We start from the raw sequence: 57671 nt of genomic DNA, 5'->3' as shown, positions 1-57671 counted from the left end.
TATCAATAGTGGCCGATACCAATACACTCAAAGTAATCGGAAATTTTTTTACTAATGCCGCCAAAGAAATGGAGGCCCACGAATTAGAACACATGCACTTTCAGGATATGGTGGACAATTTCTCACACGAAAATCACGTGGACATTATTGTTCTTAATAAAGATGTGATACTGACAAAAAAATGAGCCATTAGAGATGAAACCTATTATTCAACTTGGCGACACCACCGACCACGGTGGCGTTGTCATTGAATCCATCCCACACACCAACCTCAACGGCAAGCCAATGGCGGGCAAAGGCAACTTGGTGAAATGCCCCCTGTGCAAGGGAGCATTCCCGATTGTCGAAGGCAGCAGCACCTATTCCGTTAACGGCGTTCCAGTGGCGCTGGACGGCATGAAGACCGCCTGTGGTGCCAGCCTGATCGCCAGAGGCTCACGCGCATCGGTTCACCGCTGACCACACAAGCTACCGCTCTTTAACAAGCACGCATCACCCGCATTGGCCCCGCGTCGCCGATGCCCGCGAAACAACCCAATCACAACAGCAGCGCCACCTTCGCCTTCGGCCCGGCGGGCAACCTGCTCAACGAAAAACAGCAACAGCCGCAAAGACCGCTGGAGCAAGACCCTAAACGCAAACGGTGGTGTTGTACTTGAAGCGTTCACCCAAACCGATCTCCACGGCAAACCCATCGTCGGACTCGGTCACAAAGTAGCCTGCCCACTCTGCAAAGGCGTTTTTCCTATTGTTGAAGGTAGCAGCACCTACACTGTAGACGGTACTCCGGTAGCCTTGCCTTGGAGGGTATGAATACCTCATACGGAGCCAGTCTCATCGCCAGTGCCCCAAAGGGCGCGGCCACTTATTAAACGATGCGCCCAGAAAGCAATATCCAAGGCATGATAAATATCTCATCTATAAACAATACGCAGCGTTCGTAGATGTCTAACTCAGCACTTCAGCCCCTTGAAGGCATGCCTAAACTAGCCCGCAAGCATGATGGCCTATGCCTGCCCGAGGCCTGTAAGAACTCGGGGATGCCGCTGTCATGGGGTTGTTCACGAAGAGGCGTTAGCCGCAAGCTCTCGGGGGGCCAGGATGACCTTTCACCCTAGAGCGACTTACAACATGCGGGTCACCGTGATTGATCCCTGAGAACACCGGATCCGGGTGTTCTTGCGGCAATGCTGGCTTTTCACCTCTCGACATCACCTTCCCTGTCGAATGGATGGGACATCGCCCCTGCCTGATCGACTCGCTCGCATCATTGGCGAAGTGGCGCAGGCCATGCCAGGTTCCGCTCATGTTCAAAGGAAGCTGGCGCTGTATTCCGTAAGCCGTTTCTGATTGCTCTCAAAGCCATGAGCCGCAGCGTTATGTGTACGAGCACTTCGACGGCGACATGGTCAACCTCTTCAACGTGAACTACGCTGGCTGCCCAATCCATCACAGCGATTGGGGTCTCTATGCAGCTGGGTAAAAAGATTTCCAATCTGGAACAACTGGCCTGTCAATACTACCGCTGGATTCATGCCACTCGCATCAGCCTGGCGTTCCTGGTTACCTTCGTGGTGATTCGTTACTTCAAGCTGGACGATGCGTCTTGGGCGTTGATTACCATGCTGATCGTGATGGGACCACAGCCGTATTGGGGCAATGTCTTCGCGCGGGCCTTGCAAAGGACTGGCGGCACCGTGTTGGGTGCGCTTTCCGGTCTGGTGGCGTTGTATCTGGAGACCTTTTCGTTCCCGGCCATGCTGTTGTGGTGCGCAATCATGATGTTTGTCGCCGGCTACCTGACCCTGGGCAAGCACCCATACATGGCCTTGTTGATCGGTTCAACCCTGGCCGTGGTCAGTTGCTCGCCGCCCAACGATATGGAGTCGGCGATTCTGCGCAGCGTCTATGTGCTGGCCGGGTCGCTGCTGGCGATGCTTTACACCAGCATCTACCCGCAACGGGCCTATACCGACCTGCGCATCAAGTTCAGCCAGAGCCTGCACACGCTAAATGAACTCTATGAGGCCTACTTCTCACCCCAGACCCTGGAACGGCCAAACCTTGAAGATCAATTAAAAAATGAACTGGACGCGGTCATCAAGTTACGCAGCTACATCGCCCCGGCCAGTAACGAAAGTAACTTGAAGCCCGCCGTGTTTGAGTCTTTGCAAACGCTGCACCGCAATCTTGTTACGACGTTCTCACTGATGGTCGATGCCTACTGGTCGTCCGCGGCGAGTCACAAGCTGATCGAGAATGAGCCCGCCTTGCGCGATGTTCGGCGCTTGATTCCGCAAGCCCTGGAGTCGCTGCAAAACAAGCTCTGCATGGGTATCGGTAATAACGAAATCAGCGGCCAACTACGCCAGACCACCCGCGATCTCAAGGAACTGGCCTTGCAATGCATCAACGGGAAAAACGCCGAAACGCCGTTTTATGCCTATGTATGGTTGAGCCTGGAAATGCTCAGGCAACTGACTGAGCTAAATGATCAGTTGCACGCCGCCCTCTACCAAACACACAAACATCTGTTTAAAAAAAAGACTGACGCTGACAAAAAATAAACCTCTGATTGCAGGAGTGAGCTTTGGAATTTAAATACCCAAAGATCGCGGGCAAGCTTGCTCCTACAAAATCCCCTCTATTTAAATGATATATCGCACTAAAGATGAAGATTTTTACACAGCGAGCGAAGCTTCTTGAGCTGAGAAATAGGCTTATAACCTTTTAAACACGCCGCCAAAAAAACTTTAACTCACTGTATTTATTGGTTTTTTATAAAAGCCACTGTCTCTAGCAAAACCCCTGCCGCCTCAAACAGACCATCAAACACACTGCCTTTTCGTCTCACCTGTTGAAAATTATGGTCTAGGCTCTCATCGCGCCCGTCTTAAAGGACTTGAACGGTTGAGCCTATGAAACGCACTAGCACCTCACCCGCTGCCAGCGCCATGCACCAAGCGGACTTGCTTTCCCCTCGAAAAATCAACTGGCAATCAACCGGCGAGCGCTTTCGCGTGGGCGTAATCGACCCTGTTGCCAGGCGCAGGTTTGAGCCCTGACCGGCATTCTAAAAACTCATGTTTACCGCATTGTAGATAGGAGGGCTTATGCAGCTCACCCCGAGAGAAATCGACAAACTGATGATTTACACCTTGTCGGACGTGGCATTGCGCCGCAAGGCTCGTGGCTTGAAGTTGAACTACCCGGAGGCCGTTTCAATTATCACCGTGACGGCACTGGAAGGCGCACGGGACGGAAAGACGGTTGAAGATGTCATGACAGAGGCCAGCAAAGTACTGACCAAGGACGATGTCATGGAAGGCGTCAGCGACCTCATTCCCAACGTTCAGGTTGAAGCGATTTTCACCGATGGCAGCCGACTGGTCACGGTCCACGACCCGATCAAGTAACGGCAAGCAGTAGCCGGTTAACGCAAACAGACCCGTTTTGAGGAATCAGTGATGAGCACCAAAAAAACCGCTGCCCCAGCCGCTCCTGCCAGCCCGCACCAGGACACTCACCCGGATCACAACATCCCGCACGCGAAAAACCCCGGTGGCGTACAAAAAGGCAATGAAGACAACGTGCCGCTGGGTGGCACCATTTACGCCAGCTCGCCGATCAGCTTCAACGAAGACCGCCCGGTGACCAAGGTCAAAGTGCGTAACACCGGTGACCGCCCGATTCAGATCGGTTCGCACTTTCACTTCTTCGAAGTCAACCGCGCCCTCGAATTTGACCGTACGGCCGCCTTTGGCAAACGCCTGAACATTACCGCCACCACCGCGATCCGTTTTGAGCCGGGCGATGAAATCGAAGTGTCGCTGATCCCCTACGGCGGCAAGCAAACCCTCTACGGTTTCAACAACCTGGTAGATGGCTGGGCCCCCGACAAAACCGTCAGCGGACACGAACGCCCGGAAAAATTGCAAGCCATTCAGCGCGCAGTCGAACACGGCTTCAAGTTCTCCAAGACGAGCAAGTAGCCACCAAGCCAATCATGCACTTACAGACTTTGCACCTGCGCCGTTGAGTCATTGACGCCAGTGCGGCATTAGAAAAGGAGCCACCGATGCCAACTATTTCACGCAAAGAATACGCCGGCCTGTTTGGGCCTACCACGGGCGACAAAATCCGCCTGGGCGACACCAACCTGTTTGTCGAAATTGAAAAAGACTTGCGCGGTTACGGCGAAGAGTCGGTCTACGGTGGGGGCAAATCCCTGCGCGATGGTATGGGTGCCGATAACACCCTGACCCGCGACAACGGCGTACTGGATCTGGTCATCACCAACGTCACCATCATCGACCCGATTCAGGGCGTGATCAAAGCCGACGTCGGCATTCGTGACGGCAAGATTTGTGGCATTGGCAAAAGCGGCAACCCCGGCATCATGACCGGCGTGACCAATAACATGGTGGTCGGCGTGAGCACCGATGCCATTTCGGGCGAACATTTGATTCTGACTGCCGCCGGGATCGACACCCACATTCACCTGATCTCCCCCCAACAGGCCTATCACGGGCTGTCCAACGGCATCACCACGTTCTTCGGCGGCGGTATCGGCCCAACCGATGGCACCAACGGCACCACAGTGACTGCTGGCCCGTGGAATATTCGCGCCATGTTGCGCTCGCTCGAAGGCTTGCCGATCAACGTCGGCATGCTCGGCAAAGGCAACTCTTTTGGCCGTGACCCACTGGCGGAACAAATCATTGCCGGTGTTGCCGGGCTCAAGGTGCACGAAGACTGGGGCGCAACCTCCAACGCCCTGCGCCACGCGCTACGTACGGCCGATGAGATGGACGTGCAAGTCTCGGTGCACACCGACAGCCTTAACGAATGCGGGTATGTCGAAGACACTATCGATGCCTTTGAAGGCCGCACCATTCACACCTTCCACACCGAGGGTGCGGGCGGCGGTCACGCCCCGGACATCATCAAGGTAGCCAGCCAGCTCAACGTACTGCCGAGCTCGACCAACCCGACCCTGCCCTACGGCATCAACAGCCAGGCCGAGTTGTTCGACATGATCATGGTCTGTCACAACCTCAATCCAAACGTGCCCGCCGACGTATCGTTTGCCGAAAGCCGAGTGCGCCCGGAAACCATCGCCGCCGAAAACGTGCTGCAAGACATGGGCGTGATTTCCATGTTCTCCAGCGATTCACAGGCCATGGGCCGAGTGGGTGAGAACTGGTTGCGGGTAATGCAAACCGCTCATGCCATGAAAGCCTCACGTGGCAAATTGCCGGAAGACAGCGCCGAAAACGACAACTTCCGCGTGCTGCGCTACGTGGCAAAAATCACGATTAACCCGGCGATCGCTCAAGGTGTGAGCCATGTGCTGGGGTCGGTCGAAGTGGGCAAAATGGCCGACCTGGTGCTCTGGGACCCACGCTTCTTTGGCGCCAAGCCAAAAATGGTCATTAAGGGCGGCATGATCAACTGGGCTGCCATGGGCGATCCAAATGCCTCGCTGCCTACCCCGCAGCCCGTCTACTACCGCCCGATGTTCGGGGCCTTCGGCAAAACCCTGCAAGACACCTGCGTGACCTTTGTCTCGCAAGCTGCGCTGGAAGACGGGGTCAAGGAAAAAGCCGGGTTGGATCGTCAGGTCATGGCCGTTCGCAACTGCCGCACCATCTCCAAAAAGGACTTGGTGCGAAATGACCAGACACCAAAGATCGAGGTCAACCCTGAAACCTTCGAAGTGAAGGTCGACGGCGTACACGCCACCTGCAAACCCATCGATGTCGCCAGCATGAACCAGCGTTATTTCTTTGGCTAAACAACACATTCCTGGAGGAGTGAGCCCGTTCGCGATCGTGTGATCTTTAAAAGATCGCGAGCCCGCTCGCTCCTGCAAGGGGTTAGAAAGGAGTTGTAACGTGATTTTGATTGAACACATTTTGGGCAATGCCAAGAAAGATCCGCACTGGAAGCAAAAGCTGGCAGGTGCCAACGTTGACTTGCTGATTCTCGACCAGCGCGAGGCACAAAAAAGCCGTTGCCGGCGTACCAGCGTTGGCGGGCTGGATCTGGGCATCTCGCTGGAACGAAACGTGGTGCTGGCTGACGGCGACGTATTGATGTGGGACGAAAAGACCAACAGCGCCGTAGTGGTTCAGCTAAACCTGCGCGACGTGATGGTGATTGACCTCAAGGAACTTAAACAGCAACCCCTCGACGTGCTAATCAAGACCAGCTTCGAACTCGGCCATGCGCTGGGCAACCAGCACTGGAAAGCTGTAACCAAGAACAACGAGGTGTACATCCCGCTTACCGTGGAAACCAAGATGATGGACTCGGTGATGCGCACCCACGGCTTTGAGCACCTGCCCTACGCCTTTATCAGCGGGGCTGCGGTGCTGCCCAACCTCACTTCCTCTGAAGCACGCCTGCTGTTTGGCGGCGCCGAAGAGACCGGCACCCACGTTCACGTGGCCAGCCCGCAAGACAAATTGGAAGCCGCAGCGCTGCAGATCAAAGGCCAGCACCGTCATGACTCGCACAGTCACAGCCATGACCACGGCCAAACGTTTCACAGTCACGATCACAAGCATTAAACCCGGCAAAAGGCGCTTTGGATGAACGCATCAGATCTAATTCGCATCATGCAATTTGGCGACTCGGTGTTGCCGGTCGGTGCCTTTTCGTTCTCGAACGGCGTGGAATCGGCCATTCAAACAGGCATCGTTCACGATGTCGCGACCCTCAAGGGTTTCGTCCTCACCGCTCTCAAACAGGCCGCCAGCTGTGACGGCATGGGCGTAGTCGCTGCACATCGGGCAGCCGTGACCGACGATCGCGAGGGCATCTTGCGCGCCGACTGGGCGGTGAATAACCGCAAGCTCAACGAAGAAAGTCGGCTGATGGCCACGCGCATGGGCAAAAAACTGGCAGAGATGTCGATTCACGTCGTCGAAAAACCCTTGGTGCGCTGGTGGCTAGAACAAATCAAGGCCGGGAATGCCGCAGGCACCTACCCGGTGACTCAAGCCGTGGTCATGTCCACCCAGGGCATTGGCGCCCGTGAAGTGGTGGTGATGCACCAGTACGGCGTGGCCATGACCATCCTCAGCGCGGCGATGCGCCTGATGCGGGTCACCCACCTCGACACCCAGCACATTCTGTTTGAACTCAATCACGACATTGAAGCGTTCTGTGACATCGCCGAGATCGGCGATATCAATCAAATGTCGTCGTACGTGCCCATCGTCGATGTACTGGCAGCGGTGCACGTCAAAGCCCATGTACGCCTGTTTATGAATTGATACATGAGCCAATCAGCGCTCTTTCTATTAAGGAAATCCCTGTGAAAAAGATTACTCGCATTGGTATTGGCGGCCCGGTCGGTTCAGGTAAAACCGCGATCATCGAAGTGATCACCCCGATCCTCATCAACCGTGGCTACAAGCCGCTGATCATCACTAACGACATCGTCACCACCGAAGACGCCAAACAGGTCAAGCGCACGCTCAAGGGCATCCTCGACGAAGACAAGATTCTCGGCGTCGAAACCGGTGCCTGCCCGCACACCGCCGTGCGTGAAGACCCTAGCATGAACATTGCAGCGGTCGAGGAGATGGAAGAGAAGTTTCCGGACAGCGACCTGATCATGATCGAAAGCGGCGGAGACAACCTGACCCTGACCTTCAGCCCCGCGCTGGCCGACTTTTATATCTACGTGATTGATGTGGCCGAAGGTGAAAAAATCCCTCGCAAAAACGGCCCCGGCCTGGTTCAGGCGGACATCCTGATCATCAACAAGATCGACCTGGCACCCTACGTTGGCGCAAGCCTGGATGTGATGGAAAGCGACACCAAAGTGGTACGTGGCAACCGCCCTTATATCCTCACCAACTGCAAAACCGGTCAAGGCATTGAAGAACTGGTGGACATGATCGAACACATGTTCCTGTTCGCTCAAAAACCTTCGGCACCGACCACCAAACCCGAGGTCACTGCATGACAGCGCTGAGCCAGATCGTGAACACCCCGTCACGGCTTCGCGCTCACTCATTAGGCACTGATGCGCCGGAGCTAGCGCAATACCAGGACGAGCCGCCGCAAATGCAAAGCGGCGCGGCCGGCAAAAGTGGCTACCTGCGATTAGGTTTTGAAAAACGCGCTGATCGCAGCGTACTGGCGGACATGGAACGACGCGTACCGTCACTGGTGCAGCGGGCCTTGTATTGGGACGAAGAAATGCCCCAGCTGCCGTGTGTCACCATGATTTCTACCTCGGGCTGTGTGCTTCAGGGCGACCGCCTGGCCACCGATGTGAATGTGGGAGTGGGTGCCTGCGGCCACGTCACCACCCAGTCGGCCACCAAAGTGCATTCGATGAATGCCAACTACGCCTCGCAAATCCAGCACCTGCGGATCGAAGAGGACGGCTATCTGGAGTTCATGCCCGACCCGCTGATTCCGCATCGCGATGCGCGGTTCATCACCGATACCCAGATCAAGATCCACCCGACGGCCACGGCGATTTACTGCGAAATCCTGATGTCGGGGCGCAAGTACCACCACGTTGATGAACGTTTTGGCTTTGACGTGTACTCCTCGCGGGTCTGCGCTGAAAACCTGGAAGGCAAAGAGCTGTTTGTCGAGAAGTACGTGTTGGAACCGAAAAGGGAAAGTCTGGATGCCATTGGTGTCATGCAAACCTTCGACGTGTTCGGCAACGTGGTGCTGCTCACGCCCAAGGAGCATCACGACCGGATCGTCGAGCGCATTCCGGCGCTGTTTGACCTTGAGGCGGGGCTGGCCAGCGGCGTGACACGCTTGCCCAACCATTGCGGGTTGATCTTCAAGGTGCTGGGCAATGACAGTGGTGAAGTCAAAGCCCGGATCCGTGAATTCTGGAAAGTAGCCCGTGAAGAGATTCTGGGCGTGACCTTGCAACCGCAGTTCCTGTGGAAATAAACAACACCGTGGGCGCTACCACAGGCTGAGGTCTTTTGATTTGGCACAAAAGATCGCAGCCTGCGCCAGCGCCCACAAGGCCTACATTGGGAGAGTCGATATGGAAGCTGCATCCAAGTGGTCTCAAATGGCCAGTGGCAACGTGGTCCTGGCGTTTATTGACGTCACGTTGCGTGGCTGTTCGCAAGTCATGTTCCAGAGCAACCCCCTGACCGGCTTGCTGTTTTTTGCCGCGATTTTTGTCGGGGCCTTTGCCGAGGGCAACCCGGCAGTGGCCTATGGGAGTGTGCTGGGCACTGTCGCCGCCACGTTCACCGGCATGCACCTCAAGGACCAAAGGTCCTGGAAGGCCGGGCTCTTTGGCTATAACGGCTGCCTGGTGGGCGTAGCTCTGCCGACCTTCCTGGAAGTCACGCCAATCGTCTGGCTGTGCATCATTCTCGGCGGCGTAGTCTCGGTAATCGTCACCATCTGCATCGCCGACATTCTGAAAACCTGGAAAGTCGCGGCCCTCACCGCCCCTTTCGTCTTGGTGACCTGGACCATGCTGTTGGCCAGCTATGCCTTTGGCGGCCTGAGCAGCAACGCGTTGCCGGTGCCCAACCTGCCCCACGACCTGGTCGCGCACAACAGCAATCTGCTAGACGGCATCGAGCTATTCCATGCCACGTTCTATGGTATTTCTGAAGTGTTCCTGATCAGCACCGTGGTGGGCAGCGTGCTGTTCCTGGCCGGGCTGGCAGTGTCTTCATTGTGGGCCGCCGTGTTCGCCCTGCTCGGTTCCCTGCTGGCGGTACTGGTCGCAACGCTGCTACAGGCTGAGCACTCAAGCATCAACAACGGGCTTTACGCATTCAGTGCCGTGCTGACCGCTATCGCACTGGGCTCGACATTTAACAAGCCGAGCTGGCGTGTACTGATCTACACCTTGATCGGGGTAGTTTTCACTGTATTTGTGCAAGGGGCGTTGAATACTCTGTTGGGCCCTGTCGGCATCCCGACCCTGACCATGCCTTTTGTACTCGCTTCATGGTTGTTCCTGGTGCCGAACAAGGACGTGATGCCTTCCCATCGCCAATAAATGTCGAACCTTTTGCAGGAATTCCAGATGTCAGCCATCGCTCAGTTACCTGGTACCCAGCTACCGACCGACACCACCCGACGGGCGATCTTATTATTGATTGGGCTCGTCATTGCCAACCTGCTCGCCTGGGCATGGGCGTTCATCGAGTTCGGCAGCAACCCGGTGCTGATGGGCACAGCATTACTGGCCTACGGCTTCGGATTGCGCCATGCCGTCGATGCCGACCACATCGCGGCCATCGACAACGTGACTCGCAAACTGATGCAGCAAGGCAAGCGGCCAATTGCTGTCGGCACCTGGTTCTCGCTGGGGCACTCGACCATTGTGGTTCTGGCATCGTTCGCGATTGCCGCCACCGCCATGGCCTTCAAGGACGACATGGAGTGGTTCCACGAAACCGGTGGCTTGATTGGCACTCTGGTGTCATCCGTGTTCCTGCTGCTGTTCGGCGTGCTCAACCTGGTGATCCTGATTTCGGTGTACAAAAAGTTCAAACAGGTCAAGGCAGGCCATACCCTGCCCCCTGAAGAGCTCGACCTGCTCGCGACCAACAAGGGTGGAATGATGGCGCGGATCTTTGGTCGCCTTTTCAACCTGGTGAACAAAAGCTGGCACATGTACCCGGTGGGTTTTCTGTTCGGCCTGGGCTTCGACACCGCGACCGAAATCGGCCTGCTGGGCATCAGTGCCACCAGCGCTTCGCAGGGCATCAACCTGTGGTCAATCATGGTCTTCCCAGTGCTGTTTGCCGTTGGCATGGCCCTGATCGACTCACTGGACAACTTCGTGATGATCGGTGCCTACGGCTGGGCCTTTTCCAAGCCGGTGCGCAAGCTTTACTACAACATCACCATCACTGCGGCCTCGGTGGTTGTAGCGCTGTTTATTGGCGGCATCGAGGCCTTGGGGCTGATCGCCGACAAACTGGAACTCACTGGCGGCATCTGGACACCGATCGCTGCGCTCAACGACAACTTCGGCGAGATTGGCTACTGGATCATCGCCATGTTTGTCCTGTGCTGGCTGATCTCGGGCCTCAATTACTACCTGCGCGGCTATGACCAACTGGGAGCCAACACTTGATAGTTTGCCACCCCTGCGCCAGCCTGAAAAACTTCGCCTACACTCCAACAACCCCTTAACAGACGCGTCGTAGGAACCATGACTTTATTACAGGAAGTTAAATCGCGACTCAACTTTGCCACCGGGGTCGCCTTGTTGGTGGCCATCAACGGCTTTGTACTTTTTTTGCCTGTGTTGCAGCGCGGGGTCGCCCACTCCAACGCTGCCGGCGGCTCCTTTGATTCCTGGAAAGAGGCCTTAAGCTTTCTGGCCTTACTGGAGATTCCAGGGTTCGTAGTGGGCTTCGTACTATTACTGATGTCCTTCGGGCTGCTGATCAAGTCACGCATCAGTTGGTTCTTTGCCCTGCTACTGCTGGTGGCAACGGTCTGCGTTGATTTTTTCATCCTGAAAAAACCCGATGGTGTGACCGTCTTCTCGCTGATCACGATTGCCGTACTGGTTTTTTACTGGCGCCGATTTGACCACTACAGTCTGGCCAGCGGCAGTTTCTTTGCAGTGGTCAGCATCGCCTCACTGATCGTCTACAGCACCTTGGGCACGCTCTACATGGGCGAGGAGTTTGCACCGGCTGTCACCGATCTGCCCACTGCGTTCTATTTCGCCATTGTGGTGATGTCGACCGTGGGCTTTGGCGACATCGTGCCGCACACCACCGACGCCCGTTTCTTCACCCTGACGGTGATCATCCTGGGCATCACTATCTTCGCGATTTCGGTGGCGTCCATTGCCGGCCCCCTGATCAGCAACAACATCCAACGCATCGTTAAAGGCAGGATTACCCACATGGCCCGTAAAAATCACTACATCCTCGTTGGCGTCGGTTCACTGGCCGAGAACGTCTATAAAGGCCTGACCGACCGAGGCGAACACGTCACCGTAGTGTGTGCTCCAGGCAGCCTGCACGACTTGCCGGAAAAAACTGACCTCATTGAAGGTGATCCATCGTCAGCCGCGACCCTCAAGCTGGCGGGTGCCGGGGATGCCAAATACATCGTCACCTTGTGCGAAAACGATGCTGAAAACGTGTTCACCATTCTGACGGCCAAGGAGGTCGCCGGTGAAAACACGCAAATCATCGCGCTGGTCAACGAAACCCGGAACATGCCCAAGGTCAAACGTGTCAACCCGACCATGGTGCTGTCACTGCCGCTGCTGGGCAGCGAACTGCTGGTACGCACCCTGCAAGGCGATCAAATCAACAACGACCTGATCACCGAAATGTTCTTCGGCAAGCGATCTTCGCTGAACTAAGAGCGCGCCTTCTGTAGGCATAGGTATCTAAACAAGTCTGAATCGGCGCAGCTCCTACGGGTTTATACGGTGTACTGCTTGAACAATTCTTCCTTGATGATCAGCAGTGCATCTTCGTAGTAGCGTTCACCCCGCGCTTCGCTGAGCAATACCGAGCGCACACTGCCTTCGCCTTCGCTGGGGCAGTGTTCGCAGGTGAGGTAGAACTCGGCAGTTTCGGGCTTGAATTCCAGGTAATAAAACAGTTCGCGGCCTTCACGGTGCCAATAGCCTATTTCTCTGCGCATGGGGCTCTCTGCTCAATGATCTGCGCAACACGCTCAAGCGCAGCTTTGAGGCGCGGCACAGTCTGAGCTGCGGTCAGGCTGATGCGTATTGCATGGGTAGGGCTGGATTTAACCGCAAATACATCTGCTGACACCACATCGATACCTGCCGCTCTACAGGCCTCGGCCAGCGGGACTTCGCTCGGGGCCACGGTCAGCCAGATATGCGGTGACGCAATCTGCGTCTGGTACATCACCGCTCCCAACAGCTTTTTTGCCAGTCGCCAGCGACGGCTCACCTCTTCGGTTTGCCACACGGCACGCTGGCGGGCGGTGCCATCACTGATCCATTGATTGGCAATCGCCAGGCACACCGGCGAAAGGCCCCAGTGAGCTGATTGCGCCTGTGGATCAATACGCGCCAGTAACGCCGGGCTGGCCGCAATCCAACCCAAGCGCACCCCCGCCGCCACAGTCTTGGACAGGCTGCTGACCAGCACCCCCAGCTCCGGCAGGTGCTGGCACAGGGGCGGGCTGTCGGTGAGCGCGCCATAGACGTCGTCCTCGATGACCCAGATGCCGTGGCGTCGTGCAATGTGGGCAAGCGCCTCTTTGCGCTCGGGCCCCATCACCGCCGAGGTCGGGTTTTGCAGGGTGGGCGTCAAAACAGCTATGCGTGCACCGGTGGCGCGGATCATGCGGTCGAAATCTTGCGGCACGATACCCTCCCGGTCCATGGCCACCCCATGCATCGGCAAGCGCAGTTGAGCACAGGCGGCCTTGATCCCCGGTGCCGTAAATGCTTCAACCAGGACCGGCTCCCCCGCCTGGCACAGCGAGAGCAAGACGGTGAACAAACCTTGCTGCGCCCCGGTGCAGGGCATGATGTTGTCGGCGCTAAGATGCAGCCCGCGGGCCTTGAGCCAGTGCGCGCCCAGTGCGCGGGCCTGGAGCAGGTCAGCTGCACTCAGGTAACGCTGCAAACGAATCGCCTGATGGGTTTCAAGCAACCAGGCCAGCGCCTGCGCATCGCTTTGGCTGGCGTGATCGATGGCCGGAACGTTGGTACGCAAATCTGTCAGCGCGCCGTGTTCATCAACCCGCTGCAAGCGAAACAGGGTCGCCTCCTGACTGCCCGCCAGCACGTAAGTGCCGCGCCCGACTTCGCCCGAAACCAAATGCCTGCGCGCAGCCTCGCGATAGGCCTGCATGGTGGTGCTGGGGTTCCAGCCCAGCGCCCAGGCCAGTCGCCGCTGCGGGGGCAAACGCTCGCCGGGCTTTAGCTCGCCACTGCTGATGGCACGCGCGATGGCGTCCACCAACGCCAGATAACGCGGTTGCGACGAGTTGTTAAGGGCGGGAATCCACATTTATTGTTGGCCATGCAATATAAGGTTCGGCCCATACAATGCGACGCACCTAGAATCGAGTCAAATCCTCCTGATGACGGTGTGCCATGTTTGACCTGACAGCTCTTCGCCTCGCCGCAACCACTGTGTACCAAAGCATGTCCCCGACCCCGCAACTGGCCTGGCCTTTGTTGGCCGATCAGTTGGGCTGCACGGTGTGGGTCAAACATGAAAACCATAACCCGACCGGCGCTTTTAAAGTGCGCGGCGGCATGCTGTACGTGCAGGGTTTGTTAACGCGTGAACCCCAGACCAAAGGTCTGGTGACCGCCACCCGTGGCAACCACGGCCAGAGCCTGGCGCTGGCGGCGCGCCGGCATGGGTTGACCATCAGCATCGTGGTGCCTGAAGGCAACTCCCTGGAAAAGAACGCCGCCATGCGCGCCTTGGGCGCCACAGTCATTGAACACGGCAAAGACTTCGATGAAGCGCGCAGCCATGCCGCCACGCTCGCCGCCGACTATCAGTTGCACCTGGTACCCGCGTTTCACCCGGACCTGATTCGCGGAGTCGCCACCTACGCGCTTGAGTTGCTGGAAGCTGTGGCCGACCTGCACACGGTGTATGTACCGATCGGCATGGGCTCAGGGATTTGCGGGCTGATTCAGGCCCGCGACCTGCTGGGGTTGAACACTGAGATTGTCGGCGTGGTGTCCAAACACGCCGATGCCTTTGCTCAAAGTGTCGAGCAAGGTCACGTGGTCTGCACGGACACCGCTCACACTTTCGCCGATGGCCTGGCCTGCCGCCAGCCGCTGCCCGAAGCGCTGGAGATCATTGCCAAAGGTGCCGCGCGTGTCATTCGCGTATCAGACCGCGAGATCGCACACGCCATGCGCCTGTACCACGAGACCACCCACAACACCGCGGAGGGCGCTGGCGCCGCGGGATTGGCCGGACTGATAAAGGAGCAGTCGCAGCAACAGGGTCGCCGGGTCGCCGTCATTCTGAGCGGCGCGAATGTCGATCGCCGCATGTACGCTGCCATCCTTGATGAAGACATGAGCCCACTGTCCGCCTGAGCCTCTCCAGAATCCTGTAGTCGCTCGCTCTCGATCTTTTAAAAGATCACAACCTTGGGGCAGCTCACACATGGGAAGTGGGCTTCACTCTCTGGCCGATGGCGCCGCGCCTGCAAGCGCCCTGAAATCGTCACGGCCAGGCCGCGACAAACCAAGGGCAATATGGCTATGCTCAAGCCCATGAGCCCTGCCAATGCAATCCGTCAGCCTTGCCCTCCCGGCGCCTGCAACTGCGAGCGCGAACAGCTGTTGATGGCCCCCGCGCCGGACTTGCGTATCCTGAACCTCGACCGCAAGGCCGAAAAGGTCCTGATAGAGCGCCTGGAGAATATCCAGAGCCTGGGCGACCTTGAACACATGCAACGCCGCATGTACGAGCAACTGGGCATTGAGTTGAAAATCGAGCCCGGTTTCAATGAGGTGCGAAGCATGCGCGGTATTGGGATCCATATCGCGGATCAACCCGGATTGTGTCGAAAAACCCGCCAGTCAATTCCGGCTGCGATTCGCCGGGCACTGGAAAGACGTCCAGAAATTGCCTACAAATTACTGGATGGTCATGATTTGCTGCGTGACACTTAACAGACTCTTTTGCGGTTGGATTGTCCTACCCGAGCAACCCATTTCGACCCAACCTACTGATTTCTCTTGCTTAACAGTGCGCAGTCACTTATAAGCGCGTTTTTTAATCACTATTAGAGCCCGCACATGAGTACCGGATTCACCGAGGACGAAATGCGTAAAGCGCTCGGCCTTGATCTGCCTGCAGCCACTACGCCAGCTACTCCGCCCGCTCCTGCTCCAGCCCCCGCCGCTCCCAAAGCCGCCGCTCCGGCCCCCAAGCCGGCACCACGCGCCCCGGTCAAGCGCCGCGGCCCGGTGCTACGTGTATCGCTGCACGTCAGCAAAGTGTTTGACGGCGAAGAAACACTGTTTGTACACGACTCAAAAAAGCTAAGCCGCTTTGATGCCGAACAGGAAGCCAAAAAAGCCTTGGCCAAAGCCGGCTTTAAATACTTTGTTGTCGACTCGATTGTGCAAGTCGACTGAACGGCACACGTCTGACGCAGAGTTGACTCTGGATCAATGCCAAGGAACCCGACATGCAAAGCCATCCCCTGAACGCCGCAGACTTCGAGGCCATCGAAGACACTCTGCTCAAATACGGCGATGATCACTCTGTTCTAAACGCCTGCGAACTCGATGGCTTCTTCACAGCCCTGGTTTCAGGCCCGAACCCCGTGGACATTGCCGACTGGTTCCCTGCGATCTGGGGCGGTCAAAACCCAAACTGGGAAAACACCGATGAAGCCAAACAGTTCATCGAACTGAGCGTGCGCCATATCAATACCCTGGCCCGCCAACTGGCAGAAGACAGCCAGGCCTTTGTTCCGCGTTTTGAAGAGACCGAGCACCTGGGTCAAACCGTCACCCTGGCCGAAGAGTGGTGCTTCGGTTACGAGCGCGGGGTTGCCGTGGCTCAATGGGCGCCTTTGCCAGCCATCCAGGCCGGCCTGTTGCAAGCCATTGCCGAGTGCGCAGAGCAAGACAACTTTGAACTGCCGCCCGACCTGGACGTGCCTGCCCACCAGCAACGCGTGGCCGACATTGCCCCGGCAGCCCGTGCGCTGCATGACTATTGGCTGAGCCAGCGCTAACCCCCTGGCAACACACACCCTGCAGGAGTGACCGGCACTCGATCTTTTGAACAATTAAAAGATCACGAGCAAGCTCGCTCCTACAGGGGAATGCGCCCCCCTTCACGCCTCGCAGAACCGACCTATGACCACCCTCACCCACTTCAACACTCCGATCAGCGAGCCGATCAACGCCCAGATTTTGCAGCTCGTGGTCGATCACCTCAGCGAAATCAGCGCCATGGAAATCGCGCCAAGCAATCTGCTGTACAGCATCTATCAATACGCCATCGGCTTTGAAGTGCACCTGTACCTGCAAGCCCTGGACGGCACCAAAGGCATCGCGGTTGAATTGATGGTCGCAACAGATGATCAAGACCCGCAGAAAGTCACCGGGTTTGTCCTCTATTTGCCGGTCAAGGACGATCCTGAAGCCTGTGGGATTGCCTACATGGCTGAACTCTCCAGCCACCGCCACCTGGGTGTCATGCAAGCCATGCTGCAAGCCGTGACCCGCCGCTACCCACACACCGAGCTGACTTGCAGCGTAAGCAAAGTCGCCGCGTTTCAAGCCATGGGCTTTCAAGTCATCGGCACCCGCGGCCCGCAAGTATTGATGAACACCCGTGATCACAGCACAGATGGCCTGATGGGCGTACTGGACGTGGCGTCGGTCTATCAATCGACCGAAGTGCGACAGATCCATACCTATCTGCTGCAACGCAACGGCAAAAAAGCGATGCTCGACGCCGAGAAAAAACGCGACCGCCAGATCGATCAACTGACGGCCAAAGCCAAAGCGTTTGTTGCACAGCTCAATGACTAAAAAGGCCTGCCACGGCCAGCCTTAAATAACGCATCATGGGCGCATTCCGATCCGAGGGAACGTTATGCGCCGCCACTTCACCTTTAACCGCCTTGCCGGATTAACCCTGGGCCTGATTTTTAGCGCCTCGGCCCTGGCCAGCGAAGAGTCGCAACTGGTGGACTCGATCAACGCTTACCGCAGCCAGATTCAACTGTGCGCCGGCCAGGCTTCCCAAGAGCTGCCGCCGCTGGCCTCCGACACCCGGCTGGTGCTGCCCGCCAACAGCTTTGGCGACTTGCAAGAAGCGCTCGGCCGAGCCGCCTACCCGCTGGTTAATGTGCAGGCCATCAATCTGTCAGGCCCGCGCGATGCACAGTCCGCCATGAAAGCCGTACAAGAAAGCTTCTGCAAAGTGGTACTGGACCCCCAGTTTGTCGACATCGGTGTCAGTCACTCCCAGCAGGATTGGCGCATCGTGTTGGCGCGTCCGTTGCTGACAGGCCGCCTGGGCGATGCACAAGCGGAAGGCCAAAGGGTCCTTGAACTGATCAACAGCGCTCGTACCCAGCCGCGCCAATGCGGTACCCAGGCCTTCACCCCAACCGGCCCCCTGACCTGGAACGCCACCTTGGGCACTGCTGCCCAGACGCATACCCGAGACATGGCCAACAACAATTACTTCGACCACAAGGACCGTACCGGTGGCACACCGGGAGATCGCGCCGAATTGGCCGGCTATATCGCCCAACAGATCGGTGAAAATATCGCGGCAGGTCAAGACACCCCACGCAAGGTCGTCGACGGCTGGCTGGCCAGCCCCGGGCACTGCGCCAACATCATGAACCCGGCGTTTCGCGAGCTGGGCGCGGCCTATGCCGTTGACCCTAAAAGTGACGCAGGAATTTACTGGACCGCCCTGTTCGGCAGCCAATAAAAGGAATGGAGTCAGGCGTGTAGCGGGGGTAAAACGCAGCAGGATTCAAACAAGGCAGCCCCACCCAACATGGTTGGACGGGGCTGTTTTTTTACAGCGCCATGTCAGCCGCTGGGTTGCTTGGCGCAGGCTTAGCCGGCGCAGCAGTGGCTTCTTGGGCAGCGGTGGCTGCGGGGATAGCCGGTGGCGGAGTCAGTTGCAGAACATCGGCGGTATACGCCCATTCCTGTGCAACGCGCTCAGGCGAGCCGTTCAGCTTGGTGCCGTAGCTCGGCACAATCTGATGCAGCTTGGCTTGCCATTCAGGCGTCGCAACCTTGTCCTTGAACACGGTTTCGAGTACCGACAGCATGATCGGTGCAGCTGTGGATGCACCCGGCGATGCGCCCAGCAGGCCGGCTATGCTGCCGTCTTTGGCGGCAACGATCTCAGTGCCCAGTTTCAGCACGCCGCCCTTCTCTTCGTCACGCTTGATGATCTGCACACGCTGGCCGGCTTGCCACAGACGCCAGTCTTCTTGCTTGGCATCCGGGTAGTATTCTTTCAGCGCGTTGAAGCGATCTTCGTCCGACAGCATCAACTGACCGGCCAGGTATTCAACCAGCGGGTATTGTTCGATACCGACTTTGGTCATTGGCCAGATGTTGTGAGGCGTGGTGCTGGTCAGCAGGTCAAAGTACGAACCTTCTTTCAAGAACTTGGTCGAGAAGGTGGCGAACGGGCCAAACAGAATAACGCGCTTGCCATCCAGCACGCGGGTGTCCAGGTGCGGAACCGACATCGGCGGTGCGCCCACCGAAGCTTTACCGTAAGCCTTGGCCAGATGCTGTTCAGCAATGGCAGGGTTATCGGTTACAAGGAACGAGCCCCCTACCGGGAAACCAGCGTATTCCTTGGCTTCAGGAATACCGGACTTCTGCAACAGATGCAGAGCACCGCCGCCCGCACCGATAAATACAAACTTGGCATCCGTTTCGCTTTCAGTGCCGTCTTTGAGGTTTTTGTACACCACACGCCACGAACCGTCTTCGTTGCGCTTGATGTCTTTCACTTCGCTCGACAGTTTCAGGCTGAAGTCAGGCTTGGTTTGCAGGTATGCCGCAAACTGGCGCGTGATTTCGCCGAAGTTTACGTCAGTACCGATAGGCGTCCAGGTGGCCGCGACTTTCTGGTTCGGGTCACGCCCTTCCATCATCAGCGGAACCCACTTCTTGATCTGAACCGGGTCTTCGGAATACTGCATGCCAGCGAACAGAGGGCTCGCCTGCAGGGCTTCGTAGCGCTTTTTCAAGAACTTGATGTTGTCATCGCCCCACACAAAGCTCATGTGCGGTGTGGAATTGATGAACGAACGCGGATTCTTCAAAACACCGTTCTTGACCTGCCAGGACCAGAACTGACGCGATACCTGAAAGGCCTCATTGATTTCAATGGCCTTCGGGATTTCAACGTTGCCGTTCTTGTCTTCCGGGGTGTAGTTGAGCTCAGCCAGTGCTGAGTGACCGGTACCAGCGTTGTTCCAGCCGTTGGAGCTTTCCAGAGCCACACCATCGAGACGCTCGATCATCTCCATGGACAGGCCAGGTTCCAACTCGTTGAGCCAGACACCCAGAGTAGCGCTCATGATACCGCCGCCAATCAGCAGTACATCAACGTGCTTTGGCTCGCCAGCGTGCACGGACGTGAGCCCCATGCTCAGCGCCAGGCCCAGTAGCCCTTTGTTCATCTTCTTTAACATGTTGTCGTACCTAAGATAAAACGCCATCTACCCGGCACGCGGTTCATGACAGACCTCGATTCACTGCAAGACAGGCTGCCTGCAATCGAACCCTCCATGAGGCCTTGAACGGGCAGATATATAAGGTCTATGCACATTGCAGACCTCACTTTTATGTACCTTGGGCGCTGATCTTTTATTGCTTTTGGCTTCAGCTACTTGGGTGACATTTATAGGGTGTGCCGGGAGTGGCCAATAACAGATTCGATCTGCCCAGCTCCTTCACTCCCGCCACCTTCTCGCGATTCCATTGGTACTGATCCCCTTGCTGCTCCTTCCTGTGAGCCTGCGCGGACATGAAAATCCAGGGGTGCCAGCCTTCAAACCGCGACATTCTACCTCAGGTGGCACTTTGGGCGAAAACGCATCTTTCGCGCCCTGGGCAGCAGATCAACCGTCTTGACCGCCCAAAACAGCTTCTGACGTGGCCCCACCCGTCACGGGCCAAAAAACAAGAATTTCACTTAATGGATCCACTAATAAAATACTGCACCATCATTTTTGTTCGGTAATCGCCTAAAACAGCTAATTACTGACAAATAAGTCCAATGCAAAATTGACTCACGCGCTGCAAATCACGCCTAATGGATCCATAAAAGCAATAACACCTGATCTGGAGATTGGTCATGTATCCAAAAAACACGTGGTACGTTGCGTGCACCCCTGATGAAATTGCCGACAAGCCCTTGGGCCGGCAGATCTGTGGCGAAAAGATCGTTTTCTATCGCGGCCAGGAGAACAAAGTCGCGGCAGTCGAAGATTTCTGCCCGCATCGTGGCGCCCCCCTGTCTCTGGGTTATGTCGAAAATGGCAACCTGGTCTGCGGCTATCACGGCCTGGTCATGGGCTGCGACGGCAAGACCGTCGAAATGCCGGGCCAGCGCGTTCGCGGCTTCCCTTGCAATAAAACTTACGCAGTCGTTGAGCGTTACGGCTTTATCTGGGTATGGCCCGGCGAACAGGACAAGGCTGACCCTGCGCAGATCCATCACCTGGAGTGGGCCGTGAGCGATGAATGGGCTTATGGCGGCGGACTGTTTCATATCGGTTGCGATTACCGCCTGATGATCGACAACCTGATGGACCTGACGCATGAAACCTATGTGCACGCGTCCAGCATCGGCCAGAAGGAAATCGATGAGGTCGCACCGACCACCACCGTCGAAGGCAATGAAGTGATCACCGCCCGGCACATGGAAAACATCATGGCCCCGCCTTTCTGGCGCATGGCGCTGCGCGGTAACAACCTGGCCGATGATGTGCCGGTCGACCGCTGGCAGATCTGCCGCTTCTCGCCACCCAGCCATGTATTGATCGAAGTCGGGGTTGCCCACGCCGGCAAAGGCGGTTATCACGCCGCGCCTGAATTCAAGGCATCGAGCATCGTGGTCGACTTCATCACCCCCGAGACCGATACCTCGATCTGGTATTTCTGGGGCATGGCGCGCAATTTCAATCCGCAGGATCAGGCTCTCACCGCCACGATTCGCGAGGGTCAAGGGAAGATTTTCAGCGAAGACCTGGAAATGCTCGAACGCCAGCAACAAAACCTGCTGGATCACCCGCATCGCGCCTTGCTCAAGCTCAACATCGACTCGGGCGGCGTGCAGTCTCGCCGTGTTCTGGAGCGCATTATCGCGAGCGAACGCACACCCGAGCCACACCTGATCGCTACCGCTCAGTAACGCCCTCTCGGGCACGGCAATCGCTGCCGTGCCCGCGCCTTTTTGAACACCCAAGACAAGCGTGCCCGATGCCGGCAACGCTGTGAGGATCCAGCATGATTGATGTGGTGGTGGTATCGCGCACAACCGAAGCGCAAGACATTTGCAGTTACGAATTGGCCAGTGTCGATGACAGCGCCCTGCCCCCGTTCAGCGCCGGGGCGCATATTGACGTTCACTTGCCCGGCGGACTGATCCGCCAGTACTCGCTGTGCAATCACCCGGACGAACGCCATCGCTACCTGATTGGCGTACTCAAGGACCCCGCTTCGCGCGGCGGATCGCAAAGCCTGCACGCACACATCAACATCGGCGACCGCTTGCAGATCAGCGAACCGCGCAATTTGTTCCCGCTGGTGCTTGAAGCTCAGCGCAGCCTGTTGTTTGCGGGCGGGATCGGGATTACCCCGATTCTGTGCATGGCCGAGCGCCTGGCCAACAGCAACGCGGATTTTGAGCTGCACTACTGCGCCCGCTCCAGCGAGCGCGCTGCGTTTGTTGAACGCCTGCGCCAGTCAGCCTTTGCAGATCGGGTGTTTTTGCATTTTGACGAACAGCCCGAAACCGCAATGAATGCCGCTCAAGTGCTGAGCAATCCGCAACCCGGCGTGCATCTCTATGTGTGCGGCCCGGGTGGTTTTATGCAGCACGTCCTGGACAGCGCCCGCACACAAGGCTGGGCCGAAGACACACTGCACCGCGAATACTTCGCCGCTGCGCCGGTCGACAGCAGCCATGACGGGAGTTTTTCGATAAAGGTGGCCAGCACCGGTCAAATCATTGAGATCCCGGCTGATAAAACAGTGGTTCAGGCCCTGGAAAATCACGGCATCGACATCCCCATGTCGTGCGAACAAGGGGTATGCGGCACATGCCTGACCAACGTGCTGGAAGGCGAACCGGACCATCGCGACATGTTCCTCACCGAAGAGGAACAAGCCTGCAACAACCAATTCACGCCGTGCTGTTCACGCTCGAAATCACCCTTGCTGGTGCTGGATATTTAACGATTCGTCAGTCCGGGCGGTGAATCACTTTCATCCGCTCACTGGCCACCGCCGAGCTGAAAATCTCGGCATAGCGCAAGGTGGCATTGGCATGCTCGCGCATCATGGCTTCAGCGCGAGCACCCTGGCCACTGACCAAGGCATCGAACACCGAGTGATGCTGCATATGCGCGTAATTGAAGCGGCGATATTCGCGGGCCATGTCTTTGCGATCGACCGCCAGCGCCGTGACCGACGCAAACGGCAAATGATCGTTGCGCGCCAGCGCATCGGCAATCGCCGGATTGTGGCTGCCTTCGATAATCACCTGATGAAAGCGCATGTTGAGGTCGTGATAGACCTCAAGATCGTCCTCGGTGACAAAGCCCTTATCGAATAACTCGTCGCCTTGCAGCAGACACAACTCCAGGGTGGCCCGGCCTTCTGCCGACAGCCCGCGCTCGGCGGTCAGGCGTGCTGCAAGACCTTCGAGCACACCGCGCACCTCCACCGCACCGGCGATGTCATTGGCGCTGACCAAACGCACCTGAAACCCGCGCCCCCCAAACCGCACCAGCAAGCCTTCCTGCTCCAGCGTGCGAAACGCCATGCGCACGGGCATCCGCGACACACCGAACAACTCAGCGGTAGGAATTTCCATCAGACGCTCGCCAGCGGCCAACTCGCCCGAGGCAATCATTTTGCGCAGTGCAATCAGCACCAATTGACCGGGTTTGCTCATCCAGACGACTTCCAGAAAACAAGAGGCGAACATAGTAACGCAAGCGCCTGCAGGAGCGAGCTTGCCGCGCGATCTTATGAGCTCAAAAGATTGCCAGCACGCTCACCCCACCGCAGACAGGGTCATTACATTGACAGTGGGTAGCTGATCACCACACGGGTCTGATCAAAATCGCTGTTGAAGCTGCGACGGTTGGTGGCGTTGTTGACCCGCAGGCTGAGGTTTTTAAAACTGCCGCTCTGAATGGTGTAGCCGACCTCGGTGTCGCGCTCCCATTCCTTGCCGTTGGTACCTTGTTTGGTGGTGGCGTTGTCGCCGTGGCCATAACGGACCATCGCCAACAGCCCCGGCACGCCCAACGCCGCGAAGTTGTAGTCATAACGTACTTGCCACGAACGCTCGTCCGCGTTGCTGAAGTTGCCGTTGAACATGTCGTTGCCCAAGCTCCGACCGCTGCTGCCGTACACCGACATCCAGCCGGTGTCGCCGCTCACCCGTTGCAGCCCCAGGTACACGGTGTGCCCATCCGTGGCGGCCGAGAACAGACCATAAGCCGTGCGACTGCTGACGTTGCCGATCCGGGCGCTGCCATCGTCCTTGTCAATGAAATACCCCAGGTTGGCGCCCAAGACCCAATCACCCACGGGCTGCTTGTGCAGCACATTGAAATAGCTCTGCTGATAGATGTCTTTCAACTGCGAATGCCAGGCCCCAACCAGTGTTCGCTGCTCGTTGAAACGGTATTCAGCACCGCCATAGTTGAAGCGGTCAGACATCACACCCGGCGCCGCCCATGCGGAGAGGTCCTGCATGTCTGAGGAATTACGCAAGCTCACGGACCGGTATTGACCCGCCTGCAAACCCAGACCACTTATTTCTTTGGACACCAGCATCGCCCCGCGGAACGTCTGTGGCAGCAGGCGACCATCGTCGTAGCGCAGCACCGGAACATCCGGCATCAACTCACCGACTTTGATTTCAGTGGCCGAGAAACGCGCCTTGGCCGCCACACCCGCGCGACTGAAGTTATCGGCTGCACGCCCATCGGCATGCACCGGCAGCAACTCCGAGCCACTGGCCGGACGGCTACTGTCCAGTTTGACCCCGAGCATGGCCATCGCATCCACGCCAAACCCTACGACACCTGGGGTGTAGCCAGAATTGAACTTGAGAATGAAGCCCTGAGCCCACTCATTCACCTTGCTTTTAGTGGCACCCGGATCACGAAAATCGCGATTGAAATAGTAATTTCGCAGCAGCAGGTCCGTGGTTGAGTCTTCAAAAAAACCTTGATCCTGAGCCATTACCGGCGCGCACAAGGTCAAGGACAGTAAGCCAATTGTGTTCTTCATTATTATTGTTCTCCTTTTTTGGGCGCAGCCGCTCCCCGCAGCTGGAAAAGCCCGCCCGACTGTATACGTGTGTTGTGCCCGTGTTGTGGAGCCTGCCCGGCCTGGCCGGGCAGTGATCGATAGTCTGAATCAGGCCGGCGTGAGTGCCGGTTGCGCCGATACGCGACCCGGTTTAAGCAGCAACAGGCAGCCCGCCGCAATCACAAAGACGATGGCGAACACCCCGTACAAGTGCAGCGGTTGCCAGCCGGCATCGAGCAGAAAGCCGGCCACGATAGGCGACAGGATGGCGCCAATCCGGCCAATGCCAATGCCCCAACCCACGCCCGTGGTGCGAACCGAAGCGTCATACACAACCGGCGACAGTGCATACAGCCCGGCCACGCAACCGTTGGAAAACATCCCGATCAACAGGCCCAGACCGAGTGCAGCCATGACCGAAGAGGCCGAGCCGACAAACAGCACCAGCAAGCCTGCGGTCACCAGCATGAACAACGACAGTACGCGGGTCAGTGGCCAGCGCGACGCCAGACCGCCGACCAACGCCGCACCGAAGATCCCGCCCACGCTCAGCAGCACACCACCGGTAATACCTTGCTGCGCGGAAAGACCGGCAGACACCAGCAATTTGGGTGTCCAGCTCATCACAAAGTAGAAGCCGAACATCACCAGGAAGAACAGCAGCCAGATCAACAGCGTGGTACGGCGTAACGCCGGGGTCAGCAACTGGGTAAACCCTTTACCCTCGCCCGCCACACTCGCCACCACAGGCGGCATTTGCTCTAAAGTCGACAGCCCCATACGCTGGGCCAGGCGATTGATGCGCTGCAAGGCCGTTGCCGGGCGACGAGCCAGCAAAAAGTCCAGCGACTCGGGCAACCACAACAGCACCAGCGGGATCACGGCGAAAGTCACCAGACCGCCAAACAGGAACACCGAGCGCCAGCCCCAATGTGACAACAACCAGACCGCAATCAAGCCACCCAAGGTCGCGCCCAAGGCATAGCCAGTGGACTGCAAGCTCACCGCCAGCCCGCGCCAGCGCTTACTGGCGTATTCACTGGCAATCACGTTGCTGCTGGCCAGAATGCCGCCGATACCCAAGCCCGTTACACCCCGCAACAACGCCAACTGCACTGGAGACTGGCTCAACGACGAAAGCAGCATGCCCGTACCGGACACCACCAGACACAGCAGGATCAACGGACGCCGACCGATGCGGTCCGCCCATGGCGCGATAAACAGAGAACCGGCCGCCATGCCGAACAAACCGGCACTCAGCAACAGGCCGATTTGCGCACCGCTCAACGCCCACTCGGCTGACACCGACGCGGCCGTGAACGCCATGACCAGCACATCAAAGCCATCAATCATGTTCAGCACGATGCAAATTCCGATGGCAAGCCATTGGAAAGAGCTCATCGGGCCACAATCGACAGTCCTTTTCAAATCGATAGCCATGCGTGTGCCTCCTGCTCGGACATCACCGAAGCGAAAAAAAAGCACAACACGGCGTAACAGATAGAGATAACGCGGTCAGAACCCAGGCGGTTCTGTGCCATTGGGAAGGCTTTCATGACGAGACCCTTTTTGTAGTTTTTATAGGTAACGTTCAGGAGCGGAACTCCTGCCATCACTTGGCCGCTAGTCAACCCGTTAATGGATCCACAGGCAAGATAAGGCAACGACAGAGGCGGGTCAGGACCGTCGAAAAACGCCCGAAACCCGGATGAGGGAATAAAACTAATTGATATATATCAATGACTTAAGTAATCAGAGGATCGTAAATATTACTGTGCGATTATCGATCAATTTCACCTGAGCTGCAGGCGCGAGCTTGTCTCGCGATCTTTTAAACGAGCAAATGATCACGAGACAAGCTAGCGCCTGCAGAGAAGGTGACGCCCAATGGATCCATTAATCCATTAATCCAAAAACGCCAAACTCGCTTTTGCCGCTTCAATGGCGCTTATCCGGTAATCCACTTGTGCCAACTCATAGGCAAAAAAGTACTGAGCGGTTTGCAGTTTTTGCGCCCTTAGCGGGTCACTTTCGGGTAATTGCCGACAAACCCTGGCGCTGCGCGCCCAAGCAAACCCCAGCAACGCCAGACCACACAGACGCAGAAAATCCCCTGCAACCCGATAGGGATACTCTCGATCCTCATACGCCTGCTCCTGAACCACGCCGCACACCGCTTGAAGCTTGTCGCAAAGCTTCGCCAACGGCTCCCCAAACGGACCACCGTCGGCCCTGGCTTCTTCGCGCATCACGGCCAATAACTCGTCAAAGGTGCGGCCTTCATCGCCCAGCACTTTACGCAACAACAGGTCATTGGCCTGTATCTCGTTAGTGCCCTCGTAAATCATCGCAATACGGCTGTCGCGCAAGGTTTGTTCGATGGCGAATTCGGCCACATAGCCGTAACCACCAAATACTTGCAGCGCACTGCTGGACAGGCGAAATCCTTGCTCGGTAAAGAACGCCTTGATCACCGGAGTCAGCAGTTCTGCCAGACGCAAGGCTCGCGGGTCAGCTTGATCGAGCAGGTGTGCCGCCCAATAACCGACTGCACGCATGCCTTCGGTATAGGCTCGAAGCTCCAGCAACACGCGGCGCATGGCCGGGTGAAAGTGAATAGGATCCGCAGCGTCTGCGGCCACTGCGGCCGGCCGCAACGGCGCGCGCATTTGTCTGCGCTCCCGGGCATAGCTGTAAGCGTTCTGCCACGCGGCTTCGGCATGCCCCAACCCTTGCAGACCGACGTGCAGACGTGCCGATTTCATCATCACAAACATAGCCGCCAACCCGCGATCGGCCTCGCCCAGCAACCAGCCTTTCGCGCCATCAAACACCAGCGAGCACGTGGCGCTGCCCTTGATACCCATTTTGTGTTCGATACCGTCGCAGCGCACGCCGTTAGCCAGGCTACCCGGCAAAAGCTTGGGCACCAGAAACAATGAAATTCCTCGACTGCCTGCGGGCGCATCGGGCAAGCGCGCCAGTACCAGATGCAGGATGTTTTCGGTCAGGTCGTGCTCGCCACCCGATATAAACAACTTGCTGCCATTGAGGCGATAACTGCCATCGGCCTGCAGCTCGGCACGACTGCGCAACAGGCCGACATCGCTGCCTGCCTGAGGCTCAGTCAGGCACATGGTCGCCAATGCCTCACCGCTGATAATCTGCGGCAGGTAAAGGTCCTGGATCCACTGCGGCGCATGGTGTTTAAGGCACAGGTAGGCCCCATGAGCGATGCCGGTGTACATGGCCCAGCCGTGGTTGCTGGCATAAAGCATTTCTTGCAGCGCAGCATCGAGCAGTTGCGGCAACCCTTGCCCGCCGAACGTTTCGGCACAGGCCAGCGCAGGCCAGCCGCCTTCAACGTAAGCCCGGTAAGCCTGGGCAAAACCTGCCGGAGTGGTCACGTGCCCCCCCTCAAACCGACACCCTTGACGATCACCGCTGGCATTGATCGGCGCCAGCACCTGCGCACTGAAGCGCCCCGCTTCTTCCAGAACCTGCAACGCCAGCGGCAAATCCAGCCCCTGGAATGCATCGGCACAGGCCCAGGCCGATGGAGCCTCAAGCCAGTGTTCAAAGATAAATTGCATGTCGCGCAGCGGCGCCTGGTATTGCCACATAAAAAAGCCTCAATTCGTCGAAAAATGCGGATTCTCGATCAGCACCGCCATGCCTTGACCGCCACCCACACAGGCCGCCGCGATCCCGTAACGCACGTTATGTTCGCGTAACTGCCGCGCCAAGGTCAGCACCAGGCGCAAGCCTGTCGCCGCCAGCGGATGACCCAGCGCAATCGAGCCGCCCCGGCAGTTGAGGATTTGCGTGTCCAGTTCCAGCGCCCGCGCCACGGCCAGCACTTGCGCACCCTGGGCTTCGTTGATTTCAAACCGGCCAATATCGCCTAGCGCCAGGCCACTGCGTTGCAGCAACAATTGGATCGCCGGAACCGGGCCGATGCCCATCACTTGCGGCGCTACGCCGACCACGGCGCTGGCCAGCAGATGCGCCAGGGCGGGCCGCTGGAGCGATGAAGTACGGGCCACCAGCGCGGCCGCAGCGCCATCAACCACGGCGCAACTGTTGCCAGCCGTCTGCACGCCCTGCTCATGAATAGGGACCAGCCGTGCCAGAGCCACACTGTCGGTGCTGCGAGGATGGCTGTCGCGACTGACGGCTTCACAACGGCGCGACAAGCTGATACCCCGCGGCTGATAACCACTTAACTCAAACTGCTCAGTGCGCAGCGTGACGATTTCATCCTCAAACCAGCCGCTGGCCTGTGCGCTCAAGGCCCGTTGATGGCTATTGAGGGCAAAGGCATCCACTGCTTCGCGGCTCAGGTCATAACGCTTGGCCAGGTTTTCAGCAGTGGCAATCATGTCCAGCCCCGGTGCCGGGTCGTAGAGCGCTTCCCACAGGAAGTCCTTGAACCCCACCGCAGCCCCAAGCCGAAAACCACCGCGATGGGTGTACGCAGCAATCGGGTTTCGCGACATGGATTCAGCCCCCACGCACAGCGCCAATTCCATGCCCTCGCTCAGCTGCCGAGCAGCCTGATGCAGCAGTTCAAAACCGGTGGCGCAAATTCGCTGCACCGCCAGGGCCGGCACCTGTTGGGGCACTCCGCTGTACAAGCCAATATGACGCGGCAGCATGTAGGCATCGAAACTGGACTGGGCCATGGAACCGGCCAGCACCGAGTCCACGGCCTGCGCATCCAGCCCGGCGCGCGCCAACACTTCGCGACCGACCTTGATCCCCAGATCAATCGGCGACACCTGCGCCAGCTCGCCTCCCAGATCCACCCACGGGGTACGCACCGCCTCGACAATGGCGGCATCGCTGAAGGCGCAATACTGCCCTGACGGCTTCACGATGCAGCCCCGGCACGCAGAATCGATGGCTCCTGGCCGCGATACAACGCCTCCACCTGTGCCGCCCGCCATTGCAAGACCGCGCGCTGATTGATCGAACCTTTGTCAGTGATCTCCCCCCGATCAATCGACGCGGGCTCATCTTGCAAAGCGATCCATTCCAAGCGGCTGGCATTACCGCTGGCCTGACGATTCAAGCGTTGCAACCAGTGCGCAAACCAGCTGCGAACCGGCTCGCTGGCCAACACTTGCGCGTCACTGGCAGTCGCGGGCAAGCCCGAGAGCTGCCGACACTCGTAGAGCCTCGGGAACACCAGCGCCCCCAGGCATTCGCGATCCGGAGCAGCCACTACCAGGTCTTGCACATAGGGCGAGCCTTCCAGCACCGCACGGTTACGCAGCGGCCCAACGCTGACAAACACCCCCGAGGACAACTTGAAGTCTTCGGCCAAACGTCCATCGAACATCAATCCCCACTGCGGGTTGCACGGATCCGCCAGTTTCAGCGCATCGCCGGAACGGTAGAAGCCTTCATTGTCGAACGCTTCAGCGCTTTGCTCGGGCGCACGCCAGTAGCCCGGCATGATGTGCGGGCCGCGAAAACGCCCCTCCAGCTTGCCGTCTACCGGCACCAGCCGCACCTCGCACCCCGGCGCGGGCAAACCGATGTAGCCGGCCATCGACAGCGGCCCGGTGGTAAACGTGCAAGAAGGCGACGCCTCAGTCATGCCCAGCCCGGCCATCATGCGGATGCGCTCACCACAGTGCAGTTCGGCGACCCGGTCCAGCCGGTCCCAAATGCTTTGCGACAAACCTGCCGCTGCGAAAAAGAACAACGACATGCGGGCGAAAAACCGATCGCGCAATTGGGCATCGTTTTCCAGCGCCGTCACCAGTTCTTCCCAACCCTTGGGCACCGTCAGGTAAGCGGTGGGTGACACTTCTTTCAAATTGCGCAGTGTTTCGGCAAAGCCCTGCGCCGTAGGCTTGCCCCCGTCCAGGTACAACGTGCCGCCGTTGTAGAGCACGATGCCGACGTTATGACTGCCGCCAAACGTGTGGTTCCACGGCAGCCAGTCCACCAGTACCGGTGGCTCTTCGCTGAACACCGGAAACGTTTGCAAGAGCATTTGCTGGTTGGCGCACAGCATGCGCTGGGTGGTAACGACCGCTTTGGGCAATTTGGTGGAGCCCGAGGTGAAGAGAAACTTGGCAATGGTGTCCGGGCCGGTGGCCTTGAACGCCACCTCAGCCTCTGCGCCGCCAGGTTGCAGCAACAGACTGGCAAAACTCACCTGTTGGTGCCCCGGCACTTCACCGCGTACCGTCACCAGTGGCGTATCGCTGGGCAACACGGCCTCAAGGGCCCGCTGAAAAGGCGCAGCGTCGCTGACAAAGATCAACCCCGGCTGCAACAGTTCGCAGACATGCCGCAACTTGGCAAAGTCCTGCGACAACAACGAATAGGCGGGGGACACCGGGCAATAAGGAATACCCGCGTACATCGCCCCCAGGGCAATCTGCAAATGCTCAATGTCGTTGCCGGACAGGATTGCCAAGGGCCGCTCAGCCGAAAGGCCATACGCCAGCAGGCTCTGGGCGATGGCGCGCACCGCGTCGAGCATCTGCGCATAGCTGACCCGACGCCAGTCGCCGCCATTTTCACGGGCAGCAATAAATGTATGGTCCGGGCGTACGTGCGCCCAATGCACCAGACGGTCGAGCAAGCGTTCGGGCATCTCCTGCAGTGGCTCCAATGAGCGCATGTGCAAAATGCCGGACGTTTCGCTGATTTCAACCTGAGGCTGGCCGATAGACACCTGGCGATAACGCGGCCGGGTCGGCGATTTGGATTCGAAACTCACGTCGTGTTCCTCCTGCAAGGCATGCCCTGCCCGGCCGACACTCAAGCGGCACGGGGCAGACATGGCAACCTGTGGCTGCATCCTTATTATTGTTATGCCTTGAATCGCGGCGATCAGATCGGGTAGTGACGCGGTCCGTTCTGCAAGGTGATCCAGCGCAATTGAGTAAATTGCTCAATCGCCGCCTTCCCCCCAAAGCTGCCGTAGCCACTGTTCTTGACCCCCCCAAATGGCATCTGCGCCTCGTCGTGCACCGTCGGCCCATTGATGTGGCAAATACCCGATTCGACTCGCTGCGCCAGGGCCAGGGCGCGACCGGTATCACGGCTGAAAATCGCCGCCGACAGGCCGAACTCTGAATCGTTGGCCAGACGCAGTAACGCCTCATCGCCGGTGTCGCGTAACACAACGGCAACCGGGCCGAAGGATTCTTCGCGGTACAAACGCATGTCTGAGGTGACGTTATCGAGCAAAGTTGGCTGCATGATGCTGCCTTCTACCTGCCCACCAGCAACCAGCCTTGCCCCCTTGCTCACGGCATCGTCAATCAGGGCCCTGATTCGCTGCCCGGCGTTGCTGTCCACCAGCGAACCCAGCACAGAATCGGCAGAGTCGGGGTTGCCCGCCGGCAACGTCGCGATCTTGCTCGCCAATTTGTCGACAAACACATCGGCTATTTGGTTATCGACAATCAGGCGCTCAGTGGACATGCAAATCTGCCCCTGATTGAAATAAGCACCGAACGCCGCCGCTTCGACGGCCGCATCAAGGTCAGCGTCGTCCAGCACCAGAAACGGCGCTTTACCGCCCAACTCCAGGAGTGCCGGTTTGAGGTGGCGCGCCGACAGTTCGGCAACGATGCGCCCCACATGGGTCGAGCCGGTAAAATTGACCCGGCGCACAGCGGGGTTGGCAATCAGCCGCTCGACAATCGCCGGGGCATCGGCCGGGGCGTTGCTGATGACGTTGACCACGCCATCGCCCAAGCCCGCATCCTGCAGCACCTGACCGATCAGCCGGTGCACCGCCGGGCTCAGTTCCGAAGCCTTGAGCACAACGGTGTTGCCACACGCCAGCGGCATGGCAATCGCCCGGGTGGCGAGAATGACTGGCGCGTTCCACGGGGCAATGCCCAACACCACGCCACACGGTTGGCGCAGCGCCATGGCAAAGCTGCCGGGCACATCCGAAGGAATCACTTCGCCGTTAATCTGGGTGATCATCGACGCAGCTTCGCGCAGCATGCCGGACGCCAGTTTGACGTTGAAGCCATACCAGTTGGCCATGGCCCCGGTTTCTCCGGCGGCGGCAATGAATTCGGCGCTGCGCAGCTGTAACAGATCGGCTGCAGCCAACAACCGTGTGCGCCGTTCATTGGGCGCCAGTGCGGCCCACACAGGGAATGCCGCCTGAGCAGCCGCCACGGCGGCATCGGCATCCTCCAGAGTCGCGGCGGCAACGCGCGACACCACCTCGCCGGTCACCGGATTGCAGCGTTCGAATGTTCGACCGTTACGGGCCGGACACGACAAGCCGCCGATCAACAGGGGCACGTCCAACATGGTGATTCCTCTTTATTGTCTTTATAGGGAATGCTTGATTTTTGAGGCGACTGCAACGCTCGTTGTAGCCGCTGACGCAGGCTGCGATAAGGGCCTAAGGACCTTCAGCCCCGGAGGGCGCTCCGCCCCCATCGCCGCGTACGACTAAAAAAACCATCAGGTTAACGCTTGTAAGCCTGCAATCCGGGCTTGATGCTCTTGTCATCCAAAAACTGCTTCATGCCCTGCTCACGCCCGCCTTCGGTGTCCAGCAGACGAGACTGGTCGAGTTTGGCGTACAGGTAATCTTCGTTCTGCTCCCAGGTCAGTTCGCGGCAGCGCTTGAAGCCATGCTTTGCGGCGCGCAGTACCACCGGGTTTTTCTCCAGCAAATTGCGCGCCAGCTCCACGGTCACTTCACGCAATTGCGCCAAGGGCACGCTTTCGTTGACCAGGCCCATCTCGGCCGCTTTCTGCCCGCCGAAAGTCTTGCCGGTCATGATGTAGTACAGCGACTGGCGATGCCCCACGGTGTCGGCCATGGCTTTGCTCACCAGATTGCCCGGCGGAATACCCCAGTTGATTTCCGACAAACCAAAGGTCGCTTCATCGGCGCAAATCGCCAGGTCGCAGGCCACCAGCGGGCTGAAACCACCCCCGAAGCACCACCCATTGACCATCGCGATGGTCGGTTTGGCGTACATGCGCAGTAACTTCCATTGCCATTGCGAGGCTTCACGGCGGATTTTCTCTTGAAGAATCTCCGGACCGGCATCCACTTCACGGAAGTACTCCTTCAAGTCCATGCCCGCTGTCCAGGCCTCACCGGCACCGGTCAACACCAACACGCCTGCATCCGGATCCTGCTCCAGCGTTTCCAGAACATCGATCATTTCGCGGTTCAGGGTGGGGCTCATGGCGTTGCGTTTTTCCGGACGATTCAAAATCACCCACGCGATGCTGTCTTCGATTTCGACTTTGACGGTTTTCCAGCGGCCTTCGTATTTGCTCATCGCGATTGCTCTCTTGTTGTTCGCTTGTAGATGACTGAAAACTAACCCTCAAATATAGTTATGTCAATTAACTATTAATCGAATTAACCAAATTCTTAGCCCTCCGGGTCAGGTTAAATAACGCAACGGTAGCTATCGACTCGCAACCTCGGCAAAATAGATAGGCTTATTAACTTCATTCGCGCAAGGACTTCTCTTCCCATGGCCAAGCCTGCAACGCTTCCCGACACTCAAGAGGCCCTGCCCGCTGGCACTGACGTGCAAGTGCCGCTAGACGCAGCACTCGATGATCTGATCGGCTATGCCATGCGTCGCGCTCAGCTCAAGCTGTTCCAAACCCTGATAAACCAACTGTCCAGCCATGACCTGCGACCCGCACAGTTTTCGGCCATGGCGATCATTGACCAGAACCCTGGACTGATGCAGGCCGACCTGGCGCGCGCGCTGTCGATTGAGCCGCCGCAAGTGGTGCCGTTGCTGAACAAGTTGGAAAGCCGCGCCCTGGCGGTACGGGTTCGGTGCAAACCCGACAAGCGCTCGTACGGGATTTTTTTGAGCAAGACCGGCGAAGCGCTGCTCAAGGAGCTCAAGCAAATCGCGGCGCAGAGCGATATAGACGCCACCTCTGCGCTCGACCCTGCCGAGCGCGAAGAGCTGTTGCGGTTGTTGAAAAAGGTGTATCAGGATTAACGGCCTTCACAATTAGGATCAAAAGCCCTGCCAAAAGCTTGGCAGCCCACCCGGCCCCGGCAGGAGCGCGCCTGCCTCGCGATCTTTTGATCGTTTAAAAGATCGCGAGCAAGGGGGTTGGGTTACCAAATCGGCAAGGTATACACGGCGATGAAACGGGTCTGGTTTTCATCGCGAAATGCCGCCCCGGTCGGAAAATTGTTGCGGTATATCGATTTTCTCGCCAAGAGCCCAAGGTTCTTCAGCGGCCCACTCTGGATCACATACCCCAGCTCCATCTGGAACTCGCGCTCCTTGCGATCGTTGGCATTCAACGACGCCAGTTCGATATGGTCGCCGCGCACATAACGCAGACGGCTTTTTAAACCGACCAGCCCGACCGCTGTGAAGTCGTAGTCATAGATCGCCTGCCAGGTACGCTCCTTGGCGTTAAGGAAATCCGAGCTCATGGTCAGCTCGCTCATGCCCATCAACTCGGTGCCCGAGATATAAGGCGTGGCCGTATCACCACTGGCGTGCATATACCCCACGCCGAAACCGTGCCCACCCAGCCGGTACCCCAACAACCCCGACACGTTAACGTTATCGACCTTGCCCGCCTTGGCGCTGCCCGCCTCGTCACTGAAAAAACTGCGCAGGTCAGTGGTCAGCACACCGTCGCCCACAGGCAGTTTGTGCAGCACGGCGAAGGTGCTCTGCTTGTAAAGATCGGCCACTTCAACGTGGTAGGCACGCAGGCTCAAGTCTTTGTTGACCTGGTAATCACCCCCGGCATAAGCCAGGTGCGAGGTCGTGGCTGAACCTTTGAAACGCCCGTTGGGGGAAGCAATTGACATCGGCTGATAGTCGGTCGAGTCACGCTTGTTGATACGGTCGATATAGCCCGTATTGAAGGTCAGGTCCTGGATTTCCTTGGAGCTCACAATCGTGCCTAAAAAGGTCTGCGGCAGCAGGCGCGAGGGGCTGGCAAAGGCGAACGGCAGAAAAATCGACACATCACCGGTTTTGAGTGTGGTCTCGCTAACGCGCATTTTGCCGGTGAAGGCCAGACGCGAATATTCGTCGGCCGCCTGTTTGTCGCTGTTGACCGGCAACAGTTCGGTGCCGCTGCGATCAGGTGAAGAGTCCAGCTTGACACCCAGCAATCCGCGCACATCCAGCCCGAAACCGACCGTGCCTTCGGTAAAGCCCGATTCCATATTGGCAATAAAGCCTTGCGCCCATTCACGGGCAGCCGTTTTGGCGCCGCCATCCTTGTAGTCGCGGTCCATGTAGTAATTGCGCAGGGTCAAGGTGCCGTGACTGTCTTCGATAAAACCCTGGGCCATCAGCCCACTGGAAAACAGGCTCAGCGCAATGCACGAGAGAGGAATTAACGGGGAAGCGCCTTGGTTGAGCTTAAGCATAGTGGTTGTCCATTTATTGTTGTTTTTGGCACGAACAGATCGCTCTGATGGCGATTCTCCCGGCAGAGAATGGAAACAACCCACGGCAACGTCAATCACCCATGACCGATAATCGAACATTAACTTCATTATCTATTTTTTGAAATTATCAACCCAGTCAATCTACCCTTTTGTTTTATAAGGCTTAAAACCTATTTAGAGGCTTTTAAAAACACAGATTCTTTTTTTAGTTATCTTTGTTAATCTTTATTCGGCTCGCAGAAAGCCCCCCCCTACAAAAACAAGAATGAGGTTCACCCATGAACACTCCACAGCAGCGTTCGACGCTGACAATCGCTTTGTGCTTTATCGTTGCGCTCATCGAAGGTTTTGATCTGCAAGCCGCCGGAACGGCTGCCGCAGGTTTGCGCCAAACCTTCGCCCTGGACCCGAAAATGATGGGCTGGGTGTTCAGCGTCGGGATCATTGGCCTGCTGCCCGGAGCGTTTTTCGGCGGCTGGATCGCCGACCGTATCGGCCGCAAGAAAATCTTGATCGGTGCCGTTACCCTGTTTGGTGTTTTCTCGTTGTTGACCGCCTACGTCGACAGCTATTCGCACTTGCTGCTCGTGCGCTTCATGACCGGTCTGGGCCTGGGCGCCGCCCTGCCGAACCTGATTGCACTGTGCGCTGAAGCGGTGGATGAACGTCGTCGCGGCACGGCCATCAGCGTCATGTACTGCGGCGTGCCGCTGGGCGGCGCACTGGCTGCGGTGGTCGCAATGTTCGCCCATGACCACTGGCAAACCACCTTTATCATCGGCGGCCTGGCCCCGCTGCTGGTGGTTCCGTTGATGATCATGCTGCTGCCCGAATCCAGCGTGTTTCGTCAAAGCGCCGTGCATGCCACTCGCGTATCAACCGCCAAGGCGTTGTTTGGCGAAGGCCGCGCCATATCTACAACGGGGTTATGGCTGAGTTACTTTTTCACCCTGACCGTGATGTACATGCTGCTGAACTGGCTGCCGTCGCTGTTACTTGAACAAGGCTTCACCAAGCCACAGGCAGGCATGGTGCAAATGCTGTTCAACATTGGTGGCACGCTGGGCTCCTTGCTGGGCGGCTTACTGCTGGATCGCTGCAACCCGATCAAAGTGGTGTTGAGCGTGTATGCCGGACTGCTGGCGGCATTGGCCGGGGTCGGCTTCTCGGTCGGGATTGTGCCCATGGCAATGGCGGGCTTTGCAGCGGGCCTGTTTGTGATGGCCGCCCAATTGGTGCTGTACGCGCTGGCTCCGCCTCTGTATCCCACCACGGTGCGTGCAACCGGCGTGGGCGCAGCCGTGGCAATTGGCCGATTGGGTTCAGTCGCTGGGCCTTTGGCCGCCGGGCAGATTCTGGCCGCCGGTGCAGGCACAACTGGCGTCTTGCTGGCCACATCCCCGGGTCTGGTGATTGCAGCGCTGGCGGTCATTACCGTGATTTCGCGCTCGACGCAGGGCCTGGGCTTGAAAACAGCCCCGGCGCGGTAAAGCCCCACCTGTAGCAGCGAGCGTGCTCGCGATCCTTTAAAAGATCGCGAGCACGCTCGCTCCTTACCTGTTAAAAACACCCTGCTTGGCAGCGAACTGCAACGCGCGCAACAGCCGATCAGTTAGCCGTTGAGGGGTTAAGAATTGACCTGCGCGGTCAACCAGACACATCCAGGGCGCAGCTTTACGATCGCTGCGATTGGCGACCCAGTCGTCGCACAACCAGACGCCTCCTATCACCCCAATCGTTTAAAAACAGGCGTGCCCGGCGAAAAGGAGTACCCTGCCGTCCGGCTTTTATTTTTCGCCCCAGGACGCCCTATGTTTCCCAACGCTGAACGCTATAACCATTCCACCGAATACGCGAACAAACTGGTCGACCGCATCGGCCAAACCCCGGCCTGGATTGCCCAGCGCATCGGTGTCACCGAAAAACGCATGCGTTATATCCTCGCCGGCTCGCGCACGATCAAAGGCGACACCACCGAAATCCTGATGAGTTATGCCGAGCAGTTTTGTCTGGAATGTCTGGCCGCTGAAGCCAAAGCCGCCAAAGACCGTGCCCGCTCCAAGGCCGCAACACCGGCCAGCGACGCTTAAAACAAGCCCATTTGGCCGCCTACCAGGGCGCTGAAGTCGTCGTCGACAAACACCAGAATCGCGTCGGCCACGGGTTGTAGCTGACGCGTCAGGTAGTGATCGTAATCCACCTCAGCGGTGCGGTTTTCCAACGGCTGCGGGCCCGCCACAGTGATGACGTAGCTGATGGTGCCGCCATTCTGGTATTGCCGTGGCCGCCCCTGCTGGTCGTTGTATTCATCGGCCAGGCGCGCGGCCCGTACATGTGGCGGTACGTTGCGTTCGTAGTCGCTCAATGGACGACGCAAGCGCTTGCGGTAGATCAGCAGTTCATCATGCTCGCCCGCCAGGGTGCTGCGCACGAAGTCACGCACGTAGTCTTGATACGGCTCACGATTGAAGATGCGCAGGTACAGCGCCTGCTGAAACTGCTGAGCCAGTGGTGACCAGTCGCTGCGCACGGTTTCCAGCCCTTTGTAGACCATCTCCCGACGCCCGTCCGCATGCGCCACCAAGCCTGCGTAGCGCTTTTTGCTGCCTTCTTCGGCGCCTCGAATGGTCGGCATCAAGAACCGGCTATAGTGGGTTTCAAACTGCAATTCCAGCGCGCTGGTGAGGCCGTACTCATCGCGCACGTGGGCTTGCCACCATTGATTGACATGCTGCACCAGTTCGCGCCCGATACGCGAGGCGTCGGCTTCGCTGTGTTCACTGCGCAGCCAGACAAACGTGGAGTCGGTGTCGCCGTAGATCACGCTGTAGCCTTGCGCTTCAATGAGCGTCCGGGTCTTGAGCATGATTTCGTGCCCGCGCAGGGTAATTGACGACGCCAGCCGGGTGTCGAAGAAACGGCAGCCGCTGGAGCCCAGCACCCCATAAAACGCGTTCATGATGATTTTCAGGGCTTGGGACAACGGGGCGTTTTTTTCGCGCTTGGCCACTTCTCGCCCATTGGCAACCCGTTCGATGATGGCCGGCAGGCAATGCCGAGTGCGTGAAAAACGCGCCCCGCGAAAACCCGGCACCGAATGTTCAGCGTCAGGCTGGCGCAGGCCTTCGACCAGCCCCAGCGGGTCGATGAGAAAGGTGCGGATAATCGACGGATAGAGGCTTTTGTAGTCGAGCACCAACACCGATTCGTACAAGCCTGGCTGCGATTCCATGACAAAACCGCCAGGGCTGGCTTGCGGGGGGTTGTCTCCAAGGTTGGGCGCGACAAACCCCTGACGGTGCATCAGCGGCATGTACAAGTGGTAAAACGCCGCCACCGAGCCGCCGCTGCGGTCCGCTTCCAGCCCCGTGACCGAGGCACGTTCCAGCAAAAAGGTCAGCAGTTCGGTTTTTGCAAAGATGCGCGTCACCAGCTCGCAGTCCTTGAGGTTGTAGCGCGCCAGGGCGGGCTTGTCCTCGATGAACATGCGGTTGATTTCGTCCATGCGCTGGTATGGGGTGCTGATGTCCTTGCCTTCGCCTAGCAGAGTCTGGGCGACGTTTTCCAGGCTGAAAGAGGTAAATGACCACGTTGCTGAACGCAGCGATTCAATACCGTCGATGATCAAACGCCCGGCGGCGCTGGCAAAGAAATGGTTTTTGCGGGTGCCGTGCTCGCGCCACTGCATTTCACTGCCCCCGCGCCCCAGCAGCAGCGCAATGCCCAAACGCCGAGCATGTTCATGCAAGATCCGCATGTCGAACTGCACCACGTTCCAACCAATGATCGCGTCGGGGTCGTGAAGGGCCATCCATTGGTTGAGGCGTTGCAACAATTCGCCACGGGTGGCGCAGTACTCAAGGTCGAAATCCACCGGTGTGTCGGCGTCGGTGGCCCTGCCCAGCATGTACACCTGACGCTGGCCACAGCCTTCAAGGGCAATGGAATACAGGTCACCCTGGGCACTGGTTTCAATGTCCAGCGACACCAGCTTCAAGCGAGGTCGATAGTCAGGGTGGGGTTTCATCTGGGTGTTTAGCAGTAACCCGTCGGCCTGGGCCTGACCGCTAAAGCTCACCGGCGCGGTGATGAAGCGCTCCATCAAAAAACGTTCGGGGGGACGTACGTCGGCCTCATACACATCAACACCGGCGCGGCGCAGGCGCTGGGCGATGTCGATCAGTTGGGCATGCTGGCGGCAGTAAACGCCGAGCACCGGCCGCGACTGAAAATCACACAGTGCCAAATCACGAAACTCGACGTTACGCTCATCCTTTAACACAGCTTGAGCTTGATCACGCTGTGCCACCGGGATAAACGCCACCGAAGTCTGGAGCGGCAGGCGCACGTGCTGCGGCCCCTCATCGGTGGCCAGCCACAATTCAACTTCTACCCCCAGCGGCGTGTCGCGCCAGTGCCGGGTCAGCACAAAGCCTGGTTTCAAGCTCACTGCCGTTGCCTCAACACCCAAACCTCCGCGTTACAGGCACGTCGCCAACATCGCCAGACGACGCATCGCCGCGCTGTCATCCGGCTGCTTGGCGTAATAGCTCAGGGCCGTGCCCGTGCCTTGTGGCACCAGATCGGCAAACGACTCGGCGCCGCGGGTATAAACGGTCAGGTGCCCAGATTTTTCGCTGTTGATATACGCGCTAGCATCGACTCCGAACACGCTTTCGTCCTGCCATGAAAACTTGATGCACTCAGCAACCAGTGGGGCTTCTTTGGTAGAGCTTAAAACCCGCGTCGGGCTCTTGCTTCGCGCATCATTCATCGCAGGTGACACACAGCCGACCAGCAAGGCCATGCTCATGACGCCAATCAACATTCGCATTGGATGCTCCCTTAAAAAAGGTAAACACGATAGCACGCAGGTAAAGCAGATTCATTTTCATCCCGGTATCGCCTCGAGCGGTTATGCACCACAAGACTGGCATTAGGTGATTAACCCTTTTCCAACACGTACGACAACCAACCCAACATTCCTTTTAAGCAGCGCTGTCGTTGAACCCAAATTCGGACTGAACAAGACTCCCTTTAAGGTTTGAACCGATAAAAGCGCTTAAAAAGCCCATAAACCAGCCGCAACCACCTATTAAATCTATTTTTTATAACCATTTTGTTTGCTTCGGATGATTGCGAGTCGAAATTTCAACTCGTATGATGTCTGTCAACTTAAAGCAACTCCTTGGATCCCCACCCCCATAACAATAATGAAGGGCCAACCCCTGACGCTTTTAAGGACCATGCCATGAATGCCGAGCACTCACACCCCCCATCAAAAACCCCGGTCATCACCAGCCTGCAAGTGATTCCGGTCGCAGGCCACGACAGCATGCTGCTCAATCTCAGCGGCGCCCACGGCCCTTTCTTTACTCGCAATATCGTGATTCTCAAGGACAGCAGCGGCAATACCGGCGTCGGCGAAGTGCCGGGCGGCGAGCGTATCCGCGAAACCCTGGAAGACGCCCGCAGCCTGGTAATGGGCCAGCCTATTGGCAACTACCAGAGCGTTCTCAACCGGATGCGCTCCACTTTCGCTGCGCGAGACTCGGCGGGCCGGGGCCTGCAAACGTTTGACCTGCGCATCACCATCCACGCGGTCACGGCGATGGAAGCCGCCCTGCTTGACCTGCTCGGTCAGTTCCTCGAAGTACCGGTCGCCGCCTTGCTCGGCGAAGGCCAGCAGCGCGACGCGGTGAAGATGCTTGGCTATCTGTTTTACATCGGCGACCGCCAGCAAACCGACCTCGCGTACCGCAGCGAAGCGGATGCCGATGACTGGTTCCGTTTGCGTCATGAAAAGGCCATGACCCCAGAAGCCGTGGTGCGTCTGGCTGAAGCGGCGCAAAGCAAATATGGCTTTAACGACTTCAAGCTCAAGGGCGGTGTACTGCGCGGGGCCGAAGAAATTGAAGCCGTGACCGCGCTGGCTGAACGCTTCCCGAATGCCCGCATCACCTTGGACCCGAATGGCGCCTGGTCGCTGAAAGAGGCCATCGCCTTATGCCGCGACCAGCACCACGTACTGGCGTATGCCGAAGACCCGTGCGGCGCGGAAAACGGCTATTCGGGCCGCGAAGTGATGGCCGAATTCCGGCGCGCCACCGGGCTGCCGACCGCCACCAACATGATCGCCACCGACTGGCGCGAAATGGGCCATGCGATTCAATTGCAATCCGTCGACATCCCGCTGGCCGATCCGCATTTCTGGACCATGCAGGGCTCGGTCCGGGTCGCACAGATGTGCCACGAGTGGGGCCTGACCTGGGGTTCGCACTCCAACAATCACTTTGATATTTCGCTGGCCATGTTCACCCAGGTGGCCGCCGCTGCGCCGGGCGAAATCACCGCCATTGATACGCACTGGATCTGGCAGGACGGCCAGCGCCTGACCCGCGAGCCGCTGCAAATTGTCGACGGTCACGTCAAGGTTCCGGCCAAACCCGGCCTGGGCGTAGACATTGACATGGACGCCGTGGCCGCAGCCCACGAGCTGTATAAAAGCATGGGCCTGGGCGCACGGGACGACAGCGTCGCCATGCAGTTCATGATCCCCGGCTGGAAATTCGACAATAAAAAACCCTGTCTGGTGCGCTGAGTTAACCCTCACGCAGCACTCACGCTTATCTACAAGGACTGAATCAATGTCGACCGTAACAGGCCACAACTTTATCGCGGGCACCCGCAGCGCTGCGGGTACCATCACCCTTCAAAGCCTGGACGCCAGCACCGGTGAGGCGCTGGCGTTTGACTTCCATCAGGCCACGCCCGAAGAAGTCGACCGCGCTGCCAATGCCGCCGAGGAGGCCTTTGCTGACTTTCGCCAATTGAGTCCTGAACGCCGCGCACAATTCCTGGACGCCATCGCGGATGAAATCGACCAACTGGGCGACGACTTTGTGGCCCTGGTATGCCGCGAAACCGCACTGCCCGCCGGGCGAATTCAAGGGGAGCGTGGTCGCACCAGTGGCCAGATGCGACTGTTCGCCAAGGTCCTGAGGCGTGGCGACTTTTTAGGCGCACGCATTGATCTGGCGCTGCCAGACCGTAAACCCCTGCCACGCGTAGACCTGCGTCAATACCGCATTGGCGTAGGGCCGATTGCCGTGTTCGGCGCCAGTAACTTTCCGCTGGCATTCTCGACGGCCGGTGGCGATACCGCTGCCGCATTTGCCGCCGGTTGCCCGGTGGTGTTCAAGGCCCACAGCGGGCACATGGCAACCGCTGACCAAATGGGCTGCGCGATTATCCGCGCCGCCGAAAAGACCGGTATGCCCAAGGGCGTGTTCAACATGATCTTCGGCGCAGGCGTCGGCGAGCCGCTGGTCAAGCATCCGGCCATCCAGGCCGTGGGCTTCACCGGGTCGCTGCACGGCGGTAACGCCCTGAGCAAAATGGCCGCCGAACGCGAACAGCCAATCCCGGTATTTGCCGAGATGTCGAGCATCAACCCGGTGATCCTCTTGCCTCAAGCATTGGCAGCGCGCGGTGCGGCCGTGGCCAAGGATCTGGCGGCCTCTGTCACCTTGGGCGGCGGTCAGTTCTGCACCAACCCTGGGCTAGTTATCGGCGTGCGTTCGCCTGAGTTCTCGGCCTTTGTCGAACAGTTTACCCAGCACATGAGCGAACAGGCGCCGCACACCCTGCTCAACGCAGGCGGGCTGCGCAATTACGCCAAGGGCGTAGAGCACCTGATCAAGCATGCCGGTATCACCCACCTCACCGGTAATGGTCAATCAGGCACGCAAGCGCAGCCCCAACTGTTCAAGGCGGATGTCAGCTTGCTGCTGAATAAAGATCCCCTGCTACAAGAAGAAGTCTTCGGCCCGGCGACCATCCTCATCGAAGTCGAAGATGACGCTCAGCTAAAAGCCGCATTGCTGGCCTTGCGCGGGCAACTGACCGCAACCCTCATCGGCGAGCCGGCAGACCTTCAGCACTATCAGTGGCTGGTGCCGATTCTTGAGCAAAAGGTTGGGCGAATTCTGGTCAACGGTTACCCGACTGGGGTTGAAGTGTGTGATGCCATGGTGCACGGCGGTCCGTACCCCGCGACCTCGGACGCACGCGGCACGTCGGTTGGCTCACTGGCCATTGATCGCTTCCTGCGCCCCGTGTGTTACCAGAACTACCCCGACGCTCTGTTACCCGAGGCGCTGCAGAACAATAACCCACTGGGCTTGCAGCGCTTGGTGAATGGCGAGTGGAGTTCGCAGGCGATTGATTGATCACCCCACCCTCCTGTAGGCGCTGGCGCAGGCCGCGATCTTTTGACGTTCAAGATCAATAGATCGCAGCCTTCGGCAGTTCCCACAGCCCCATGGCACGCGCAAATCTCGTAGCAAAAAAAGGGCTTGCCGCACGCCATCGGGCATCCCACGGGGAGCACATCCAGAACTGGATCCAATCTTGAATTCCAGGCAAAAAAAAGCCCAAGTAGCTGATGGAAACTTGGGGCTTAAAAATGCATAAACCGTGGTAGGTGAACGCAAGGCGATAATATCCCAGTGTTACAACAAGTAACAAGGAATTTTGCAGGTTTTTTTAGGGGCCGGTACTGATCCAGGTCATGTAAAGCAACTTTCATGGCATGCCCCTGAAATTCAGTCGCCGCTGCCACAGGCTGCGATAAGGGCCCAAGGCCCTTCAATCCCGGGGTTACGGCGCAACGCAACCCATCGCCGCCCGTGGCGTCGTCTGCGCAGCTCAGCCCGGGAAGTTGCCCCGCAGCGCGTCCAGCCCGCCCTGATAAACGCCTTTGAACAGCTCTTGAGCCTCAGCCTCGCTGATCCCCGCCGGGGTAAAACGTCCAGACCAGGTCACGCGTGCCCCCGTACCGTGCGCTTCAACGAGCAAGGTGGCCAAGTAATCCGTCACTGGGAACGGGCCTTCGGTGATCGAATAGCTGTAGGTTTTACCGGCGTTATCGAACACCTCAAGTCGCTCAACAATGACCGTGCCGTCCTGGGTCTGCAAGTGACGCAGACGACCACCCTCGCCCGCCTCGCTTTTGACAACCATCGGGAGCCAATCCGGCAGCGAATTGAAGCCACCCACCAATTGCCACACCTGATCGGCCGAAGCCGGAATTTCAATTACCGCAGATGCCGATACCATGCTTTGTTCCTCTGTAAATGATCTGTCGTTACCGGTTTAGACGAATCCAAACTATGTCCAGGTGCACTACCTTAACGCAGCGGATGTCATTTTTTTTGCTCCTGCGTGTCTATTTTGCGACTCCACTTATCGCTGGCACACCCGAAAAAACGTGCACCAGCTCCCACGTCGGCAGGTCTCAGGCCAGCAGGTGTCTAAGCTTTGCTCGGGTGAGCGAGCTGGATTTGCAGAATCCAAAACCCTTGATTCGGGCAGTGATCGAAATCTTCAAGATCTCCACCCCGGTTATTTCCTGTGTTTGCCGGGGTTTTCGCTATAGAAATAACGCTATAGCGAATATTGGAAACACGTACATAGGCAAATACAGAGGGGTAGGCGCGACACTCATTTAAAGAAGTTGCTCGGCGTTTTACCGAACTGCTTTTTGAACATGGTGGTGAATGCGCTAGGGCTGTCGTACCCCAGAGCTCCGGCGACATCGATAATTTTTTCGCCGATGGCTATCCGCTCCAGCGCCAGCAGTAAACGCGATTGCTGGCGCCATTGGCCAAACGTCATGCCGGTTTCTTTGTGAAACAGCCGCTGGATGGTTTTTTCATCCAGCGCCAGCCGCGCGCTCCAGTGCGCAAGGGTTGAGCCGTCGCCCGGGTCTCGTTGCAACACCGCGCATATGGTCTGAATGCGCGGGTCAACCGGCTGCGGCAGGTGCAACGGCAAGACCGGCAAGATGGCCAGTTCGTCCAGAATCAGGTTCATGATCCGCTCGCCTCGCGACTGGATCTCGTAAGGCTCGGTGATTTCAATCGAAGCCTTGATCAACTCACTCAGCAGCGCCGAAATACTCACTGCACGGGTCTCAGTGGGCAACTGCGCCACCACGTCGGGCCGCACAAACACACTGCGCATTTTCAGCGGGCCCACGCAACGAATCGAATGCACCTGGCCACAAGGCATCCATATCCCGCGGCTCGGTGGCACTGTCCACTGGCTCATCGCCGAATGCACCACCATCACCCCTTCAATGGCATACAACAGCTGATGTTTGGTGTGCGAGTGAGGCGCAATGACCCAGTCAGCCGGGTAATCAGTCGCGCTGCTTCTGACTGGCCAGACCGCTTGGTCGACCTCAAGCAGAAATTCTTTCAACGGTTTGATGATGCTGCCCTTTTTGAGAGGTTGACTGCCCGAATTGCGCGAGACAGGCAATTTCGCGAATCCTAGGATAGGCGCTGCTTTGCCGCTGTGCACCCCAATGTCCCTGTTTCCCTGATCGGATGAACGTCGATGTCAACAATAAGTACGACCCCTTCGGCCACCGCGAACCCTAGCCCCAACGATTCGGTGGCCAGTCAAACCAGCCCGCTGGTGATGCGCGTGATCGCTGCCTGCGCCTTGGCTCACCTGATCAACGACCTGATTCAGGCCGTGCTGCCCTCCATCTACCCAATGCTAAAAGCCAACTACGGCTTGAGCTTCACCCAAATCGGCCTGATTACGCTGACTTTCCAGCTAACGGCATCCTTGCTGCAACCCGGCGTCGGCTACTACACCGACCGTCACCCCAAGCCCTGGCTGCTGCCCGCCGGAATGGTGTGCACCTTGATCGGGATTTTGATGCTGGCATTGGTCGGCACCTTCACCGCCATTCTGGTGGCCTCTGCACTGGTGGGGATCGGCTCCTCGACCTTCCACCCCGAAACTTCGCGAGTGGCACGCCTCGCCTCGGGCGGGCGCTACGGCCTGGCGCAATCAACGTTCCAGGTCGGTGGTAACGCGGGTAGCGCGTTTGGCCCGCTGCTGGCCGCAGCCATTGTCATCCCCTACGGTCAGGGCAATGTCGCGTGGTTCGGCCTGTTTGCGGTCTTCGCCATCGGGATCCTGTACGGCTTGAGCCGCTGGTATCGCCAGCACCTCAACCTGTTCAAGCTTAAACAAGGCACTGTGGCCACCCACGGCCTGTCCAGACAACGCGTCACGGCCGCACTGGTGGTGCTGGCGATGCTGGTGTTTTCCAAGTACTTCTACATGACCAGCTTCACCAGCTACTTCACCTTCTTTCTGATCGAGAAGTTCGACCTGTCGGTGGCCACTTCCCAGCTCTACCTGTTCCTGTTTTTAGGCGCAGTGGCGGCGGGCACCTTTTTCGGCGGTCCAATTGGCGACAAAATCGGCCGTAAAGCGGTGATCTGGTTCTCGATTCTGGGCGCTGCGCCTTTCAGCCTTGCATTGCCGTATGTCGACCTGTTCTGGACCGGCATCTTGAGCATGATCATCGGCTTCATCCTGGCTTCCGCGTTCTCCGCCATCGTGGTGTACGCGCAAGAACTGGTGCCGGGCAATGTCGGCATGATCGCAGGCGTGTTCTTTGGCTTGATGTTCGGCTTTGGCGGCATCGGAGCGGCACTGCTCGGGCATCTGGCCGACATCCACGGCATTGAGTCTGTGTACTCGCTGTGTTCGTACCTCCCCTTGCTGGGAATTTTGACCCTCTTGCTGCCTTCAACCAAAGGGGTCTGAAGCGAATATCCCCCTGTAGGGGCGAGCTTGCCTGGCGATCTCTTGATCTTTAAACACACAAGCTCGCCCCTACACGATCACACGCCACTCATCCTGCAGGCTATCAAACATGGCCTGCGCTGCCGCCGATAACTCATGCCCCGGTTTAGTCAGCACGCCCATTGCCCGCTCCACTATCGGTTCGTGCAAGGTGATGCAATGCGCCCCCAATTCGCGCATCTGTCTGACGCACAAGGCCGGAACCACGCTCACCCCCAGCCCGCTGGCGACCATGCGCCCGACGGTGGCCAATTGATGACTCTCGAATTCCACCGGCAATTTCATGTGCCGCGCCTGCAAGTGCTCTTCCAGCAGCACGCGCACCGCAGACGGCCGTTGCAGCGTAATGAATGGCTGTTCGAGCAGCGTTTTCCAGTCGATGATCGAAAGCCCCGCCAACCCAGAGTCGGCTGGCACCACGGCTACAAAACGGTCCATGTACAGCGCAGTAAAGGTCAGTGACGAACCCGGTGCTGGCTCAAACGCTACACCCAACTCCACCTGCCGCTCACGGACCATTTCCAGCACTTGCTCGTTGATCACGTCATTAACCGTGACATTGAGTTTGGGGTAGCGCACGCGAAAATTTTTGAGGATGGGCGGCAACAGGTTGCAGGCAAACGAGGGAATTGCCGCCAATGTCACGCGGCCACGCTGCAACGTGAACAATTGACGCATTTCATCGTCAACGTTGTCCCAGTCAGCCACCAATCGCCGGGCCCGAGGCAGCAACGCCTCACCTTCCGGGGTCAGTGCGACGTTGCGCGTGGTGCGGGTAAACAAGCGCCCGCCCAGGCCTTCTTCCAATGCCTTGATGGTCAGGCTCAAGGCCGACTGCGATAAATGCAGGCGCTCGCAGGCCACGGCGAAGCTCAGGCTTTGCGCTACCGCCAAAAAAGCGCGAATCTGTTTCACGGTCATGGGCAGGGTCTCCCGTTAAATTGTTTCGATTTATCTATTAATCAACCTTAAAAATCAACTTAACAAATCAATCCAGCGGAGTGACACTCGCTGCATACGGCTAACCACCACTCTCCAAGAATAAAAGAGGTGCATATGGCAGGTTTTGATAAACGCGTCGCGTCCTACGAGGAAGCGCTGGCCGGGCTTGAAGATGGCATGACTGTGATTTCGGGCGGCTTCGGCCTGTGCGGGATCCCGGAAAATCTGATCAACGAGATCAAACGCAAAGGCACCCGCGACTTGACTGTGGTGTCGAACAACTGTGGCGTGGATGGATTTGGCCTGGGCATCCTGCTCGAAGACCGCCAGATCAGCAAAGTCGTCGCCTCGTATGTCGGTGAAAACGCGCTCTTCGAAAAGCAGTTGCTCAGCGGCGAAATTGAAGTCGTGCTCACCCCGCAAGGCACGCTGGCCGAAAAAATGCGCGCCGGCGGTGCAGGCATCCCGGCGTTCTTTACCGCTACGGGTGTGGGTACGCCCGTGGCAGAAGGCAAGGAAACCCGCGAATTCAAAGGCCGTACCTACCTGATGGAAGAATCCATCACGGGTGACTTCGCCATCGTCAAAGGCTGGAAAGCCGACCATTTCGGTAACGTGATCTACCGCCACACCGCGCAGAACTTCAACCCGCTGGCGGCCACAGCGGGCAAGATCACCGTGGTTGAAGTCGAAGAAATTGTCGAGCCCGGCGAGTTGGACCCGGCGCAGATCCACACCCCTGGCATCTACGTCGACCGGATCATTTGCGGCACGTTTGAAAAACGTATCGAACAGCTCACTGAGCGCCCTTGATCCCCTGCCACCCGCCTTAAGCTCTTGATTCAGAGCACGGAGAACAATAATGGCTCTTACCCGCGAACAAATGGCTCAGCGCGTCGCCCGCGAAATGCAAGACGGCTTCTATGTGAACCTCGGCATCGGCATCCCGACCCTGGTCGCCAACTACATCCCTGAAGGCATGGAAGTCATGCTGCAATCGGAAAACGGTCTGCTCGGCATGGGGCCTTTTCCGCGTGTGGGCGAAGCTGACGCCGACATGATCAACGCTGGCAAGCAAACCGTCACCGCCCGCACTGGCGCGTCGATTTTCTCTTCCGCCGAGTCATTCGCAATGATTCGCGGCGGCCACATTGACCTCACCGTGCTCGGCGCGTTTGAAGTCGATGTGCATGGCAACATCGCCTCCTGGATGATCCCCGGCAAACTGGTCAAGGGCATGGGCGGCGCGATGGATCTGGTGGCCGGCGCCGAGAACATCATCGTCACCATGACCCACGCCTCCAAAGATGGCGAGTCGAAACTGCTGTCGCGTTGCAGCTTGCCGTTGACCGGCGCCGGGTGTATCAAGCGTGTGCTGACCGATCTGGCCTATCTGGAAATCGAGGACGGCGCGTTCATCCTCAAAGAGCGGGCGCCCGGCGTCAGCGTTGAAGAAATCGTCAGCAAAACTGCCGGCAAGTTGATCGTTCCAGACCACGTTCCGGAAATGCAATTCGCCTGAACCGCCACTTTTAAAGGAGAAATGTGATGCAAGAAGTCGTCATTGTCGCCGCCACGCGCACAGCCGTTGGCAGTTTTCAGGGCTCGCTGGCCAACATTCCAGCGACGGAACTCGGCGCCGCGGTCATTCGTCAACTGCTGGAAAAAACCGGCCTCAAGGGCGAGCAGATTGATGAAGTGATCCTGGGTCAGGTGCTGACCGCAGGGTGCGGGCAGAACCCCGCGCGTCAAGCGTCGATCCTCGCCGGCCTGCCTCACGCCGTACCGGCACTGACCTTGAACAAACTGTGCGGTTCGGGCCTCAAGGCGCTGCATCTGGCGACCCAGGCGATTCGTTGCGGCGATGCCGAGGTGATTATCGCCGGTGGCATGGAAAGCATGAGCCTGGCGCCGTACGTGCTGCCAGCCGCCCGTACGGGTTTGCGCATGGGCAACGCCAAACTGCTCGACAGCATGTTGCACGACGGCTTGATGGACGCATTCAATGACTACCACATGGGTATCACGGCCGAGAACCTGGTGGACAAATACCACCTGACCCGTGAACAGCAGGACGCCTTCGCCGCCGCCTCGCAACAGAAAGCCATGGCGGCCATCGAAGCCGGTCGTTTTGCTGACGAAATCACCCCGATCCTGATTCCCCAGCGCAAAGGCGACCCAGTGACATTCAAGGTCGACGAACAACCGCGTGACGGCATCACCGCCGAGTCCTTGAGCAAACTCAAGCCGGCCTTCAAAAAAGACGGTAGCGTCACTGCTGGCAACTCCTCCACCCTTAATGACGGCGCCGCCGCCGTGGTGCTGATGAGCGCCGACAAGGCCAAAGCCCTGGGCCTGCCAGTGTTGGCCCGAATCGCCGGTTACGCCAACGCCGGTGTCGACCCGGCAATCATGGGTATCGGCCCCGTTTCGGCAACCCGCACCTGCTTGAAAAAAGCCGGCTGGAGCCTCGGCGACCTGGACCTGATCGAAGCCAACGAAGCCTTCGCAGCGCAAGCACTGGCGGTGAGCACAGAGCTGGAATGGGACATGGACAAGGTCAACGTCAATGGCGGCGCCATTGCCTTGGGCCACCCGATTGGAGCATCAGGTTGCCGCGTGCTGGTGACATTGCTGCACGAAATGATCAAGCGTGACGCCAAGAAAGGCCTCGCCACCTTGTGCATCGGCGGCGGTCAGGGCGTGGCCCTGGCAATCGAACGCGACTAAAAAGGTTCAAACAGCTCGCGTACGGATCCACGACATCTGCATGCGAGCTGGCAACACACCCGGCGCGGCACAGAGGCTAACTCTGGGTCACGCCGGGTTTTTTATGCCTGAACCGCCAGAAAATCGCTCATGGCCGCCCCCCGTGCATCGAACACCAGCGCGATGGGACGTCAGCCGGCGCTGGCAGCACACCCCGCGTAGCCCTCACCCGCACAGATCCAGGTAGAGGTGTAACTGAACACCTGGCCCGACATCGACGCAGTGCAAGGCCCTGGGACAATGAGCAATGAAAACGGCTGGCCCTGATCTTTGCCGGTGTATTTCAGGCTACCGGTCGAAACCGCCTGCTGCGCGATGAGTGGTTAGCCCTGCAGGTTCTGCGTGGAAGTCATGTGCTGACTGCATGCCGTCAATAACAGCGGTAAAAAGACTGCCGCGAGGCGCGCGAATACAGGCTTGTGCACTTCAGCCGTTCGATCAACTGATCATAATCGTCCAAAGTCATGACTCGGCGTCTGAACATTGAGTGGGCCTTGGTGGGTTAACGCGGGATCACAATGTAATCGTTATTCTGGATCACACCCTGATGCGCACCCTCGACCAGATGGATGTAGCGTCCACCGACCTGATCAATCGGTAAGCAGTCATCCACATCCATCAGTGCGTCGGTGTGGGACTGTTTCCAGTGCGCCAGCATGTGTTGCTTGCCCTTGGACTTGGCTTGACGCGTGTCGTTGGCAACCACCAGCACATAATGATGCGCCTCGCCGAAAGCATGCGCTTCATAGCCGCCAAGGTTGATGAAGTACAAACGCGGCGTGCCGGGCGCAGGGGCCAGTGGGCTCAGTTCGACTTTCCAGCGTTCGACGCCGTCAACGCGCATCCATGAATCGATATGCAAACCTGAAGGGTTGCCAAACCAGCCTTCCCGCAGCTGTGGATAGGCCGCTTCCAGGCTGTCAGCAATGGCAAACACCACGTCATGCACTTCGATTTTGGCTCTGGGATGCTTGCCCCCCAACATGACAACAAACAGCATTTCACCCCTCCAGACAGGCACAACCAAAGCGCTATATTACTTGGCTGCACGCCTGCGGCAAGGACGCTCTCAACACCTCGGCTATCGAGTTCCCCTGCGAGGCCCAGACCTCAGCGACGCGTGATGGTTTACACCCACCGTTGCCGGTAGCGCTCTCGCACTTCAATCCAGGCTACTCGCCGCGCCACTGGGTGAAGGCGTACGTGCCATCGTCGACTTAATCAAGCAAGGCAAACTGGGACATTTCGGGGTCTCGAACTTCCGTGGCTGGCGCACCGCCGAAGCGGAGCAGATCCCGGCGGCCAATCATTTCGGTCTTGGCGTTGTCACCTACAGCCCGTTGGCCCGTGGTGTGCTGACGGGCAAGGACCAGCCCGATGTAAAGCCGGACGCCGACTCGCGGGTTGGGCGCAGCAACAAGCGCGTGCTGGAAACCGAATGGCGGCCTGAGTCGCTGGTGGTGGCCCAGCGCATTCAGGAACACCTGAGCGCTGGGCTATACACCCGGGTCATCCGGTTGAAGGCCGAACGCCTCGTTAACCCTCCATCCTTCACTTAACAACTGCACACGACCCACGGTAGGAGCGATCTTCTGATCTTTTAAAGATCAGAAGATCGCGAGCAAGCTCGTTCCTGCTGGGTCTGTTTTCGCGTTACGCGCCTTCTGTGGCAGGTTGACCCGCGACGCTTTTGGGCCTTGCCGACTCTTGCCCCTGACGCAAGCGCAGCGCCGCCAATGCGGCTACCACCAGCACCACGGCGATCACTTTCAAACCATTCATGGCATTGCCGGTGCTCATTTCAATGGCGCCCATGACCGACGGCCCGACAAACCCGCCCAGCAGTCCGCACGCGTTGACGAAGCCCAGGCCACCGGCCAATGCCACGCCTTTGAGCCGTGAAGCCGGATACAGAAAGATGATCGACTGCACCACGAAGAACATCACCGCCGACAGGCAGAAACCCATCAGGCTGAACACCGGCCCGGACACCGCGGCAATGCCTAGCCCTGCCGCCATGGTCAGCAAACCTGCGACCAACATACTCCGGGCTCCTCGCGCGGTGGTTGCATAACGCGGCAAGAACACCGCACCCACTGCCGCTGCTATCCACGGCAAGGAGGTCAGCAACCCAACGCTCATGGTGCTCATTTCGCCGTAGCGGCTGATGATACTCGGCAGAAAGAAGATCACCGTGTAGACCGTAATCTGATGGCAAAAATAGACAAAAATGGCCAGCAAGATCTGCGGCGTCAGGCACTGTTTGATCGAGTGTCCACCCTTGCCCGCCCCCTCTTCAGTTTCTCGCGCAATGCGCTGTTCAATGCCCTGTGCCTCTTCGGCCGAGAGCCACGGTGCCTTGCTTGGACGGTCTGGCAATTTGCGCCAGACGACCCAGGCAAACGCCACAGCTGGCAGGCCTTCGAGCATGAACATCCACTGCCAGCCGTGCCAGCCCAGCATGCCGTCCATGCGCATCAATGCCGCGCCCAGCGGGCCGCCAATGATGTTGGCAAAGCACACACCCAGCAGAAAGTAACCGGTCGCTCGCGCCCGTTGTTCACGGTTGAACCAATAGGTCAGGTACAACATCACACCGGGGAACAGACCCGCTTCGGCAATGCCCAGCAACAGGCGCAAGACATAGAACGAAGTCTCACCCTGAACAAAGGCCATCGCCGCCGAGATCAGCCCCCAGGTCACCATGATCCGGGCGATCCAGAAGCGCGCGCCGACCTTGTGCATGATCAGGTTGCTGGGTATTTCCGACAGTGAATAGGTCAGGAAAAACAGCCCCGCACCCAGGCCATAAGCCGCCGCAGAAATACCCAGGTCAACGTCCAACTGGTGCTTGGCCAGGGCAATGTTGGTGCGATCGAGAAAGCTCAATACGTAAGCGGCAATCAACAACGGCATCAATTTGACGAACATCAGTTTGTTCAGCACTCGCTCATCGCGGGGTGCGGCTTGACTACGCATGGTGTTATCCCTTTTTTGTTGTTGTGCGGGATGGGCATGGCCGCGCGGTGACGCGGCCTGCTCGCGGCTTAGAAATTGACGTTGTAACGGCCCTTGAGATCAAGAATCTCTCGCGCTTCGTCCGGGGTTGCCACCCGCCCGCCTAACGCCTCAATCACCGTTCGGATACGCCGTACCTGATCGGCATTGGAGGCTGCGAGTTTGCCGGGGCCATCCCACAGCGAGTCCTCAAGCCCGACCCGGGCGTTGCTGCCCATTGAAAGGCCCATGGTTGCCAGTGGGATTTGTCCGCGTCCGGCACCCAGGATCGACCATACGTAATCTTCGCCAAACAGGCGGTCAGCGGTGCGACGCATGTGGGCCAAGTCTTCAGGGTGGCCGCCAATGCCGCCTCGCAGGCCAAAGACCGACTGGATAAACAGCGGCGGTTTGATCAGTCCGCGCTCCATGAAGTGGGCGGCGGTGTAGAGGTGGCCAATGTCATAGCACTCGACTTCAAACCGGGTGCGGTTTGCCGCGCATGAATTAAGAATGTGGGCAATGTCGCGGAAGGTATTACGGAAGATTCGGTCGTCGCTCTCTTCCAGATACGGGCGCTCCCAATCGTGCTTGAACTCGGTAAAGCGATTGAGCATTTCGTACAGGCCGAAGTTCATCGAGCCCATGTTCAGCGAAGCCAGCTCGGGCTGGAATTGCAGCACCGGTTGCAGGCGTTCCTCGACGCCCATGGTCGGCGCGCCGCCGGTGGTGAGGTTGATCACGACGTCGCTGGCCGCCTTGATCTGCGGTAGAAACTCAGCAAACAGCGCCGGGTCCTGGCTGGGACGACCGTCGATAGGGTCACGGGCATGCAAATGGACAATCGCGGCGCCGGCTTCGGCAGCCCCAATCGCAGCATCGGCAATTTCTTGTGCGGTAATAGGCAGATACGGCGACATCGAAGGCGTGTGGATAGCCCCGGTAACGGCGCAGGTGATGATGACAGGACGTTTTTTGGACATGACGATTCTCCGACTTTTATTCTTATGAAAAAAAATCCCGGGTGTTTCGGTGTGTGCGTCGTTGGCGACCAGCGCCGGGTATTACATCAGCGGCTTACAGGTACTCGACGTTACCGTCGACACTGATTGCCTGGCCGGTCACATTGCGCGCGGCGGGTGAACAGAGGAACAACGCCATAGCCGCCACGTCTTCGGCGCTGACCATGCGTTTAAGGGAAATTTTGTTGAGGTATTGCTGGCGCATCTCGGCTTCTGGCACGCCGACCTGCTCGGCGCGGGCGCGGATCACGCCGTCCATGCGTGGCCCTTCGACAATGCCGGGCAACAAGGCGTTGACCCGAATATCACTTTCGCCCAACTCCGATGCCAGCGACTTCATGAGGCCGATAATTGCCCATTTGGTGGCCGCATAAGGCGTGCGCCAGGCATAGCCGAGACGACCCGCCACCGACGCGATATGCAGCAAATGGCCATGTGGCGACTCTTTGAGTAACGGCACAGCATGGTGCGCGAAGCGATATTGCGCCGTGAGGTTGATATTGATGGTGGCCTGCCAGTCAGCATCGCTGATGGCGTCAATCCCCCCGGTAGGCCCGGCGATCCCGGCGTTATTCACCAGTACATCGAGGCCACCAAAATGCTCACGCTGAACCTTGAAAACCGCCTCGATCTGCGCCGCGTCACTGACATCGGCACGGGTAGCAACCGTGCCCGGATATTTATCGCGGAACGCCGCCAAGGCAGGCTCGCTCACATCGCACACATGCACCTGAGCACCGGCCTCCAGATAAGCCGCCGCCAATACTTCACCGATCCCGGCAGCCCCACCAGAAATCAGGACACGTAAGCCGGGATAAGGCTGCAACCGTTGTAAGACACTCATGCACGTTTTCCTCCAGAAACAGACGACCGCGAAGGGCCGTTCTTGACGAGCAGACGCGCCAGTGAATCGGCGGCCTGCATGATGTCATCGGTCACTGCGGCGCGAGCACCGGCGCCATCGCGGGCGGTCAACGCCTCAACGATGCGGGTGTGGGCTTCCATCGAGCGCTGCAGGTGAGCTTTATCGGGGGCGACCAGGGCAAAACAGGGGCCCATGTGCAGCCAGAAATTTTCCACGGCAGCCATGGTCAACTCGGCTCGGGCCACTGCATAGATGCGGCGGTGAAAAGCGAAGTTGGTCCACAGATAACGGGATACATCCACTTGATCTGCCGCGGCTTGCATTTGCTGGCACAGATCGGAAATTTCAGCGAGGTCGTTTTTTTCCAGCAGCAGAACTGCCTTCTCGGCCAACAAGCCTTCGAGAGCAACCCGTGCATCACGAATTTCGCGCAGGCGCTCGACCGTCATCAGGCGAACGCGAAGACGCGAAGTTTCAGTGACTTCAAAGGCGTTTTCGGCGCTGAGGCGTTGCAGGGCTTCACGTACGGGCATGGGACTGGAGCCGAGGGCTTCGGCCAGACCACGGATGGTCAGCTTTTGGCCCGGCTGAAAGCGGCCACTCATCAAGGCTTCGCGGATTTGCCGGTACACCTGATCTTGCAGGGTATCGCGAGAAACCTGGCGCAAAGCTGGGAGCGGTACTGGGCCGTGTGTCATGAGTCAAACCTGAGTTGTCGTTCTTATGGCCCTCAATATGTGATCACAAATCAAATATGTCAAATAGTTTCCTGTCGCAGGAAAAACCGAACGCTTACATCGCACATCGAAAATACCTACTCGGTCATCACCACCGTGAACCCGTTGCGTTATCAAGCGCGGTGCTGAGCACTGTGGGTTGCCCCCTTCGCCCTGCTCGCGGTCGGAGCTAAACAACTGGGCGATGTCGACACCCAGTACACGGGTGGGG

At 58.2% G+C, this 57671-nt stretch carries 53 protein-coding genes and 2 pseudogenes (2 of these 55 running past the window's edge); 33 read left to right on the top strand and 22 right to left on the bottom strand.

The features are described 5' to 3' along the window. From ACIQYF_RS15290 to kch, 14 genes and pseudogenes are all read left to right on the top strand, one after another. Positions 1–185 carry the 3' portion of a hypothetical protein gene (locus ACIQYF_RS15290; RefSeq protein ID WP_402863205.1) on the top strand. 73 nt of this gene lie to the left of the window's left edge, so the window shows 185 of its 258 coding nt (coding positions 74–258); its start codon lies off the left edge, out of view; its stop codon occupies positions 183–185. Positions 186–195: 10 nt separating this feature from the next. After that, a complete protein-coding gene (locus tag ACIQYF_RS15285; protein ID WP_402863202.1) occupies positions 196–459 on the top strand; it encodes a PAAR domain-containing protein in 264 nt (87 codons plus the stop codon). Positions 460–639: 180 nt separating this feature from the next. Beyond that, a pseudogene (locus tag ACIQYF_RS15280) lies at positions 640–872 on the top strand (PAAR domain-containing protein); the annotation flags it as partial. Between the two features lie 597 nt (positions 873–1469). Further along, positions 1470–2567, top strand: coding sequence for an FUSC family protein (locus tag ACIQYF_RS15275; RefSeq protein WP_402863199.1), 1098 nt, complete (start codon positions 1470–1472; stop codon positions 2565–2567). A 546-nt stretch (positions 2568–3113) separates the two neighbouring features. Next, a complete protein-coding gene (locus tag ACIQYF_RS15270) occupies positions 3114–3416 on the top strand; it encodes an urease subunit gamma (RefSeq protein ID WP_019409985.1) in 303 nt (100 codons plus the stop codon). 51 nt (positions 3417–3467) lie between these two features. After that, entirely contained in the window at positions 3468–3992 is a 525-nt protein-coding gene (locus ACIQYF_RS15265) for an urease subunit beta (protein ID WP_402863195.1), read from the top strand. A gap of 86 nt (positions 3993–4078) precedes the next feature. Continuing rightward, the gene (locus tag ACIQYF_RS15260) at positions 4079–5797 is read left to right on the top strand and encodes an urease subunit alpha (RefSeq protein ID WP_402863192.1); all 1719 of its coding nucleotides are present in this window, start codon (positions 4079–4081) and stop codon (positions 5795–5797) included. Between the two features lie 100 nt (positions 5798–5897). Then, positions 5898–6575, top strand: a complete 678-nt coding sequence (gene ureE, locus ACIQYF_RS15255) for an urease accessory protein UreE (RefSeq protein WP_402863189.1) — start codon at positions 5898–5900, stop codon at positions 6573–6575. Between the two features lie 21 nt (positions 6576–6596). Beyond that, positions 6597–7283, top strand: coding sequence for an urease accessory protein UreF (locus ACIQYF_RS15250; RefSeq protein WP_402863186.1), 687 nt, complete (start codon positions 6597–6599; stop codon positions 7281–7283). Between the two features lie 41 nt (positions 7284–7324). Then, positions 7325–7981, top strand: a complete 657-nt coding sequence (gene ureG, locus ACIQYF_RS15245) for an urease accessory protein UreG (RefSeq protein WP_402863183.1) — start codon at positions 7325–7327, stop codon at positions 7979–7981. Continuing rightward, on the top strand, positions 7978–8940 hold the full coding sequence (locus ACIQYF_RS15240) for an urease accessory protein UreD (RefSeq protein ID WP_402863180.1): 963 nt from the start codon (positions 7978–7980) through the stop codon (positions 8938–8940). Before ureG ends, ACIQYF_RS15240 begins: the two co-directional genes overlap by 4 nt. Before the next feature lie 100 nt (positions 8941–9040). Further along, positions 9041–10021: an urea transporter gene (yut, locus tag ACIQYF_RS15235; RefSeq protein ID WP_402863177.1), complete on the top strand. Its 981-nt coding sequence runs from the start codon at positions 9041–9043 to the stop codon at positions 10019–10021. 27 nt (positions 10022–10048) lie between these two features. Next, positions 10049–11107, top strand: coding sequence for a HoxN/HupN/NixA family nickel/cobalt transporter (locus tag ACIQYF_RS15230; protein WP_402863174.1), 1059 nt, complete (start codon positions 10049–10051; stop codon positions 11105–11107). 78 nt (positions 11108–11185) lie between these two features. Further along, positions 11186–12361, top strand: a complete 1176-nt coding sequence (gene kch, locus ACIQYF_RS15225) for a voltage-gated potassium channel protein (RefSeq protein WP_402863171.1) — start codon at positions 11186–11188, stop codon at positions 12359–12361. Positions 12362–12423: 62 nt separating this feature from the next. On the opposite strand, the gene ACIQYF_RS15220 is transcribed toward kch, so the two are convergent. Beyond that, positions 12424–12648 (bottom strand): hypothetical protein, encoded by a 225-nt coding sequence (locus ACIQYF_RS15220; RefSeq protein ID WP_402863168.1) that lies wholly within the window; start codon positions 12646–12648, stop codon positions 12424–12426. Continuing rightward, complete coding sequence (locus tag ACIQYF_RS15215) at positions 12633–13997, bottom strand: PLP-dependent aminotransferase family protein (protein WP_402863165.1); 1365 nt, start codon at positions 13995–13997, stop codon at positions 12633–12635. Before ACIQYF_RS15215 ends, ACIQYF_RS15220 begins: the two co-directional genes overlap by 16 nt. A gap of 86 nt (positions 13998–14083) precedes the next feature. Here ACIQYF_RS15215 and ACIQYF_RS15210 point away from each other — a divergent pair, with 86 nt between their 5' ends. The 6 genes from ACIQYF_RS15210 to ACIQYF_RS15185 all read left to right on the top strand — a co-directional run bounded on the left by ACIQYF_RS15210 (position 14084) and on the right by ACIQYF_RS15185 (position 18437). After that, positions 14084–15058, top strand: a complete 975-nt coding sequence (locus ACIQYF_RS15210; protein WP_402863162.1) for a threonine dehydratase — start codon at positions 14084–14086, stop codon at positions 15056–15058. A 180-nt stretch (positions 15059–15238) separates the two neighbouring features. Beyond that, the gene (locus tag ACIQYF_RS15205) at positions 15239–15640 is read left to right on the top strand and encodes a hypothetical protein (RefSeq protein ID WP_402863229.1); all 402 of its coding nucleotides are present in this window, start codon (positions 15239–15241) and stop codon (positions 15638–15640) included. A gap of 126 nt (positions 15641–15766) precedes the next feature. Continuing rightward, positions 15767–16108 carry a hypothetical protein gene (locus tag ACIQYF_RS15200; RefSeq protein WP_402863159.1) on the top strand — a complete coding sequence of 114 codons (342 nt, stop codon included), beginning with the start codon at positions 15767–15769 and terminating at the stop codon, positions 16106–16108. Positions 16109–16161: 53 nt separating this feature from the next. After that, complete coding sequence (locus ACIQYF_RS15195; protein WP_402863156.1) at positions 16162–16716, top strand: UPF0149 family protein; 555 nt, start codon at positions 16162–16164, stop codon at positions 16714–16716. Between the two features lie 124 nt (positions 16717–16840). Further along, positions 16841–17521, top strand: coding sequence for a GNAT family N-acetyltransferase (locus ACIQYF_RS15190; protein WP_402863153.1), 681 nt, complete (start codon positions 16841–16843; stop codon positions 17519–17521). 64 nt (positions 17522–17585) lie between these two features. Beyond that, complete coding sequence (locus ACIQYF_RS15185) at positions 17586–18437, top strand: CAP domain-containing protein (RefSeq protein WP_402863150.1); 852 nt, start codon at positions 17586–17588, stop codon at positions 18435–18437. A 91-nt stretch (positions 18438–18528) separates the two neighbouring features. Here ACIQYF_RS15185 and mqo read toward each other — a convergent pair whose 3' ends face one another. Continuing rightward, positions 18529–20175, bottom strand: a complete 1647-nt coding sequence (mqo, locus tag ACIQYF_RS15180; protein ID WP_402863147.1) for a malate dehydrogenase (quinone) — start codon at positions 20173–20175, stop codon at positions 18529–18531. Between the two features lie 665 nt (positions 20176–20840). Here mqo and ACIQYF_RS15175 point away from each other — a divergent pair. Next, positions 20841–21899, top strand: coding sequence for a Rieske 2Fe-2S domain-containing protein (locus tag ACIQYF_RS15175; RefSeq protein ID WP_402863144.1), 1059 nt, complete (start codon positions 20841–20843; stop codon positions 21897–21899). Positions 21900–21994: 95 nt separating this feature from the next. Further along, entirely contained in the window at positions 21995–22945 is a 951-nt protein-coding gene (locus ACIQYF_RS15170) for a PDR/VanB family oxidoreductase (RefSeq protein ID WP_402863141.1), read from the top strand. Positions 22946–22952: 7 nt separating this feature from the next. Here ACIQYF_RS15170 and ACIQYF_RS15165 read toward each other — a convergent pair whose 3' ends face one another. The 8 genes from ACIQYF_RS15165 to ACIQYF_RS15130 form a co-directional block, all read right to left on the bottom strand. Continuing rightward, the gene (locus ACIQYF_RS15165) at positions 22953–23666 is read right to left on the bottom strand and encodes a GntR family transcriptional regulator (RefSeq protein WP_402863138.1); all 714 of its coding nucleotides are present in this window, start codon (positions 23664–23666) and stop codon (positions 22953–22955) included. 125 nt (positions 23667–23791) lie between these two features. Beyond that, on the bottom strand, positions 23792–25018 hold the full coding sequence (locus ACIQYF_RS15160) for an OprD family porin (protein ID WP_402863135.1): 1227 nt from the start codon (positions 25016–25018) through the stop codon (positions 23792–23794). 129 nt (positions 25019–25147) lie between these two features. Then, positions 25148–26479, bottom strand: coding sequence for an MFS transporter (locus ACIQYF_RS15155; RefSeq protein ID WP_402863132.1), 1332 nt, complete (start codon positions 26477–26479; stop codon positions 25148–25150). A gap of 464 nt (positions 26480–26943) precedes the next feature. Further along, on the bottom strand, positions 26944–28662 hold the full coding sequence (locus ACIQYF_RS15150; protein WP_402863129.1) for an acyl-CoA dehydrogenase family protein: 1719 nt from the start codon (positions 28660–28662) through the stop codon (positions 26944–26946). 9 nt (positions 28663–28671) lie between these two features. Then, a complete protein-coding gene (locus tag ACIQYF_RS15145) occupies positions 28672–29916 on the bottom strand; it encodes a thiolase family protein (RefSeq protein ID WP_402863126.1) in 1245 nt (414 codons plus the stop codon). Then, a complete protein-coding gene (locus ACIQYF_RS15140; RefSeq protein WP_402863123.1) occupies positions 29913–31781 on the bottom strand; it encodes a feruloyl-CoA synthase in 1869 nt (622 codons plus the stop codon). Before ACIQYF_RS15140 ends, ACIQYF_RS15145 begins: the two co-directional genes overlap by 4 nt. A 113-nt stretch (positions 31782–31894) precedes the next feature. Then, positions 31895–33343: an aldehyde dehydrogenase gene (locus ACIQYF_RS15135; protein ID WP_402863120.1), complete on the bottom strand. Its 1449-nt coding sequence runs from the start codon at positions 33341–33343 to the stop codon at positions 31895–31897. Positions 33344–33504: 161 nt separating this feature from the next. Continuing rightward, complete coding sequence (locus tag ACIQYF_RS15130; RefSeq protein ID WP_402863117.1) at positions 33505–34335, bottom strand: p-hydroxycinnamoyl CoA hydratase/lyase; 831 nt, start codon at positions 34333–34335, stop codon at positions 33505–33507. Positions 34336–34536: 201 nt separating this feature from the next. Here ACIQYF_RS15130 and ACIQYF_RS15125 point away from each other — a divergent pair, with 201 nt between their 5' ends. Further along, a complete protein-coding gene (locus ACIQYF_RS15125; RefSeq protein WP_402863114.1) occupies positions 34537–35025 on the top strand; it encodes a MarR family winged helix-turn-helix transcriptional regulator in 489 nt (162 codons plus the stop codon). Positions 35026–35147: 122 nt separating this feature from the next. Here ACIQYF_RS15125 and ACIQYF_RS15120 read toward each other — a convergent pair whose 3' ends face one another. After that, the gene (locus tag ACIQYF_RS15120) at positions 35148–36353 is read right to left on the bottom strand and encodes an OprD family porin (protein ID WP_402863226.1); all 1206 of its coding nucleotides are present in this window, start codon (positions 36351–36353) and stop codon (positions 35148–35150) included. A 377-nt stretch (positions 36354–36730) separates the two neighbouring features. Here ACIQYF_RS15120 and mhpT point away from each other — a divergent pair, with 377 nt between their 5' ends. Continuing rightward, the gene (gene mhpT, locus ACIQYF_RS15115) at positions 36731–37942 is read left to right on the top strand and encodes a 3-(3-hydroxy-phenyl)propionate transporter MhpT (protein ID WP_402863110.1); all 1212 of its coding nucleotides are present in this window, start codon (positions 36731–36733) and stop codon (positions 37940–37942) included. Between the two features lie 321 nt (positions 37943–38263). After that, positions 38264–38542 (top strand): hypothetical protein, encoded by a 279-nt coding sequence (locus ACIQYF_RS15110; RefSeq protein ID WP_019408293.1) that lies wholly within the window; start codon positions 38264–38266, stop codon positions 38540–38542. Here the strand turns inward: ACIQYF_RS15110 and ACIQYF_RS15105 are convergent. Next, a complete protein-coding gene (locus ACIQYF_RS15105; RefSeq protein ID WP_402863106.1) occupies positions 38539–40902 on the bottom strand; it encodes a DNA polymerase II in 2364 nt (787 codons plus the stop codon). The genes ACIQYF_RS15110 and ACIQYF_RS15105 overlap by 4 nt on opposite strands. A 30-nt stretch (positions 40903–40932) precedes the next feature. Continuing rightward, the gene (locus ACIQYF_RS15100; RefSeq protein ID WP_402863103.1) at positions 40933–41286 is read right to left on the bottom strand and encodes a hypothetical protein; all 354 of its coding nucleotides are present in this window, start codon (positions 41284–41286) and stop codon (positions 40933–40935) included. Between the two features lie 417 nt (positions 41287–41703). Here ACIQYF_RS15100 and gudD point away from each other — a divergent pair, with 417 nt between their 5' ends. Together gudD and ACIQYF_RS15090 are read left to right on the top strand one after the other, a co-directional pair. Then, positions 41704–43053, top strand: coding sequence for a glucarate dehydratase (gudD, locus tag ACIQYF_RS15095; RefSeq protein ID WP_402863100.1), 1350 nt, complete (start codon positions 41704–41706; stop codon positions 43051–43053). A 46-nt stretch (positions 43054–43099) separates the two neighbouring features. Continuing rightward, positions 43100–44683 carry an aldehyde dehydrogenase (NADP(+)) gene (locus tag ACIQYF_RS15090; protein WP_402863097.1) on the top strand — a complete coding sequence of 528 codons (1584 nt, stop codon included), beginning with the start codon at positions 43100–43102 and terminating at the stop codon, positions 44681–44683. 478 nt (positions 44684–45161) lie between these two features. Here the strand turns inward: ACIQYF_RS15090 and ACIQYF_RS15085 are convergent, their stop codons facing one another. Both ACIQYF_RS15085 and ACIQYF_RS15080 read right to left on the bottom strand, forming a co-directional pair. Next, the gene (locus ACIQYF_RS15085; RefSeq protein WP_402863094.1) at positions 45162–45572 is read right to left on the bottom strand and encodes an SRPBCC family protein; all 411 of its coding nucleotides are present in this window, start codon (positions 45570–45572) and stop codon (positions 45162–45164) included. A 384-nt stretch (positions 45573–45956) separates the two neighbouring features. Further along, positions 45957–46778, bottom strand: coding sequence for an AraC family transcriptional regulator (locus ACIQYF_RS15080; protein WP_402863091.1), 822 nt, complete (start codon positions 46776–46778; stop codon positions 45957–45959). A gap of 78 nt (positions 46779–46856) precedes the next feature. Between ACIQYF_RS15080 and ACIQYF_RS15075 the strand changes: the two genes are divergently transcribed. Continuing rightward, positions 46857–48089, top strand: a complete 1233-nt coding sequence (locus ACIQYF_RS15075) for an MFS transporter (RefSeq protein WP_402863088.1) — start codon at positions 46857–46859, stop codon at positions 48087–48089. Positions 48090–48158: 69 nt separating this feature from the next. Here the strand turns inward: ACIQYF_RS15075 and ACIQYF_RS15070 are convergent, their stop codons facing one another. Then, positions 48159–49049, bottom strand: a complete 891-nt coding sequence (locus tag ACIQYF_RS15070; RefSeq protein ID WP_402863085.1) for a LysR substrate-binding domain-containing protein — start codon at positions 49047–49049, stop codon at positions 48159–48161. Positions 49050–49184: 135 nt separating this feature from the next. Between ACIQYF_RS15070 and ACIQYF_RS15065 the strand changes: the two genes are divergently transcribed. Genes ACIQYF_RS15065 through ACIQYF_RS15055 form a run of 3 tightly spaced genes read left to right on the top strand, consistent with a single transcriptional unit; the run spans position 49185 to position 51800 of the window. After that, positions 49185–49883 (top strand): CoA transferase subunit A, encoded by a 699-nt coding sequence (locus ACIQYF_RS15065; RefSeq protein ID WP_402863082.1) that lies wholly within the window; start codon positions 49185–49187, stop codon positions 49881–49883. A 49-nt stretch (positions 49884–49932) separates the two neighbouring features. Then, the gene (locus tag ACIQYF_RS15060; RefSeq protein WP_402863079.1) at positions 49933–50592 is read left to right on the top strand and encodes a CoA transferase subunit B; all 660 of its coding nucleotides are present in this window, start codon (positions 49933–49935) and stop codon (positions 50590–50592) included. A 26-nt stretch (positions 50593–50618) separates the two neighbouring features. Continuing rightward, positions 50619–51800, top strand: coding sequence for an acetyl-CoA C-acetyltransferase (locus ACIQYF_RS15055; protein WP_402863076.1), 1182 nt, complete (start codon positions 50619–50621; stop codon positions 51798–51800). Positions 51801–52341: 541 nt separating this feature from the next. Here ACIQYF_RS15055 and ACIQYF_RS15050 read toward each other — a convergent pair. Beyond that, positions 52342–52839 (bottom strand): DUF1543 domain-containing protein, encoded by a 498-nt coding sequence (locus ACIQYF_RS15050; protein ID WP_402863073.1) that lies wholly within the window; start codon positions 52837–52839, stop codon positions 52342–52344. 184 nt (positions 52840–53023) lie between these two features. Between ACIQYF_RS15050 and ACIQYF_RS15045 the strand changes: the two are divergent. After that, positions 53024–53326 (top strand): annotated as a pseudogene (locus tag ACIQYF_RS15045) (aldo/keto reductase); the annotation flags it as partial. A 166-nt stretch (positions 53327–53492) separates the two neighbouring features. Here the strand turns inward: ACIQYF_RS15045 and ACIQYF_RS15040 are convergent. The 4 genes from ACIQYF_RS15040 to ACIQYF_RS15025 all read right to left on the bottom strand — a co-directional run bounded on the left by ACIQYF_RS15040 (position 53493) and on the right by ACIQYF_RS15025 (position 57421). Further along, positions 53493–54818 (bottom strand): MFS transporter, encoded by a 1326-nt coding sequence (locus tag ACIQYF_RS15040; RefSeq protein WP_402863070.1) that lies wholly within the window; start codon positions 54816–54818, stop codon positions 53493–53495. A 68-nt stretch (positions 54819–54886) separates the two neighbouring features. Next, positions 54887–55819 (bottom strand): 3-keto-5-aminohexanoate cleavage protein, encoded by a 933-nt coding sequence (locus ACIQYF_RS15035; RefSeq protein WP_402863067.1) that lies wholly within the window; start codon positions 55817–55819, stop codon positions 54887–54889. Between the two features lie 94 nt (positions 55820–55913). Beyond that, positions 55914–56702 (bottom strand): SDR family oxidoreductase, encoded by a 789-nt coding sequence (locus tag ACIQYF_RS15030; RefSeq protein WP_402863064.1) that lies wholly within the window; start codon positions 56700–56702, stop codon positions 55914–55916. After that, positions 56699–57421 (bottom strand): GntR family transcriptional regulator, encoded by a 723-nt coding sequence (locus ACIQYF_RS15025; protein WP_402863061.1) that lies wholly within the window; start codon positions 57419–57421, stop codon positions 56699–56701. The genes ACIQYF_RS15030 and ACIQYF_RS15025 overlap by 4 nt, the downstream gene beginning before the upstream one ends. 223 nt (positions 57422–57644) lie before the next feature. Here ACIQYF_RS15025 and ACIQYF_RS15020 point away from each other — a divergent pair, with 223 nt between their 5' ends. Beyond that, on the top strand, positions 57645–57671 hold the beginning of the coding sequence (locus tag ACIQYF_RS15020; RefSeq protein ID WP_402863058.1) for a hypothetical protein. The gene runs 120 nt beyond the window's last position; the window shows 27 of its 147 coding nt (coding positions 1–27); the start codon lies at positions 57645–57647; its stop codon lies off the right edge, out of view.

It is taken from the genome of Pseudomonas sp. NPDC096917 (genome assembly GCF_044762555.1).
In the GTDB taxonomy this organism is placed as follows: domain Bacteria; phylum Pseudomonadota; class Gammaproteobacteria; order Pseudomonadales; family Pseudomonadaceae; genus Aquipseudomonas.
Note: the sequence above shows the minus strand (reverse complement) of the source record. Positions and strands in the feature narration are given on the sequence as shown.

Bases quoted from the DNA above. Each gene is read 5' to 3' on its own strand.
- ACIQYF_RS15055 (WP_402863076.1), top strand. From the start codon at position 50,619: ATGCAAGAAGTCGTCATTGTCGCCGCCACGCGCACAGCCGTTGGCAGT.
- ACIQYF_RS15065 (WP_402863082.1), top strand. From the start codon at position 49,185: ATGGCAGGTTTTGATAAACGCGTCGCGTCCTACGAGGAAGCGCTGGCC.
- ACIQYF_RS15025 (WP_402863061.1), bottom strand. From the start codon at position 57,421: ATGACACACGGCCCAGTACCGCTCCCAGCTTTGCGCCAGGTTTCTCGC.
- ACIQYF_RS15150 (WP_402863129.1), bottom strand. From the start codon at position 28,662: ATGTGGCAATACCAGGCGCCGCTGCGCGACATGCAATTTATCTTTGAA.
- ACIQYF_RS15195 (WP_402863156.1), top strand. From the start codon at position 16,162: ATGCAAAGCCATCCCCTGAACGCCGCAGACTTCGAGGCCATCGAAGAC.
- ACIQYF_RS15285 (WP_402863202.1), top strand. From the start codon at position 196: ATGAAACCTATTATTCAACTTGGCGACACCACCGACCACGGTGGCGTT.
- ACIQYF_RS15125 (WP_402863114.1), top strand. From the start codon at position 34,537: ATGGCCAAGCCTGCAACGCTTCCCGACACTCAAGAGGCCCTGCCCGCT.
- ACIQYF_RS15130 (WP_402863117.1), bottom strand. From the start codon at position 34,335: ATGAGCAAATACGAAGGCCGCTGGAAAACCGTCAAAGTCGAAATCGAA.
- ACIQYF_RS15215 (WP_402863165.1), bottom strand. From the start codon at position 13,997: ATGTGGATTCCCGCCCTTAACAACTCGTCGCAACCGCGTTATCTGGCG.
- ACIQYF_RS15090 (WP_402863097.1), top strand. From the start codon at position 43,100: ATGTCGACCGTAACAGGCCACAACTTTATCGCGGGCACCCGCAGCGCT.
- ACIQYF_RS15040 (WP_402863070.1), bottom strand. From the start codon at position 54,818: ATGCGTAGTCAAGCCGCACCCCGCGATGAGCGAGTGCTGAACAAACTG.
- ACIQYF_RS15030 (WP_402863064.1), bottom strand. From the start codon at position 56,702: ATGAGTGTCTTACAACGGTTGCAGCCTTATCCCGGCTTACGTGTCCTG.
- ACIQYF_RS15050 (WP_402863073.1), bottom strand. From the start codon at position 52,839: ATGCTGTTTGTTGTCATGTTGGGGGGCAAGCATCCCAGAGCCAAAATC.
- ACIQYF_RS15230 (WP_402863174.1), top strand. From the start codon at position 10,049: ATGTCAGCCATCGCTCAGTTACCTGGTACCCAGCTACCGACCGACACC.
- ACIQYF_RS15060 (WP_402863079.1), top strand. From the start codon at position 49,933: ATGGCTCTTACCCGCGAACAAATGGCTCAGCGCGTCGCCCGCGAAATG.
- ACIQYF_RS15170 (WP_402863141.1), top strand. From the start codon at position 21,995: ATGATTGATGTGGTGGTGGTATCGCGCACAACCGAAGCGCAAGACATT.
- yut (WP_402863177.1), top strand. From the start codon at position 9,041: ATGGAAGCTGCATCCAAGTGGTCTCAAATGGCCAGTGGCAACGTGGTC.
- ACIQYF_RS15270 (WP_019409985.1), top strand. From the start codon at position 3,114: ATGCAGCTCACCCCGAGAGAAATCGACAAACTGATGATTTACACCTTG.
- ACIQYF_RS15250 (WP_402863186.1), top strand. From the start codon at position 6,597: ATGAACGCATCAGATCTAATTCGCATCATGCAATTTGGCGACTCGGTG.
- ACIQYF_RS15205 (WP_402863229.1), top strand. From the start codon at position 15,239: ATGAGCCCTGCCAATGCAATCCGTCAGCCTTGCCCTCCCGGCGCCTGC.
- mhpT (WP_402863110.1), top strand. From the start codon at position 36,731: ATGAACACTCCACAGCAGCGTTCGACGCTGACAATCGCTTTGTGCTTT.
- ACIQYF_RS15200 (WP_402863159.1), top strand. From the start codon at position 15,767: ATGAGTACCGGATTCACCGAGGACGAAATGCGTAAAGCGCTCGGCCTT.
- ACIQYF_RS15085 (WP_402863094.1), bottom strand. From the start codon at position 45,572: ATGGTATCGGCATCTGCGGTAATTGAAATTCCGGCTTCGGCCGATCAG.
- ACIQYF_RS15265 (WP_402863195.1), top strand. From the start codon at position 3,468: ATGAGCACCAAAAAAACCGCTGCCCCAGCCGCTCCTGCCAGCCCGCAC.
- ACIQYF_RS15185 (WP_402863150.1), top strand. From the start codon at position 17,586: ATGCGCCGCCACTTCACCTTTAACCGCCTTGCCGGATTAACCCTGGGC.
- ACIQYF_RS15210 (WP_402863162.1), top strand. From the start codon at position 14,084: ATGTTTGACCTGACAGCTCTTCGCCTCGCCGCAACCACTGTGTACCAA.
- ACIQYF_RS15240 (WP_402863180.1), top strand. From the start codon at position 7,978: ATGACAGCGCTGAGCCAGATCGTGAACACCCCGTCACGGCTTCGCGCT.
- ACIQYF_RS15220 (WP_402863168.1), bottom strand. From the start codon at position 12,648: ATGCGCAGAGAAATAGGCTATTGGCACCGTGAAGGCCGCGAACTGTTT.
- ACIQYF_RS15175 (WP_402863144.1), top strand. From the start codon at position 20,841: ATGTATCCAAAAAACACGTGGTACGTTGCGTGCACCCCTGATGAAATT.
- ACIQYF_RS15260 (WP_402863192.1), top strand. From the start codon at position 4,079: ATGCCAACTATTTCACGCAAAGAATACGCCGGCCTGTTTGGGCCTACC.
- ACIQYF_RS15165 (WP_402863138.1), bottom strand. From the start codon at position 23,666: ATGAGCAAACCCGGTCAATTGGTGCTGATTGCACTGCGCAAAATGATT.
- ACIQYF_RS15120 (WP_402863226.1), bottom strand. From the start codon at position 36,353: ATGGCCCAGGGTTTTATCGAAGACAGTCACGGCACCTTGACCCTGCGC.
- ACIQYF_RS15190 (WP_402863153.1), top strand. From the start codon at position 16,841: ATGACCACCCTCACCCACTTCAACACTCCGATCAGCGAGCCGATCAAC.
- ACIQYF_RS15135 (WP_402863120.1), bottom strand. From the start codon at position 33,343: ATGTTGGACGTGCCCCTGTTGATCGGCGGCTTGTCGTGTCCGGCCCGT.
- ACIQYF_RS15035 (WP_402863067.1), bottom strand. From the start codon at position 55,819: ATGTCCAAAAAACGTCCTGTCATCATCACCTGCGCCGTTACCGGGGCT.
- mqo (WP_402863147.1), bottom strand. From the start codon at position 20,175: ATGTTAAAGAAGATGAACAAAGGGCTACTGGGCCTGGCGCTGAGCATG.
- ACIQYF_RS15100 (WP_402863103.1), bottom strand. From the start codon at position 41,286: ATGCGAATGTTGATTGGCGTCATGAGCATGGCCTTGCTGGTCGGCTGT.
- gudD (WP_402863100.1), top strand. From the start codon at position 41,704: ATGAATGCCGAGCACTCACACCCCCCATCAAAAACCCCGGTCATCACC.
- ACIQYF_RS15275 (WP_402863199.1), top strand. From the start codon at position 1,470: ATGCAGCTGGGTAAAAAGATTTCCAATCTGGAACAACTGGCCTGTCAA.
- ACIQYF_RS15070 (WP_402863085.1), bottom strand. From the start codon at position 49,049: ATGACCGTGAAACAGATTCGCGCTTTTTTGGCGGTAGCGCAAAGCCTG.
- ACIQYF_RS15110 (WP_019408293.1), top strand. From the start codon at position 38,264: ATGTTTCCCAACGCTGAACGCTATAACCATTCCACCGAATACGCGAAC.
- ACIQYF_RS15075 (WP_402863088.1), top strand. From the start codon at position 46,857: ATGTCAACAATAAGTACGACCCCTTCGGCCACCGCGAACCCTAGCCCC.
- kch (WP_402863171.1), top strand. From the start codon at position 11,186: ATGACTTTATTACAGGAAGTTAAATCGCGACTCAACTTTGCCACCGGG.
- ACIQYF_RS15155 (WP_402863132.1), bottom strand. From the start codon at position 26,479: ATGGCTATCGATTTGAAAAGGACTGTCGATTGTGGCCCGATGAGCTCT.
- ACIQYF_RS15160 (WP_402863135.1), bottom strand. From the start codon at position 25,018: ATGAAGAACACAATTGGCTTACTGTCCTTGACCTTGTGCGCGCCGGTA.